General features: G+C 35.6%; 69 protein-coding genes and 2 pseudogenes (2 of these 71 only partly in view). 8 read left to right on the top strand and 63 right to left on the bottom strand.

Annotated elements, in window-relative coordinates:
- From RUH95_RS05615 to RUH95_RS05605, 3 genes are all read right to left on the bottom strand, one after another.
- Positions 1-138, bottom strand: partial view of a tRNA (adenine(22)-N(1))-methyltransferase gene (locus tag RUH95_RS05615; protein ID WP_313891847.1) — the start only. 555 nt of this gene lie to the left of the window's left edge; the window shows 138 of its 693 coding nt (coding positions 1-138); the start codon lies at positions 136-138; its stop codon lies off the left edge, out of view.
- 91 nt (positions 139-229) lie between these two features.
- Entirely contained in the window at positions 230-598 is a 369-nt protein-coding gene (gene cccA, locus RUH95_RS05610) for a cytochrome c550 (RefSeq protein WP_313891846.1), read from the bottom strand.
- A 137-nt stretch (positions 599-735) separates the two neighbouring features.
- Positions 736-1,875: an acyl-CoA dehydrogenase family protein gene (locus tag RUH95_RS05605; protein WP_313891845.1), complete on the bottom strand. Its 1,140-nt coding sequence runs from the start codon at positions 1,873-1,875 to the stop codon at positions 736-738.
- A gap of 157 nt (positions 1,876-2,032) precedes the next feature.
- Here RUH95_RS05605 and RUH95_RS05600 point away from each other — a divergent pair, with 157 nt between their 5' ends.
- Positions 2,033-2,254 (top strand): PepSY domain-containing protein, encoded by a 222-nt coding sequence (locus RUH95_RS05600; RefSeq protein WP_313891869.1) that lies wholly within the window; start codon positions 2,033-2,035, stop codon positions 2,252-2,254.
- Between the two features lie 127 nt (positions 2,255-2,381).
- Positions 2,382-3,440, top strand: coding sequence for an LLM class flavin-dependent oxidoreductase (locus tag RUH95_RS05595; protein ID WP_313891868.1), 1,059 nt, complete (start codon positions 2,382-2,384; stop codon positions 3,438-3,440).
- Between the two features lie 129 nt (positions 3,441-3,569).
- On the opposite strand, the gene RUH95_RS05590 is transcribed toward RUH95_RS05595, so the two are convergent.
- The 10 genes from RUH95_RS05590 to RUH95_RS05545 all read right to left on the bottom strand — a co-directional run bounded on the left by RUH95_RS05590 (position 3,570) and on the right by RUH95_RS05545 (position 11,282).
- The gene (locus tag RUH95_RS05590; protein WP_313891844.1) at positions 3,570-3,980 is read right to left on the bottom strand and encodes a GNAT family N-acetyltransferase; all 411 of its coding nucleotides are present in this window, start codon (positions 3,978-3,980) and stop codon (positions 3,570-3,572) included.
- The gene (locus RUH95_RS05585; RefSeq protein ID WP_397469479.1) at positions 3,980-4,438 is read right to left on the bottom strand and encodes a GNAT family N-acetyltransferase; all 459 of its coding nucleotides are present in this window, start codon (positions 4,436-4,438) and stop codon (positions 3,980-3,982) included. The genes RUH95_RS05590 and RUH95_RS05585 overlap by 1 nt, the downstream gene beginning before the upstream one ends.
- Positions 4,439-4,497: 59 nt before the next feature.
- Positions 4,498-5,061, bottom strand: a complete 564-nt coding sequence (locus tag RUH95_RS05580; protein WP_313891842.1) for a hypothetical protein — start codon at positions 5,059-5,061, stop codon at positions 4,498-4,500.
- 92 nt (positions 5,062-5,153) lie between these two features.
- A complete protein-coding gene (rpoD, locus tag RUH95_RS05575) occupies positions 5,154-6,278 on the bottom strand; it encodes an RNA polymerase sigma factor RpoD (protein WP_313891841.1) in 1,125 nt (374 codons plus the stop codon).
- A 25-nt stretch (positions 6,279-6,303) separates the two neighbouring features.
- Complete coding sequence (gene dnaG, locus RUH95_RS05570) at positions 6,304-8,136, bottom strand: DNA primase (RefSeq protein ID WP_313891840.1); 1,833 nt, start codon at positions 8,134-8,136, stop codon at positions 6,304-6,306.
- A gap of 221 nt (positions 8,137-8,357) precedes the next feature.
- The gene (locus RUH95_RS05565) at positions 8,358-9,167 is read right to left on the bottom strand and encodes a pyruvate, water dikinase regulatory protein (RefSeq protein ID WP_313891839.1); all 810 of its coding nucleotides are present in this window, start codon (positions 9,165-9,167) and stop codon (positions 8,358-8,360) included.
- Positions 9,168-9,178: 11 nt separating this feature from the next.
- Complete coding sequence (gene ccpN, locus RUH95_RS05560; protein WP_313891838.1) at positions 9,179-9,817, bottom strand: transcriptional regulator CcpN; 639 nt, start codon at positions 9,815-9,817, stop codon at positions 9,179-9,181.
- A 202-nt stretch (positions 9,818-10,019) separates the two neighbouring features.
- Positions 10,020-10,325, bottom strand: coding sequence for an NIPSNAP family protein (locus RUH95_RS05555; RefSeq protein ID WP_313891837.1), 306 nt, complete (start codon positions 10,323-10,325; stop codon positions 10,020-10,022).
- 21 nt (positions 10,326-10,346) lie between these two features.
- Positions 10,347-10,925, bottom strand: a complete 579-nt coding sequence (locus tag RUH95_RS05550; protein ID WP_313891836.1) for a dihydrofolate reductase family protein — start codon at positions 10,923-10,925, stop codon at positions 10,347-10,349.
- A 114-nt stretch (positions 10,926-11,039) separates the two neighbouring features.
- Positions 11,040-11,282: a hypothetical protein gene (locus RUH95_RS05545; RefSeq protein ID WP_313891835.1), complete on the bottom strand. Its 243-nt coding sequence runs from the start codon at positions 11,280-11,282 to the stop codon at positions 11,040-11,042.
- Positions 11,283-11,425: 143 nt separating this feature from the next.
- Between RUH95_RS05545 and RUH95_RS05540 the strand changes: the two genes are divergently transcribed.
- Positions 11,426-12,010: a hypothetical protein gene (locus tag RUH95_RS05540; protein ID WP_313891834.1), complete on the top strand. Its 585-nt coding sequence runs from the start codon at positions 11,426-11,428 to the stop codon at positions 12,008-12,010.
- A gap of 172 nt (positions 12,011-12,182) precedes the next feature.
- On the opposite strand, the gene RUH95_RS05535 is transcribed toward RUH95_RS05540, so the two are convergent.
- The 9 genes from RUH95_RS05535 to RUH95_RS05495 form a co-directional block, all read right to left on the bottom strand.
- A complete protein-coding gene (locus tag RUH95_RS05535) occupies positions 12,183-12,353 on the bottom strand; it encodes a DinB family protein (RefSeq protein WP_313891867.1) in 171 nt (56 codons plus the stop codon).
- 14 nt (positions 12,354-12,367) lie between these two features.
- The gene (locus tag RUH95_RS05530; protein ID WP_313891833.1) at positions 12,368-12,601 is read right to left on the bottom strand and encodes a hypothetical protein; all 234 of its coding nucleotides are present in this window, start codon (positions 12,599-12,601) and stop codon (positions 12,368-12,370) included.
- Positions 12,602-12,995: 394 nt separating this feature from the next.
- Positions 12,996-13,982: a phosphotransferase enzyme family protein gene (locus RUH95_RS05525; protein ID WP_313891832.1), complete on the bottom strand. Its 987-nt coding sequence runs from the start codon at positions 13,980-13,982 to the stop codon at positions 12,996-12,998.
- Between the two features lie 185 nt (positions 13,983-14,167).
- Positions 14,168-14,686, bottom strand: a complete 519-nt coding sequence (locus tag RUH95_RS05520) for a hypothetical protein (RefSeq protein ID WP_313891831.1) — start codon at positions 14,684-14,686, stop codon at positions 14,168-14,170.
- Positions 14,683-14,964 carry a hypothetical protein gene (locus RUH95_RS05515; protein ID WP_313891830.1) on the bottom strand — a complete coding sequence of 94 codons (282 nt, stop codon included), beginning with the start codon at positions 14,962-14,964 and terminating at the stop codon, positions 14,683-14,685. The genes RUH95_RS05520 and RUH95_RS05515 overlap by 4 nt, the downstream gene beginning before the upstream one ends.
- Positions 14,965-15,036: 72 nt before the next feature.
- On the bottom strand, positions 15,037-15,876 hold the full coding sequence (locus RUH95_RS05510) for an alpha/beta fold hydrolase (RefSeq protein WP_313891829.1): 840 nt from the start codon (positions 15,874-15,876) through the stop codon (positions 15,037-15,039).
- Between the two features lie 228 nt (positions 15,877-16,104).
- The gene (locus RUH95_RS05505; RefSeq protein WP_313891828.1) at positions 16,105-16,908 is read right to left on the bottom strand and encodes an alpha/beta fold hydrolase; all 804 of its coding nucleotides are present in this window, start codon (positions 16,906-16,908) and stop codon (positions 16,105-16,107) included.
- A gap of 68 nt (positions 16,909-16,976) precedes the next feature.
- Positions 16,977-17,504 (bottom strand): dihydrofolate reductase family protein, encoded by a 528-nt coding sequence (locus tag RUH95_RS05500; RefSeq protein WP_313891827.1) that lies wholly within the window; start codon positions 17,502-17,504, stop codon positions 16,977-16,979.
- 329 nt (positions 17,505-17,833) lie between these two features.
- Complete coding sequence (locus RUH95_RS05495) at positions 17,834-18,064, bottom strand: cysteine hydrolase family protein (RefSeq protein WP_313891866.1); 231 nt, start codon at positions 18,062-18,064, stop codon at positions 17,834-17,836.
- 466 nt (positions 18,065-18,530) lie between these two features.
- Here RUH95_RS05495 and RUH95_RS05490 point away from each other — a divergent pair, with 466 nt between their 5' ends.
- Positions 18,531-19,913: a glycine--tRNA ligase gene (locus RUH95_RS05490; RefSeq protein WP_313891826.1), complete on the top strand. Its 1,383-nt coding sequence runs from the start codon at positions 18,531-18,533 to the stop codon at positions 19,911-19,913.
- 157 nt (positions 19,914-20,070) lie between these two features.
- Here the strand turns inward: RUH95_RS05490 and recO are convergent, their stop codons facing one another.
- The 20 genes and pseudogenes from recO to RUH95_RS05390 form a co-directional block, all read right to left on the bottom strand.
- Entirely contained in the window at positions 20,071-20,853 is a 783-nt protein-coding gene (recO, locus tag RUH95_RS05485; RefSeq protein ID WP_313891825.1) for a DNA repair protein RecO, read from the bottom strand.
- 45 nt (positions 20,854-20,898) lie between these two features.
- On the bottom strand, positions 20,899-21,819 hold the full coding sequence (gene era / locus RUH95_RS05480) for a GTPase Era (protein ID WP_313891824.1): 921 nt from the start codon (positions 21,817-21,819) through the stop codon (positions 20,899-20,901).
- A complete protein-coding gene (locus RUH95_RS05475; protein WP_313891823.1) occupies positions 21,803-22,213 on the bottom strand; it encodes a cytidine deaminase in 411 nt (136 codons plus the stop codon). The genes era and RUH95_RS05475 overlap by 17 nt, the downstream gene beginning before the upstream one ends.
- 11 nt (positions 22,214-22,224) lie before the next feature.
- On the bottom strand, positions 22,225-22,590 hold the full coding sequence (locus RUH95_RS05470) for a diacylglycerol kinase family protein (protein ID WP_313891822.1): 366 nt from the start codon (positions 22,588-22,590) through the stop codon (positions 22,225-22,227).
- Positions 22,577-23,062, bottom strand: coding sequence for an rRNA maturation RNase YbeY (ybeY, locus tag RUH95_RS05465; RefSeq protein WP_313891821.1), 486 nt, complete (start codon positions 23,060-23,062; stop codon positions 22,577-22,579). The genes RUH95_RS05470 and ybeY overlap by 14 nt, the downstream gene beginning before the upstream one ends.
- Positions 23,063-23,082: 20 nt before the next feature.
- Positions 23,083-25,194 carry an HD family phosphohydrolase gene (locus RUH95_RS05460; RefSeq protein WP_313891820.1) on the bottom strand — a complete coding sequence of 704 codons (2,112 nt, stop codon included), beginning with the start codon at positions 25,192-25,194 and terminating at the stop codon, positions 23,083-23,085.
- Positions 25,195-25,579: 385 nt separating this feature from the next.
- Positions 25,580-26,029 (bottom strand): NUDIX hydrolase, encoded by a 450-nt coding sequence (locus tag RUH95_RS05455; RefSeq protein WP_313891819.1) that lies wholly within the window; start codon positions 26,027-26,029, stop codon positions 25,580-25,582.
- Positions 26,030-26,137: 108 nt separating this feature from the next.
- Positions 26,138-26,738, bottom strand: a pseudogene (locus RUH95_RS05450) (DUF2441 domain-containing protein).
- 39 nt (positions 26,739-26,777) lie between these two features.
- A complete protein-coding gene (locus RUH95_RS05445; protein WP_313891818.1) occupies positions 26,778-27,584 on the bottom strand; it encodes an aminoglycoside adenylyltransferase domain-containing protein in 807 nt (268 codons plus the stop codon).
- A 53-nt stretch (positions 27,585-27,637) separates the two neighbouring features.
- Positions 27,638-28,075 (bottom strand): GNAT family N-acetyltransferase, encoded by a 438-nt coding sequence (locus RUH95_RS05440; RefSeq protein WP_313891817.1) that lies wholly within the window; start codon positions 28,073-28,075, stop codon positions 27,638-27,640.
- 258 nt (positions 28,076-28,333) lie between these two features.
- Positions 28,334-29,107: a Cof-type HAD-IIB family hydrolase gene (locus RUH95_RS05435; protein ID WP_313891816.1), complete on the bottom strand. Its 774-nt coding sequence runs from the start codon at positions 29,105-29,107 to the stop codon at positions 28,334-28,336.
- On the bottom strand, positions 29,097-29,984 hold the full coding sequence (locus RUH95_RS05430; RefSeq protein ID WP_313891815.1) for a GNAT family N-acetyltransferase: 888 nt from the start codon (positions 29,982-29,984) through the stop codon (positions 29,097-29,099). The genes RUH95_RS05435 and RUH95_RS05430 overlap by 11 nt, the downstream gene beginning before the upstream one ends.
- Before the next feature lie 29 nt (positions 29,985-30,013).
- A pseudogene (locus RUH95_RS05425) lies at positions 30,014-30,517 on the bottom strand (DinB family protein).
- Between the two features lie 895 nt (positions 30,518-31,412).
- Positions 31,413-31,958, bottom strand: a complete 546-nt coding sequence (locus RUH95_RS05420) for a nucleoside deaminase (protein WP_313891814.1) — start codon at positions 31,956-31,958, stop codon at positions 31,413-31,415.
- A 40-nt stretch (positions 31,959-31,998) separates the two neighbouring features.
- Positions 31,999-32,499 (bottom strand): GNAT family N-acetyltransferase, encoded by a 501-nt coding sequence (locus tag RUH95_RS05415; protein ID WP_313891813.1) that lies wholly within the window; start codon positions 32,497-32,499, stop codon positions 31,999-32,001.
- Between the two features lie 44 nt (positions 32,500-32,543).
- The gene (locus RUH95_RS05410; RefSeq protein WP_313891812.1) at positions 32,544-32,981 is read right to left on the bottom strand and encodes a hypothetical protein; all 438 of its coding nucleotides are present in this window, start codon (positions 32,979-32,981) and stop codon (positions 32,544-32,546) included.
- 145 nt (positions 32,982-33,126) lie between these two features.
- Positions 33,127-33,417, bottom strand: a complete 291-nt coding sequence (locus tag RUH95_RS05405; RefSeq protein WP_313891811.1) for a DUF5316 domain-containing protein — start codon at positions 33,415-33,417, stop codon at positions 33,127-33,129.
- A gap of 15 nt (positions 33,418-33,432) precedes the next feature.
- Complete coding sequence (locus tag RUH95_RS05400; protein ID WP_313891810.1) at positions 33,433-33,849, bottom strand: hypothetical protein; 417 nt, start codon at positions 33,847-33,849, stop codon at positions 33,433-33,435.
- Positions 33,850-33,882: 33 nt separating this feature from the next.
- The gene (locus RUH95_RS05395; protein ID WP_313891809.1) at positions 33,883-34,083 is read right to left on the bottom strand and encodes a hypothetical protein; all 201 of its coding nucleotides are present in this window, start codon (positions 34,081-34,083) and stop codon (positions 33,883-33,885) included.
- Positions 34,062-34,637, bottom strand: coding sequence for an AAA family ATPase (locus RUH95_RS05390; protein ID WP_313891808.1), 576 nt, complete (start codon positions 34,635-34,637; stop codon positions 34,062-34,064). Before RUH95_RS05390 ends, RUH95_RS05395 begins: the two co-directional genes overlap by 22 nt.
- 95 nt (positions 34,638-34,732) lie before the next feature.
- Here RUH95_RS05390 and RUH95_RS05385 point away from each other — a divergent pair, with 95 nt between their 5' ends.
- Together RUH95_RS05385 and RUH95_RS05380 are read left to right on the top strand one after the other, a co-directional pair.
- The gene (locus RUH95_RS05385; protein WP_313891807.1) at positions 34,733-34,903 is read left to right on the top strand and encodes a hypothetical protein; all 171 of its coding nucleotides are present in this window, start codon (positions 34,733-34,735) and stop codon (positions 34,901-34,903) included.
- A gap of 32 nt (positions 34,904-34,935) precedes the next feature.
- Positions 34,936-35,268 carry a DUF3889 domain-containing protein gene (locus RUH95_RS05380; RefSeq protein ID WP_313891806.1) on the top strand — a complete coding sequence of 111 codons (333 nt, stop codon included), beginning with the start codon at positions 34,936-34,938 and terminating at the stop codon, positions 35,266-35,268.
- 133 nt (positions 35,269-35,401) lie between these two features.
- On the opposite strand, the gene RUH95_RS05375 is transcribed toward RUH95_RS05380, so the two are convergent.
- The 19 genes from RUH95_RS05375 to gpr all read right to left on the bottom strand — a co-directional run bounded on the left by RUH95_RS05375 (position 35,402) and on the right by gpr (position 55,446).
- Positions 35,402-36,352, bottom strand: a complete 951-nt coding sequence (locus RUH95_RS05375; protein WP_313891805.1) for a PhoH family protein — start codon at positions 36,350-36,352, stop codon at positions 35,402-35,404.
- A complete protein-coding gene (locus RUH95_RS05370; protein ID WP_313891804.1) occupies positions 36,349-37,455 on the bottom strand; it encodes a sporulation protein YqfD in 1,107 nt (368 codons plus the stop codon). Before RUH95_RS05370 ends, RUH95_RS05375 begins: the two co-directional genes overlap by 4 nt.
- A complete protein-coding gene (locus RUH95_RS05365; protein ID WP_313891803.1) occupies positions 37,455-37,694 on the bottom strand; it encodes a hypothetical protein in 240 nt (79 codons plus the stop codon). Before RUH95_RS05365 ends, RUH95_RS05370 begins: the two co-directional genes overlap by 1 nt.
- A gap of 50 nt (positions 37,695-37,744) precedes the next feature.
- Positions 37,745-38,215 (bottom strand): hypothetical protein, encoded by a 471-nt coding sequence (locus RUH95_RS05360; RefSeq protein WP_313891802.1) that lies wholly within the window; start codon positions 38,213-38,215, stop codon positions 37,745-37,747.
- 27 nt (positions 38,216-38,242) lie between these two features.
- A complete protein-coding gene (gene floA / locus RUH95_RS05355; protein ID WP_313891801.1) occupies positions 38,243-39,247 on the bottom strand; it encodes a flotillin-like protein FloA in 1,005 nt (334 codons plus the stop codon).
- Positions 39,244-40,572 (bottom strand): NfeD family protein, encoded by a 1,329-nt coding sequence (locus RUH95_RS05350; RefSeq protein WP_313891800.1) that lies wholly within the window; start codon positions 40,570-40,572, stop codon positions 39,244-39,246. Before RUH95_RS05350 ends, floA begins: the two co-directional genes overlap by 4 nt.
- A 164-nt stretch (positions 40,573-40,736) precedes the next feature.
- Positions 40,737-40,910, bottom strand: coding sequence for a 30S ribosomal protein S21 (gene rpsU / locus RUH95_RS05345; protein WP_004227078.1), 174 nt, complete (start codon positions 40,908-40,910; stop codon positions 40,737-40,739).
- Positions 40,911-41,014: 104 nt separating this feature from the next.
- Positions 41,015-41,686 carry a deoxyribose-phosphate aldolase gene (gene deoC, locus RUH95_RS05340; RefSeq protein ID WP_313891799.1) on the bottom strand — a complete coding sequence of 224 codons (672 nt, stop codon included), beginning with the start codon at positions 41,684-41,686 and terminating at the stop codon, positions 41,015-41,017.
- Positions 41,687-41,774: 88 nt separating this feature from the next.
- The gene (gene mtaB / locus RUH95_RS05335; RefSeq protein WP_313891798.1) at positions 41,775-43,115 is read right to left on the bottom strand and encodes a tRNA (N(6)-L-threonylcarbamoyladenosine(37)-C(2))-methylthiotransferase MtaB; all 1,341 of its coding nucleotides are present in this window, start codon (positions 43,113-43,115) and stop codon (positions 41,775-41,777) included.
- A gap of 15 nt (positions 43,116-43,130) precedes the next feature.
- The gene (locus RUH95_RS05330) at positions 43,131-43,871 is read right to left on the bottom strand and encodes a 16S rRNA (uracil(1498)-N(3))-methyltransferase (protein WP_313891797.1); all 741 of its coding nucleotides are present in this window, start codon (positions 43,869-43,871) and stop codon (positions 43,131-43,133) included.
- 11 nt (positions 43,872-43,882) lie between these two features.
- The gene (prmA, locus tag RUH95_RS05325; protein WP_313891796.1) at positions 43,883-44,827 is read right to left on the bottom strand and encodes a 50S ribosomal protein L11 methyltransferase; all 945 of its coding nucleotides are present in this window, start codon (positions 44,825-44,827) and stop codon (positions 43,883-43,885) included.
- 15 nt (positions 44,828-44,842) lie between these two features.
- Positions 44,843-45,952 carry a molecular chaperone DnaJ gene (gene dnaJ / locus RUH95_RS05320; protein ID WP_313891795.1) on the bottom strand — a complete coding sequence of 370 codons (1,110 nt, stop codon included), beginning with the start codon at positions 45,950-45,952 and terminating at the stop codon, positions 44,843-44,845.
- A gap of 159 nt (positions 45,953-46,111) precedes the next feature.
- Positions 46,112-47,938, bottom strand: a complete 1,827-nt coding sequence (gene dnaK, locus RUH95_RS05315; RefSeq protein WP_313891794.1) for a molecular chaperone DnaK — start codon at positions 47,936-47,938, stop codon at positions 46,112-46,114.
- 60 nt (positions 47,939-47,998) lie between these two features.
- Positions 47,999-48,535, bottom strand: a complete 537-nt coding sequence (gene grpE / locus RUH95_RS05310; RefSeq protein WP_313891793.1) for a nucleotide exchange factor GrpE — start codon at positions 48,533-48,535, stop codon at positions 47,999-48,001.
- Between the two features lie 15 nt (positions 48,536-48,550).
- Positions 48,551-49,588, bottom strand: a complete 1,038-nt coding sequence (gene hrcA / locus RUH95_RS05305; RefSeq protein ID WP_313891792.1) for a heat-inducible transcriptional repressor HrcA — start codon at positions 49,586-49,588, stop codon at positions 48,551-48,553.
- A 95-nt stretch (positions 49,589-49,683) separates the two neighbouring features.
- Positions 49,684-50,817 (bottom strand): radical SAM family heme chaperone HemW, encoded by a 1,134-nt coding sequence (gene hemW, locus RUH95_RS05300; RefSeq protein WP_313891791.1) that lies wholly within the window; start codon positions 50,815-50,817, stop codon positions 49,684-49,686.
- 59 nt (positions 50,818-50,876) lie between these two features.
- Positions 50,877-52,706 (bottom strand): translation elongation factor 4, encoded by a 1,830-nt coding sequence (gene lepA / locus RUH95_RS05295; RefSeq protein WP_313891790.1) that lies wholly within the window; start codon positions 52,704-52,706, stop codon positions 50,877-50,879.
- Between the two features lie 872 nt (positions 52,707-53,578).
- Entirely contained in the window at positions 53,579-54,373 is a 795-nt protein-coding gene (gene spoIIP, locus RUH95_RS05290) for a stage II sporulation protein P (RefSeq protein WP_313891789.1), read from the bottom strand.
- A gap of 56 nt (positions 54,374-54,429) precedes the next feature.
- A complete protein-coding gene (gpr, locus tag RUH95_RS05285; protein ID WP_313891788.1) occupies positions 54,430-55,446 on the bottom strand; it encodes a GPR endopeptidase in 1,017 nt (338 codons plus the stop codon).
- A gap of 161 nt (positions 55,447-55,607) precedes the next feature.
- Between gpr and rpsT the strand changes: the two genes are divergently transcribed.
- Positions 55,608-55,856, top strand: a complete 249-nt coding sequence (gene rpsT, locus RUH95_RS05280; protein WP_090563860.1) for a 30S ribosomal protein S20 — start codon at positions 55,608-55,610, stop codon at positions 55,854-55,856.
- Positions 55,857-55,892: 36 nt separating this feature from the next.
- On the opposite strand, the gene holA is transcribed toward rpsT, so the two are convergent.
- Positions 55,893-56,900, bottom strand: coding sequence for a DNA polymerase III subunit delta (gene holA / locus RUH95_RS05275; RefSeq protein ID WP_313891787.1), 1,008 nt, complete (start codon positions 56,898-56,900; stop codon positions 55,893-55,895).
- Positions 56,901-57,054: 154 nt separating this feature from the next.
- On the opposite strand from holA, the gene RUH95_RS05270 reads away from it, so the two are divergent.
- Positions 57,055-57,189 (top strand): YqzM family protein, encoded by a 135-nt coding sequence (locus RUH95_RS05270; protein ID WP_313891786.1) that lies wholly within the window; start codon positions 57,055-57,057, stop codon positions 57,187-57,189.
- A 48-nt stretch (positions 57,190-57,237) separates the two neighbouring features.
- On the opposite strand, the gene RUH95_RS05265 is transcribed toward RUH95_RS05270, so the two are convergent.
- Positions 57,238-57,671, bottom strand: partial view of a DNA internalization-related competence protein ComEC/Rec2 gene (locus RUH95_RS05265; RefSeq protein ID WP_313891785.1) — the final stretch only. The gene runs 1,726 nt beyond the window's last position; 434 of the gene's 2,160 nt are visible here — the last part of the coding sequence; its start codon lies off the right edge, out of view — the gene reads right to left on this strand; the stop codon is at positions 57,238-57,240.

The raw sequence follows: 57,671 nt of genomic DNA, 5'->3' as shown, positions 1-57,671 counted from the left end.
TGCTCGTTGTATTTTTCCTGAAAGTACTAAATAACACGGTAAGTAAGCATGATCGCTACCGATATCCGCAAGTACGGTATTCTCTTCGACAAAAGAAGCTACTTTTTTTAAACGTTCCGATAAATTTTTTGCATTCATAATTAAAACACCTCTTCTATATTCCATTATAACAAAAAGTAAAAAAGACCTCGATTCTTTTATAGAATTCGAGGCCTTTTTGATAGTAATACTATTCTAAAGATTTAACCCATGCTGCCATAGCGTCAAGGTTTTCAGCTGGAACTAGACCAGGTGGCATAATACCTTTACCATTAGCTAAAACGTCTTTCACTTCGTCTTCAGAAAGTGCCGTTCCAACAAGTGCAGGTGCTGCTCCTGTTCCTTCATAACTGTTACCGTGACAACCGATACATTTCCCTTGAGCAAGTGCTTCAGGATCAAATTCTCCAGCAGATGCTTCTCCACCGCCGTTTTCAGCGCCTTCTTCAGTTGCTGCAAGTTCTGCTTTGTTACCTACACCGTCAATAGACATGAAGAAAATTAAACCGATACCAAATGCCATGATTAAGATAAATGGAATGATTGGATTCTTTTGCATAGTTAACCCTCCCTCTTCATACATTCTTTTCTACTATAGAATTAGTCAACACTAATATTGTACTGCATTCTAGCAGAAACGAAAAGTCTTATTGAGGAAGTTTTCTTTCTTTGTGACAATTTAGACATAATTTCAGCTTAACAGCCGATATGTCTTGCAATTACCATTCGTTGAACTTCTGAAGTTCCTTCACCAATTTCAAGTAGTTTCGCATCTCTCATAAAACGCTCCACTTCATATTCTTTCATATAACCGTAGCCACCGTGAATTTGAACCGCTTGATCGGCAACTTGCATGGCAATCTCTGAAGCATATAATTTACACATAGAAGCTTCTTTTCCAAAAGCTCTTCCTTGATCTTTCAACCATGCTGCTTTATGCACCATATTTCGAGCTAATTCAATTTTCATCGCCATATCAGCTAGTTTAAATTGAGTTACTTGAAACTCTGAAAGTGTTTTACCGAATTGTTTGCGTTCTTTTGAATAACGTAACGCACGATCAAACGCTGCTTGTGCAATTCCGACAGCCATCGCACCAATTCCAATGCGCCCACCATCTAATGTCACAAGAAACTGTCTAAAGCCATTGCCACGTTCTCCAAGTAGATTTTCTTGTGGTACTCGAACATTTTCTAAAACTAACTCTGTTGTATTGGAAGCATTTAAGCCCATTTTTTCATAATTATCGATGACAGAAAATCCTTCTGCATCTGTTGGAACAATAATCGCAGAAATTTCTTTATTACCATCTTTTACGTCTGTAATAGCCGTCAAAGCTAAATGTTTCGCATAGCTAGCATTGGTAATAAAAACTTTATTTCCATTTACAATAAAATCATTGCCATCTTCTTTAGCAGTTGTTAATGTACCTCCTGCGTCAGATCCTGCATTCGGTTCCGTTAAACCAAAAGCACCAAATGATTCTCCTGTACAAATTGGAACTAAATATTTTTGCTTTTGCTCTTCTGTTCCAAATAGATTAAGTGGAGCTCCACCTAGTGATATGTGAGCAGAGTAAGTAATTCCTGTAGAAGCACATGCACGGCTTAATTCCTCTGTCACGATTGCAAAACTCACTGTGTCTGCTCCTGCTCCGCCATACTCTTCTGAAAACGGTAAGCCCATCATCCCCATGTCGGCTAACTGTTTAAAGATTTCTTTTGGAAACGCTTTCGTTTTGTCTCGCTCAATTGCACCCGGAGCGACTACTTCATCCGCAAATTCCCGAATCATTTTACGAACCATTTGCTGTTCTTGCGTTAAATCAAAATTCATTTCTTTCATCCCCTTTATCCATAAAAACGCTTACATTCTTTATTATAAAGGAAATAAGGAAAATGCACAGTTATAAATATAATAAAACGAGGAACTAATAGTTTGCCTCTTACATATTGTAAAATGATACATTTCTGAGAAGGAGGATTTTATATTGGTGAATCCAATGCAAGGACAACGAATTTCTAGCCAACAAGCAATACAAATCGCTCAACAGCAAGTTCCCGGACAGGTCATGCATGTCGATTTAGATATGGAAAATGGGATTTTAGTTTACGAAGTTTTCATTTTAACGATGTATAATAAGATATATGAAGTAGAGGTTAACGCAAAAACTGGTAGAATCGTCAACATTGAAGAAGAAAACGATTTTGACTAAAATATGTTTGGTTACTCCACTATAGTATCTTTTTGTATACTATAGTACTTCAAAGTACGTACTTATAGTAACTTCCCTTATACTATATATTTAAGAACATAAACATATTGATAAAGGACTGATACTACTGGAAACATATCGTATAGATCAAAGCAAAGGTCTAGAATTTGGACTTTATACCCTAGGAGACCATATTCCGAATCCACTTACAGGCACGCGTATTTCTGCCGAACAACGCATTCATGAAATCATTGAAATAGCTAAATTAGCAGAACAAGCTGGCATTGACTTTTTTAGTGTTGGAGAAAGCCATCAGGAATATTTTACAACGCAAGCACACTCTATTGTACTTGCAGCAATTGCACAGGCAACTAGTAAGATTAAAATTGCAAGTTCTTCCACAATCATTAGCACATCCGATCCTATTCGTGTATACGAAGACTTTGCAACGATTGATTTGATCTCTAAAGGTCGAGCAGAAATTATTGCGGGTCGTGCTTCACGAATTGGACTTTTTGATTTATTAGGTTATGATGTACGTGATTACGAAGAGCTATTCGAAGAAAAATTTGAACTGTTGCTAAAAATCAATAAAGAGGAATCTGTAAATTGGAGTGGACAATTCCGGGCTCCTTTAAAAGATGCTCAAGTGCTCCCACGTCCACAAAAAGGCTCAATGCCTATTTGGCGAGCAGTTGGCGGGCATCCAGCTAGTGCGATTAAAGCTGGCTACGCTGGGGTTCCTATGTTTTTAGCAACTTTAGGCGGACCAGCTACTAGTTTTAACCAGACGATTGCAGCTTATCGAGAGGCTGCACAACAAAGTGGCTTTAATGCTGCTGAATTGCCTATTTCCACTGCTGGCTTCTTCTATGCTGCTGAAACAACTCAGCAGGCACAGAGTGAGACATATCCGTTTATTAACGAAGGTATGAAGCTAACAAATGGTCGTGGGTATCCAAAGCAGCATTTTGCGCAAGGTGCAGACACGCGAGATGTGATGAACATCGGTAGTCCACAGCAAATTATCGAAAAAATACTTTATCAGCATGAGCTATTCGGTCACCAACGTTATATCGGCCAGATGGATTTTGGCGGCATACCATTTGACAAACTAATGAAAAACGTGGAGCTAATTGGTACAGAAATTTTACCTGCAATTAAAAAATATACAGCGAAAAAATAATGCAAGGAACCGCCAAAAATATAATTTTTGGCGGTTCCTTGCAGTTTATTAGAAGGAAATTCGAAGCATTCTATAGAGATCAATTGAAGATTTTCCAGCTATGTAAACAGTTCCTCAGATTCTAGCATATTAGTTACTTTCAAATTCACATAAAAAACGCTCGATTCCTGGATATTTTTCTCCCAGGCTATTAATCCTAAATCCGTAGTTTCGATAAAAATCGACTGCTTCTATATCTGTTTCTGCAGAAATAAACCTTAATCCATACGTTTCACGAATGAAATAGATCATCTTACTCCCTATCCCTTTTCCTCTTGCCGTCGGAGACACTGCTATATGTTTTATCAAGCAATTATCTGAACTAATTAACTCGATACCAATGCAGCCAACTATTTCTTCACTTTTCTCTAATACAAATAATTTCCGATTAGAAGTTTGTATGTATTGTTTATACTCTAGTTCAATATTTCTTTCAGAAGTCGCATAAGATAGAAGTTTTCTTAAAGAAGGATGAATAGCTTGTGAGCTAATTTCTTTCATCAAAGTCCCTCTTTTACGTATGTATAAGACATTTTTATAAACTCATAACTACTTCCATTCGTTTGCTGCATAAATGTACTTTCCTCAACGAAACCAACTTTTTTATATAGGCGAATTGCTCTTTCGTTAAAAGTAGCAACAGATAATGTTAGAATAGTAGCCTGATATGTTAATTTTGCAAACTCCATTCCACTTCTAAAAAAATCGAAACCATTTCCACTTCCCGTTAAGCCTGGTCTCATTCCCAAGCCAATATCAACTGTTCTATCATCTAGCAGACTAAAACAAAAGAATCCTATAATATCATCACCATTCATAGCAACAAAATAAGCATCATTCCGTTTTGCAGGATCAATAAATTCAGCCAAGTCTTCTTGATCTGCTTCTATATCGTAAAATGAATAGTCTCCCTCATAATGCCAGCTAAATGCAATTTCTTCTGCTTGGACTTGTGTCATCTTTCGAAATATATACTGCACTTCAAGCTCCCCTTTGCCAATTAACCCAATTTTTAAACTCACAAAATATATTTAAACAAATAGAATAACATAAAACAAACACCAACAATGCCTGAAATACTAAAGTAAACAAGTTTAAGAAGCAGCCCCGAAAACAACCACAACAAACAATTTGCAAAGATTAAACCGATTAATAAATAAGGATACTCATAAAAATAAATATCCCATACTTTAAAAGATGCACCTAACAATAAAAGCGCAGAACAAACTAGTAATAATGGAGTCATAACCGATCTATTTTTCGCTAATTTAAATGCTATGTATAAAAATCCAAGAATTGTTGCCCCTGCTAAAATAATTGGGATAAATGCAAGCGCTGTCACTAAAAACAACGAAGCTAATAAAATAGCCGTAACAACTCCTAATATTGTATATAAAATTTGCCTATTCTTTTTTTCCTTTGCCAATACCGCTTTAGACGACTTCTCTTTCTCTGCTGATTCATCATTTTCTCCTTGGGAATAAAGAGTCATTAAAAAATCACAATAATGCTCTGGAAGAAGTTTATTCTTTTTCCAAAAAGCTATTTCATTCAATATTATTTGCTTTCGTTGAAGCGACATGTTTCGTCCCCATTTCGTGTGGCAATTATGAATAGTATACCATTTATACTAGTTAGAAAAAAAGACATCCTTTTGACAAGGATGTCCAATTCTTATTCTAGGAAGTCTTTTAAACGCTTACTGCGAGATGGATGACGAAGTTTACGAAGTGCCTTCGCCTCTATTTGACGAATACGTTCACGTGTAACACCAAACACTTTACCTACTTCTTCAAGCGTTCTAGTACGTCCATCATCTAAACCAAAGCGTAAACGAAGTACATTTTCTTCTCTATCTGTTAACGTATCTAAAACGTCTTCTAATTGCTCTTTTAAAAGCTCATAAGCAGCATGATCAGATGGAGATTGTGCATCAGCATCCTCAATGAAATCGCCTAAGTGCGAGTCATCTTCTTCACCAATAGGAGTTTCCAAAGAAACTGGTTCTTGTGCAATTTTTAAAATTTCACGAACTTTTTCTGCTGGTAAATCCATTTCTTCTCCAATTTCTTCTGGAGAAGGCTCACGGCCTAAATCTTGTAGCAATTGACGTTGTACACGTATTAATTTATTGATTGTTTCCACCATATGCACTGGAATACGGATTGTTCTTGCTTGGTCAGCAATAGCACGAGTGATTGCTTGTCTAATCCACCAAGTAGCATACGTACTGAATTTGAACCCTTTACGGTGATCAAATTTTTCAACTGCTTTAATAAGCCCCATATTACCTTCTTGGATTAAATCAAGGAATAACATACCACGGCCAACATAACGTTTTGCAATACTTACTACTAATCGAAGGTTTGCTTCAGCTAAACGTTTTCTAGCTTCTTCATCCCCTTGTTCGATTCTTTCTGCAAGTGCAATCTCTTCCGATGCTTTTAAAAGGTCGACACGGCCGATTTCTTTTAAATACATACGCACTGGATCATTGATCTTTACACCAGGAGGGACACTTAAATCATTTAAGTCGAAAGTTTCTTCTTTCCCTTTCATCAAACGATCTAAATCTTCTTCATCCCCATCTTTTCGGCTAAGCTCGATGCCCTTGCCTTCTAAATGGTCGATAAATTCCTCGATTTGATCTGTTTCTACTTCAAATGAAGCAAGCTTTTCAGCGATATCATGGTATGTTAACTCACCATTTTTTTTACCTAGTTCGATTAATTGTTTTTTTGCTTCTTCTAATGTCAATTCTGTTTCAGTTTCTTTTGTACGTTCAGACTTGTCCGCCATAAGAATTCCTCCTTCTGCTACCGGATTATTTCTCAAAAGTTGCTAGTGAATTTTTTAACTGAATGCGTTCTTGAGCGAGCTGTACTGCTTTTATCAGGTCACCCATTTTCTCCGCTTCTTTTAGTTCCTGCCACTTTTGTTCAATTTGTTGCACTAACCGGTATTTTCTAATATGGCGCAAACAGTCCATGACTTCCTCTTGCTCATGTTCTGGATCACGTTCTGAGAGCGCTGCTTCCATTACTATCTTTCTCACTTCATTATCTTTTATTAACTCTAAAAAACGCTGATAATCTCCGTCTGGATAATCTTCATAAAAACCTATTAAGTGGACGTATGCGACTTCGTATACGTCTCTTATAAAACATTGATCTCCAGAGTTCGTTCGAACAACATCGACTATTTGTGGATTGTGAAGCATATGTGCAAGTAGTATTCTTTCTGCCCGGTCGTCAGCTGATAATGTTTTTTTCGGTTTCTTTACTTCTGGGTTTAGCTGGATCGGTGCAGATTGTTGATTTTTGGATTGCTTTGCTTTATTAGCTTGGAGCTTCCGTAAATGCTGATAAATTACTTCATCTGAAACATTCGTTTCTTTTGAAAGTTGTCGAACATATAAATCACGTTCTACAGCAGAAGTTCTTTCACTCAGTATTTCCAAAATCTCTTGAATATACTGTAAAGTATCGTTTTCATTGTTAAAATTCTTATCTTTTTTTAAAACAATCATCATAAAAGATAAATAGGAATGTGGCTTTTCAATAATCTTCGTTCGAAATGCATCTTCCCCGTATGTTTTTATATAATCATCAGGATCCATAGCATCCGGTAAGATAGCTATTTCCGTTTGAATATTTTGTGCTTGTAAGGACGAGGATGCTCTTTTGGCAGCTTCCATTCCGGCTTTATCGCCGTCGTAACAAAGTGTCACATTGGACGTGAGTCTGTTTAACTTTGTTATATGTTGAGACGTTAAAGCTGTTCCCATTGTTGCAACACCATTCGTAATTCCTGCTTTTGATGCAGCAATAACATCTAAGAAGCCTTCAAAAACGATCACGTTGCGTTGTTTTCTAATTTCTAAGCGGGCTTTATCTAAGTTGTAAAGTACTTGGCTCTTTTGAAAGAGAGGTGATTCTGGACTGTTTAAATATTTTGCTTCATTCTCCGACTTTATGAGAATTCTGCCTGAGAAAGCTATAACTTTCCCACTTTCATCAAAAACAGGAAACATAATACGTCCTCGAAATCGATCAAAGTACTTAAGTTCATTTTCTTTTCGAATAATGAGCCCAGTTTTCTCAATTTCTTGTAAATCCATACCTTTTCGCTCTAATAAGGTTGTGAGCGCGTCCCAATTTGGAAGTGACCAGCCAATTTTGTACTTTTCGATAACTTCTTTAGAAAACCCTCTTTCCTCTAGGTAATTTAAAGCAGTTTCACCTTCCACAGTATGAAGCAATAAATGATGATAATACTCACTTGCAAATTCATGCGCTTGTTTCATAATGGAAATTTCTTTTGATACAGGAGCTTTTACTTCTGGATTACTAGAAGAACTATCCTCAATCGTTAAACCAATACGACTTCCAAGCTTGCTAACTGCATCTTGAAAAGAAAGATTCTCCATATCCATTACAAATGTAATGACATTTCCACCAGCACCGCATCCGAAACAGTGAAAAATTTGCTTCTCTTGTGTTACTGAAAAAGATGGTGTTTGCTCGCCATGAAAAGGACATAAACCAAAATAGTTTCTACCTCTTTTCGTCAGCTGTACATATTCACTAATAATATCGACAATATCTGTGCTATTTCTAACTTGTTCGATAACTTCTTCTTCTATACGATTCGTCATTATCTCACCATCTTTTCTTGCTAATTAGTTAAATTCGAGAGATTTAATAAAATTCCTGCAAGAATCGACAAAATAATTCATAAAAAAAGTTTCATAGGTAAATTATTTTTTTCCACAATGAATTATTATAAAACATTTTATATTATTAATCTATACTTAGTTCGATATACAATGCAAAAAAACCTTTCCACATTGGTGAATCGGTTTTTTATTTCGAATAATTATTTTTGTTGAACATGGTTGATAACGACATTAGCGGTTTCTTCTACAGCTCGATTCGTCACATCAATAACTCGACAACCAATTTTTCGAACAATTTTCTCGAAATGTATTATTTCCTCGTTTATTCGCTCTATTTTAGCATAACTCGCATCATCATTTAACCCAATGGCGATTAATCTTTCTTTCCGAATCGTATTTAACTTGTCCGGTGTAATAACAAGCCCAAAACATTTGGCTGGATCTACTTGAAAGAGTTCCTCTGGAGGCTCAACTTCTGGAACAAGTGGAACATTTGCTACTTTGTATCTTTTGTGGGCTAAATATTGAGAAAGTGGAGTTTTAGACGTTCTCGATACACCTACGAGTACGATGTCCGCTTGCAACAAACCTCGCGGATCTCTTCCATCATCATATTTCACAGCAAATTCGATTGCTTCTATTTTCTTAAAATAGTCTTCATCTAATTTACGAACTAACCCCGGTTCTTCAAAAGCTTTTTCCCCAAGGCTCTCTGCTAATAAATGAATAACTGGTCCAATTAAATCAACAGACTTTAAATTGTACTGATGACAATATTCTAACAGCGAATCTCTCATTGCCGTTTGAACAAGTGTATAAAGTATAATTGCATCTTGCTCTTTAGCAAGTTCTGTTATTTCTTTCAGTTGATCTACAGAATCAATATGTGTAAATCTTTTTAACTTTGTAAGCTGAAGTCCTGGTCTAAATTGGCTGATTGCCGCTTTCGCCATAAGTTCTCCGGTTTCTCCTATAGAATCCGAGACTATAAATAAGTTTAGCATTTTCATAGTTTTCCCCCTCACAGATCATGGTCATCGGCTAATGACAGGAAAGCGCCTGTAATATTCGTTTTCGTAATTCTTCCAACTACCTCAATACCATCTTTTCTCAACTTTACAACTGGCAATGAATCTATTTGACGACTCATCAATTTTTTTGCAACATCAATCAGTGTATCTTCTTTCAAACAATACGTAATATTTGGCATTCTTGTCATTATCATATGAACTGGAAGCTTACTTAAGTCTTGTTGTCCAATGCTTGTTCGAAGAAAATCCTTTCGCGACAGTACGCCTGACAAAAGAGAGTTTTTATCGACAACAAATAAGGAACCAACATCTTCTAAAAACATATGACAAATCGCATCATAGACAGTCATACTTTCGGCTACAACGACTGGTATGGATTGAAAATCTTTTACAAGCATTTGAGCAATATTATCTGAAATAGCTTGGCTTGTTTTTTTACCCGAATAGAAATAACCAACTCGCGGACGGGCATCTAAAAATCCTGCCATCGTTAAAATTGCAAGATCCGGTCTAAGTGTTGACCTCGTTAAATTTAGTCGCTCTGCAATTTGTTCACCTGTAATAGGACCGTTCCCTTTTACAATTTCCAAGATTTCGATTTGCCGTTTGTTGAGTTCGATAGGACCCACCGCCTCAAAGTGTTATACTTAGTACTAAAATATTGTAGCACAATGGAATACCTTAATCAAAAATAAGAAACCCTGTTATATCAGCATTTCCCAATTCATGATGCATCTAATGTTTCTAAAATTCACTATATTAAAGTAATCATTTTAACCCCAAAAAACCCATTTTTTAATGAAGAAGGGATTTTTCGAATATAATGCATGTTTAATTAAATAGAGGACGCATGAAACTTCTCTCATAACTTAAAATACATTTAGTATCTTCTGCAAATTTAAAAGCTTTCTGACATTCCTCATCCAATGCCATTTTTTCTCGGTATTCTTCGTATGCTGCTAAACTTGGAAAAGTGAATAAAGCATAAGCAATATTATTCGCTCCCTCATGCGGAAGAAAATAGCCATGATGTATACCACCTAATTTATTGACAAGTGGTATCCACATCTTGCCGTATTCTTCAAATTCATTTACTTTATAAGGGTCAATAACATATTTCAAATAACATGTGACCATTTCATTCCTCCTAAAAGTGTATTACCTTTTTATATGATCATTATAATGATAAATGACTTGCACAACACCAGAAGAGAACGTTCTTGTATTAACTATTTTTAAATTCAGCCTCTGTTTTATATCAATAAACATCGGTTTTCCTTCTCCTAAAATAACAGGGTGAATAGATAATCTAAATTCATCAACAAGCCCTAAATTTATAAACGTTGTAATGAGACTTGCTCCACCATATAGCCAGATGTCTTTACCAGCCTTACCCTTCAATTTATTTACTTCTTCGAGAATATTATCTTGTATAAATATTGCTCGATTATCCATCCCTATTTGTGTTCTGGAAAACACATATTTCTTTTTACTATGAACCAATTCCCACATCTCTTTTTCACTATCTGAGTCTTCCGTTCTCGGATTATATTGTCCCCATAAATCGTAACTTTTTCTACCATATAAAATAGTATCAATTTGATCTAGAAAATTAGTAAACCCCATATCTGGGTCCATAATACACCAATCAACTTCTCCATTTTTCCCTTCAATAAAACCGTCTAAAGTAACTGCTAAATCTAAAATAATTCTTCTTTTTTTTGCGTCATTTGACATAACTCTTCCTCCTGCTCCCCTTCAAATAATTTATTAAAGAATAACATATAAAGTTGCAGCCGAGTCTTCTATGATAAGAAAAAGAACGCCGTCAACGTTCTCTCTGTTGATAACTTATTTGTTTTTAATATTGTCCATACCTTGTGCTGTTATTGCTAAAACGAGGTTATCTGACCCTTGTCCGCTATCGATCGCATATCCCTTTTCGATAAGGTATTCAATAGCTTGTTTGCTATTAACATCAGCATTTACCATTGCTTTAGGTAAAGTATAACTTCCACCATTATTAGCAAAATGATAATCATACAAACTTTGTAACAAAATATCGGATAGTTTCTTTATTTCTTCGTTAATCATAAATAATCCCTCCTCAATTAATCAATATACAACACAAGAGGAAGAAATTCGATTACGACGCTTTATGTTTCGAATTAGAAATAAAGGATTCTTATCCATTCATATTGAATTAATTAGTATCAAGATTAATGGAGGTATTACAATTGTTTAATTCTAATAATAAAATGAAGATGTCTGATGAACTCATAGAAATTTATGAACCTTACCGTCTTGTAAAATTAGGTCCTCGATCTATTAATCCAAACGACATCATTGGTTTCTCTTTAACTAGACAAGAAATTTTAGATTCCAGCAAACTTCAGATTTTGCAAGAAAGTATGATGAGAAAGGTTGGCTCTCGATACATCTATGAGTTGATACTACTTCCGAACGGTAAATTTACTGTTGGGAATGGTGGAAACCACCGTGCTTACTTATCAAAAAAATTAAAACTTAGTTCTGTGTCAGCGCATATAGATATATTAATTGCAGAGAGAGACATATCTAAATCAACAATTTTCCAAATTGAGCAACTTGAACAAGTAACTTTAGAAATTAATAAGCAGATAAAAATTCTTACCAAATATTTGAATTTGGAAGGTGTAAAAAGAAATCTATTACAAGATGAATCTTTGACATCTTTACATAGCAAAGCTGATTTTAATGACTGGACAATAAATCAACTTCTAATTATTGAGGTCAAAAACTTAGGTTATTTGCCAAACTCATTATTTGAGAGAAATTTTTGACTCCCTTCTGCTTCGTGTTAATATCTCAGATTGAAAATGCATAAATAACGCTAGCTTATGCTGCGTTTTCTTTAGTAATATCGTAACCCATATCCGTCAGCTGTTCTCCTAGGACTTCTCGTAAGTTTGATAATTTAGGCATTTGCTCATAAGTATAAGTTTCATTTATTATTTAACAATAATCGCTTAATCGTTTTAACTGCCCACGATGGTTAATTTCGTCCTCCATAACGTGAAACAAAAGATAGTAATTGTTATAAGGGGTACCTTTTTCCCATTTGTTTTCTTGGTATAACCAGTTATCTTTCTTAGAACTTAGCTGTGTTAATGTATTTTCTCTAATTTGAGATAATTCGTTCAGATAAAATTAAGTGATTCTCCCTTAGTTCCTGCTCTTGCTTTTTCTCCAAGTTCTAATGCAATTCCCCATTTCAAAAGTTCACGGTCATTTAAATCTCTATTTTCAAATGAAATAATTTGATGAACAAATTCAATGGATGCGATATGTAACAACAAAGAACCGATAGAGTTTGAACTATCATTCGATAAATAATCTAAATCCAACTGCTTAAGACCCGAAATTTCATTCAATGTTACATCTCTTGAATGTTCAAGCATAGACACAAGTTCTCAATTTTTTCACTAAAACCTTCCCTTGGTCTTATCCTGTAATCAATCATAATTCTACCTCCCACCAACTCTACTTCTAAAGACTACCAATATAAAGGAATAATTAAAGACTGATGATTCGTTACAAACAATGATATAATTTAATTAGACATATAGAAAAGGGCAAACTGATTTCTTCAGTTTGCCTTCTTTGTTCTTCTCGTACTAAACTGCCGTTTAGTAAAAAAGAGTTGCAGATCAAATTAAATGGACCTGCAACTTTATTATTTATATAAAAAACTTTATCTCCGAAACCCGTTATAAAACAATCAACCAATTTTATTCCTAGTGACTTGGAAATTTCATGTTATCCCTTTTACCATGGTTTTAGAAAGCTCTGTCTTAGTTCATCTGCAACACGAACTAATTTTACCTTTAACGCATCAAACCAAGGTGGAGTTTCATTAATTTCGTCATAATCCAAAGACCTTAGCAATTTGGAAAACTTATATAAGTTTGCATATCTTTGAAACTGCGGAAACTGAGCCACTGCATCATTTTCTAGTACAGTTATGGACCGATATCCGTTTAAAAAAGACTGAATCAGTAATTTTGAATGGGAATTGTCATTGTTAATAAAATCATCCAGGGCTGTGACAATATCAAGTACATACCTGTGATAGATTGCATCATCAAAGTCGATTATATTGAAACTATGATTCATATTCTCTTCAAAAAAGATATTATCCAATTCGAAATCATAATGTATCAATCCGTACACATCATTTCCATTAGGTATCGATTGAAGCCAAGTGGTCACCCTGCGTAGCTCTTGAAGGGCTACTTGTTCACTTGGATGCTTTTGAAATACATTTTCCATGAACTGCACTGTGTCTAACCAACTCTTTCTTCTTTCAGATACAGGCTCGAAAGTCTTAGACAAACAATGAAGTGAAGCAAGGGATTTTCCCCATTCCTCCATCTGTTTTTCAGTAATCGTATCGGAATCCAAATTGATTCCGCTTGCCGCACTAAAGACAACAGCAATATATGTTCCTTCTGGAGTCTTTAGTGTTTCAATTAGTTTTCCACTTATTGAGTAGACTGGTGTTACAGATGGAAATTCGTTCAATTGTAAATATCGCATGAACTCTAGCTCTGCTTTTATCTGTTCAATAGAGTTATCCTGATCAAAACAAAATCTTAAAAAGTATCGAACTTGGTTACGTTCAAAAGCATACACAAAGTTTGAACTCGCACGCCACACCTCCAAAGTTCCCTCGTCATATTCCCAGAATTGAATGAGACTCTGAGCGACAGTATCGGAAGATAATCCTCTTACCATGTTTCCTAAATTCATCATCTTTAATTTTCCTCCCATTACCTTTGAGAGGTTAAGCCTTAGTTAAGAGATAATCCCTCTCATTAGCACGCTATTTTGAAATTCTATCTTTTTCAATATGTCACCCCTTCCTTAAATTTCGGCTATAACAAATTAATAGCCTGACGTATTCTAATTCTACATAAAATTACTAATACCTTCTTTTGCTAATTAATGGTTAGGTCCTTAATCGTTATATACAGTTTCTTCGCAGAATGCATTATATGAGATCTAACCTCTTGTATTTCATTTAAACTAGAAATCTTTATTTGAAGTTCTGCTACTCCTTTTAAATTACTGATATTTATATTCTCTTTCTCTACACCAAAATCTTGAATAAGTTTATTTGTAAAACCGGTTATTTTGTCATTATTTTTTTTACTAACATAAAATAAAATTTTAATCTTATAACTTCTAATGGAAATTAAATACTGATTCAACGCCCAAATAAAAACACCTTTATTAGCATCAAAATGGCTTGGATCTCCAAAATATTTGGCTTGGCCACAATGTTGACAAATTGCTATATAGCGAACATGACGCACGTTTACACCTGGTTCTTCAACATTCACAAAAACTTCATAGGGTATATACACATCATGTAAACAAAAACTACAAACAACAGGCTCATCATAAATCGTAATACGACTTTTTTGGGGACTTAGGGATTCATCCATACCACTCATTCTTTTGTTACTTCCGTATATTCAACAATAGATACATGTTTTTGTAACGTATGATCAAATCGATTCTTTTCTTGAAACATTCGAAAATCACCACATGACTTGCAGGAAAATGATTGCAATGTGAGCTGTTCTGTTCTGTTCTGTTCTGTTCTCGGTTCCTCTAAAGGCTTTAAATCCATATAAACTTCACGATGCTCAAATTCATCGTGTTGACAAAATAAACAAATGAGCTGCTTGTCACGAATTTTTATTTGATACGTCCCTCTTCTTCTAACCATTCATACACCCCTAATCAAAATACTACCTTTAGTTGAAAAACAAAATAATTTATGTACCGTTTATTGTATTCTTTAATTCTCTAAAGTTAATTTTACAAACTCATTAAATGCTAATTCTTCTTCCCAAAATGGATAGTGATTACTCTGCTCAAATGCAGTAAAGGTCGCTTTGGGTATCAACTGTGCAATTTCAACACTAAAACGATATGGGCATTGAGCGTCATATACTCCAGAAGATACAAATGCCGGAATCGTGACTTGTTTTAATTGTTCAGTTACATCAAAGTTTTGGCAATCAACTTTTCTAAAGTAATCAAGCCTAGCACCAACTGTTTTGCCGCTATTAGGTTTTTCGGAAGCTTTAGCTAAACTCTCTACTTTATAAAAGGACATTAATGACCATTCTCTTGATAATTTTTGTCGTTCTTCTACTGGTAAATTTAAGTCATTAAATAAATTCATTATTTCACGGATTCGTTTGAAATTCGGATTTAAATGACAGTAAATACTATTGGGGTCTGTACTATAATCAATGCTTGCCGCTGAACCACTTACAACAATTTTTGTTAGTGACACTTCATTTAATACAGCATACTTTAAAGCGAGCATTCCCCCAGTAGAATGACCAGCAAAAGCCCATTTTACAATTCTTATAGCCTCTCTAATGGCTTCTAAATCTAGGACAGTTTCATCCATACTATATTCACTTTCACTTTGTGCATTAACAGAATTACCAGCTCCACGAACATTAATTAAATACACATGATAATACTCTGTGAATGGATTAGCAAATGCATTTCCACGCTTATCATATTCACTATATAAATGCGTAATTGCCAGTGGTTCTCCCTCTCCTTTCTCAAAAAGCTCAAACGTGCCTCTTCTTGTTTCGATGAATCTTTGAATCCACATACTTTTCTCCCCTTAAATAAAAATAGAATGCCAATTTATTTATAAAGAAATGTATAACAATCACTATTAGTTTTAGATGTAATGATTAGTACTTATTTCGATACAACACTTGAAAATCCCTTTTTATTTACATAATATGACAAAAACGTCTCTACTATTTGTAGAAACGCCTCCATATTCAACTAAATATTCACATAAGTGCAACAGGAAACTTAAATTCATGAAATGTTATACCAGTCGAAAATTTTCCGACTCAAGTCTGTTTAACCAGTTATGTACTAATGCATTAAATACATCGGTTTGTTCGATTTGTAGGTTGTGACCAGCTATATCAAGCACTGCAAAAGTTGCCCTTGGGTAATCTTCAATTAGTCGCCACGCATCTTGGTATCCTACTACATTGTCTTGACGCCCTGTGATAATTAACGTGGGATACTCAAGCTTAGTTGAAATATCGAAGGTAAAGCCATATCCATTTTGACGAATGTGGTTTAAGAATTCATTATTTGTTTGTTTAGAAGGAAGTAAAATTTCATTTCGAAACCTCTCCCATTCAGCTTGACCTTGCACTACTCCCATGGAGCAAAATTCTTCAGCATCCTCTGGAGACAAATGTGATATCAAGTTGCTGTCTCTTGTTAGAACGGTCTGCTGTGGTACTTCCCTCTCATCGAATGCAGGTATAGTCATTGGTGCCATCAGCAGTAGTCCACGAACTGTGTCCTGCCGTGAACGGACTATACCTCTGGCAATATACCCGCCATATGAATTACCACAAATAACAAACGGTTGATCAGGAATAATCTCGTCCAAAAGACGTAATATAGCTTCTAAAATATCATCAGAGTTCTGAATAGATGGATGTGACTTGGAATGCCCCATCCCTGGTAAGTCTATGTATATTCTCTTCCAACCGCTTCGTTTCTCGAATAACGGTTCCATTGCATGTAACATCACTTGATGGTCAAGTGTCCAACCATGCAACATAACGATAGGATATCCTTCTCCAAATACTTTATAGTAAATTGACATCTATTTGTTTCCCCTTTCCCTTTTAGCACACTTCCTTGTTCAACTAAGCAGCAGTTAGTTCAATGAGTTTATTTTTTCACATAATGTAGCATTACAAGTTGACCTAATTTTTCTACCTTCGATAAAGTGTAGTTTTGCGTAATATCATCCCCGGCATAAAGTGAGATGCCTTTTCCTAAAACAATCGGTGCAATGGCTAGTTGGAATTCATCGATTAAATTTTCTTTAAAAAATGCACGAGCTAAATTTCCACCACCAATTAACCATATATCTTTACCAGGCTCTTGTTTTATATTTTCAATAAAAGTCTTAACCTCTTCATCAATAAAAGTGGCATATTTATCTGATCCACTAGCAGATTTAGAAAATACATAATTTTTGAACTCACTATATGGATAATCTACATCAAATCCGCGAATGACATCATATGTTCCTTTTCCCATAACAACCGTGTCAATTCTTTCAACGAGGGAATTGTAGCCAGAATCTCCCTCTACTTCTGTTGTTTCTAGCCACTCTAATGTGCCATCATTATTTGCAATATAGCCATCAATTGATGTTGCAATATATAAAATAACGTTACGCTGTTTTTTCATTTAAATTTCTCCTATCATAGTGTTATTAATAAAATTATATCACGAATATACGTTCTATTACATGATATCAGAAAAATAATATTTAACTACCGCTCTAATTTAGCGGAACTCATTTTACATTTTTTAACTTAAACTTCGTAAAACATTTAATCTTGGCTTGATTTATACTCTACTACATATTCTTCATGATCCAATACTTCAATTACTTTAGACCAATGCCAAGCCGTCCCTTCAAAATCTCTTACATCCAATCCTGTCATTTCATATGTAGCTTCGTCATTAACAGTTCCTGTAACATCTTCAATAAATGTGACTTGATAGCCACTGTCCTAGGACGCTATTGCAGTAAACTGACAACAAAACTCAGTATTAAATCCTGTTATAAAAAGATGATCCACACCAAGTTGCTCTAATTTTTCATGAAGTTCTGTCTGAAAAAAAGCACTTAGTGTCCTCTTTTCAATTACAATATCTGCATATCTCTTTAAAGAATAATGCAATTCTGAGCTTGGCAATTCTGTATTAAAAGGGCTTGTTTCTTCATCATCTAAATTTCTTATAAATATTACAGATTCCCCATTTTCTTTAAAGTCTTGAATAATACTTTCAATACTGTTCAGTTCTCTCCGGAATCTTTAAATTCCACAATGCCATTTTGTACATCAATTACTAATAGTGCTTTCACATCTCCACTTCCTATTTTTTGGGATAATTTATAATAATTGATTCGACATCGATACTTAATTCCCTGCTTATTGCGAAGTAAACTTCCTCATGGTACAATAACAACTAATATTAAAGTGATGAAGAGCATTATAAGTACTGTAATAGTAGCGAGTGGTGATAGTGAAAGTCCACAACACAGGAAACGGCAGCTTGGAGCTTTTGCTTTTAAAGAGGATTGTCTTAAGACAATCAATCGGGGTGGAACCGCGGGTATAATACTCGTCCCCGGGCTAATTTGGCCCGGAGACGAGTTTTTTGTTGTCCAGCCAAAAGCAAACAAAATTAACTGGAGGGATTTACATGACAATATCAATGGAAAACGTCGTTAGTCTAGCTAAACAAAGAGGTTTTGTTTTCCCAGGCTCTGAAATTTACGGAGGTCTAGCGAATACATGGGATTACGGCCCACTTGGTGTCGAATTGAAAAACAATATTAAAAAAGCATGGTGGAAAAAATTCGTACAAGAATCTCCATACAATGTAGGATTAGATGCAGCAATTTTAATGAATCCAAAAACGTGGGTAGCTTCTGGACATATCGGAAACTTCAACGACCCAATGATCGACTGTAAAAAATGTAAAGGACGCCATCGTGTAGATAAAATTATTGAAGATGTCCTTGATAAAAAAGGCATTGAAATGGTTATTGACGGTCTTTCATTCGAAAAAATGGAAGAAATCATGAAAGAACATAATGTTGTTTGTCCTTCTTGTGGAGCTTTCGATTACACAGACATTAGACAGTTCAACTTAATGTTCAAAACATTCCAAGGCGTTACAGAGTCATCTACAAATGAAATTTTCTTACGCCCTGAAACTGCACAAGGTATTTTCGTAAACTATAAAAACGTGCAGCGCTCAATGCGTAAAAAAATGCCTTTTGGTATTGCACAAGTAGGTAAAAGTTTCCGTAACGAAATTACTCCAGGTAACTTCACATTCAGAACAAGAGAATTCGAACAAATGGAATTAGAATTTTTCTGTAAACCTGGTGAAGATATGGAATGGTTCGAGTTTTGGCGTAATTTCTGTAAAGAATGGTTATTAAACTTAGGTATCGCAGAAACGAGCATTCGCTTGCGTGATCACTCAGAAGATGAGCTTTCACATTATTCTACTGCAACTACAGATATCGAGTTTAAATTCCCATTCGGATGGGGCGAACTTTGGGGTATTGCAGACAGAACTGACTTTGACTTAAAACAACATATGGAGCATTCTACTGAAGATTTTAATTATATCGATCCAATTACGAATGAAAGATTTGTACCATATGTTATCGAGCCATCTTTAGGAGCTGACCGCGTTACACTTGCATTCCTTTGTGAAGCATTTGCAGAAGAACAATTGGAAGGCGACGACACGCGTACTGTATTGCGTTTCCACCCTGCTCTAGCACCAATAAAAGCAGCGATTTTACCATTATCGAAAAAACTATCTGAAGGTGCTACGTCTCTATTCACTGATTTAAGCAAACACTTCATGGTAGATTACGATGAGTCTCAATCAATCGGTAAACGTTACCGCCGACAAGATGAAATCGGTACGCCATTCTGTATCACATACGACTTTGATTCAGAAACAGATGGCCAAGTTACTGTGCGTCATCGTGACTCTATGGAACAAACAAGAATGCCAATCGCTGATGTAAAAGCATACATCGAAAGTCATTTACAGTTCTAAGCAGAAATTAAAAAAGCGTGTTGTAAGTGGCTATGTCCCTTACAACACGCTTTTTTGTTCAGTTATTGTGTGGCAAATGATTTTCCAACTAAATAATCTAAAATTCCAACTACACCTTCCATTTTTCCAACTAAAAAAAAGATCCAAATCAGAAGAATTACACTTCTGCATTTGGATCTTTTTTTGGAGTAAAAAATTCGGGTGTTTTATCCATTTGATCTAAAAAACCTTGCGATTTCAAGCGTACTCCCACTTGTTCACTGTAAATAGTTCGAACAATTTTTTTTATGAACCCTTTTGTCTCTTTTTTCAACGTAAGCTTACCTACTTTTTCAATCGGCACGGAGTAAAATGTGCGAATCAGCTTTACTTGAGCAGGAGTTAGTCGTATTAAATAAGGGTCAATTGAAAAGCAACGGTGACATAAAAAACCGATTTGCACAAAAGAAAAAGCAAACTCACCATCTGTAGCACCGCAATGAGCACATTGATGTAATACCGGATAAATACCTGCTGTCGGCAACAGCTTCCACTCGACAAACAAACTAATTGCTTCCGGGTCATACTCTTCTGAAATCGCTTGTAGTGCCTGTTGCAATAATGCAAAAAGATGAGGTTTAGGAGCCTCGTCCTCTATTAATTTATCTGTAAGCTCCATGATAAAGCTTGCATAAGCCGTCGTAAAAATATCTTCTCTTATCGAACGCATCGAATCGATTATTTCCCCTTGTTGGAGCGTCCCCATTCCTCTACCTTGTTGCACTAAAAAATAGCCATACGTAAAAGGTTGAGAAATGGCTGCTAAACGGCTTGTAGGCTTTTTAGCCCCACGAGCCATAACCGCTCTTTTTCCAAGTTCTCTTGAAAAAATCGTGACGATTTTGTCAGACTCCCCGTAAGAAGAAGATCGCAAGACAATCCCTTCAACTTTTTGGAGCAATTGTCTTCCCTTCTTTCTTAACCGTCTAGACTTCAGGCGCTTTTCTTAATATTCGTCGTCTCTAAATCCGTAATCACGCAAATGTGTAGCTTTATTACGCCAATCTTTTTGAACTTTTACCCATAACTCTAGGTATACTTTCGATCCAAGTAGCATTTCGATATCTTGGCGAGCTCTTGTTCCAACTTCTTTCAACAAAGCGCCTTTTTTACCAATAACAATCCCTTTTTGAGAATCACGTTCTACAACGATTGTTGCCATTACTCGGATCATATCTTTTTCTGTATCTTCTTCTTTTTTAATTTTATCGATTACTACTGCAATTGAATGTGGAATCTCTTCTCGCGTTAAATGTAATACTTTTTCGCGGATTAATTCAGAAATGATGAAACGCTCTGGATGATCCGTTACTTGATCTGCTGGGTAATATTGCGGTCCTTCAGGTAAATACTTTTGAATCGTTTCAAGCAGTCTATCGACGTTATTTCCTTGTAAAGCAGAAATAGGCACGATTTCAGCAAAGTCATATTTACTTGTATACGAATCAATAATTTTCGTCAGCTCATCTGGGTGAATTTGATCGATTTTATTGATAACTAGAAATACAGGTGTTTCATTTTTCTCTAGCATTTCCATAATGTATTCGTCAATTTTCCCTCTTGGTTCTGTTGCATTTACCATGAACAAAATTGTGTCCACTTCACGTAAAGTATTTTTTGCAACTTTCAACATGAAGTCACCAAGTTTATGTTTTGGAATATGAATTCCTGGTGTATCGATAAAAATCATTTGGCTTTCTTCTAACGTAACAACGCCCTGCACTTTGTTACGAGTCGTTTGTGGTTTATCACTCATAATAGCAATTTTTTGCCCAACTACTCGATTTAAAAATGTTGATTTCCCAACATTTGGTCTTCCGATAATCGATATAAATCCTGATTTATAGCCTTTATTGTTTTGAAGCATAGTCTAAATCCCCCGTTGTAAAAGCACCTGGCAACAATTCTGAAACCGTTGTTTCTAATACATTTCCTTTTAAATTTGTTAAATAAACTGGCATATTCGGGTCACAAAACTCCACTAGCACTTGTCTGCAAGCTCCACATGGAGAAATAGGCCCTTCTGTATCTCCAACAACCGCAATTGCTGAAAAAGTTTTTTTTCCTTCTGAAACTGCTTTAAAAATAGCCGTACGCTCTGCACAATTCGTTAGCCCAAACGATGCATTTTCAATATTACATCCATGAATTACTTCTCCATCTGTCGTTAAAAGTGCCGCACCTACTGGAAATTTTGAATACGGAACATATGCTTTCTCTCTTGCTACTTTCGACAATTCCATTAATTTTTCTTTATTCAACCCGTTCACCTCTAAAATAAGATTCCCCACCATTTGGGGACAAAAATGATCAAACCTATAGTAGCACTGCAAATTGCATGCACTAAACATGCTCCTGCTGCTAAATCTTTTGCTTGTAGCGCAAGCTGATGAAAATTAGGAGATACTAAATCCACGACTCGTTCAATCGACGCATTTACTAATTCTATCATGAACATGCCACTAATTAACATGACAATGATTATCCATTCCCATTTAGACAGTCCCGTTAGCAATCCAGCAATAATTACAACGACTCCGGCTACTAAATGAAATTGAAAATTTTGCTCACTTTTTACAGCATGAATGATGCCGTTCATCGCATACTTAAACGATTTGAAAAATTTACGAATGTCCATGGCCTTCACGACGCAAACCAAAAGCTTGTAATATTGTTTCTTGTAATCCGAACATTTCTTTTTCTTCTTCTTCTGTCCCGTGATCAAAACCAAGTAAATGCAAGAATCCGTGAACCGCTAAAAAACAAACTTCTCGTTCAAATGTGTGCGCATAAGCGGCCGCTTGTTCTTTCGCACGCTCCACCGAAATAATAATATCACCTAACAAAGTAGGAATATCTGCATCAATTATTTTCATTTCACCTTCGCCTAACTCCTCCATTGCAAACGAAATAACATCTGTTGCAACGTCTTTGTTACGATACGTACGATTAATTTCTTGAATCGCATCGTTTGTCACAAAAGTTACGCTTACTTCACTGCCATCTTTAATCGATTGTTGATCCGCTGCAAACTGCAATACTTTCTCAACAAGCTCGATCGTTTCCTTAGAAAGTGTGTTTGTCTCGTCCATTAAGTCCAGTTCTAGCATATTTGTTCCACCTTATTTCATTATTTTGGGTACTCAATACGTGAATGGAAAATACCATTCAGCGTTGTACAAAAGCTTTCTTCCATTTTTTTTATTTCACGTAACGATAAATCACATTCATCAAATTGTCCATCTTGAAGTCTATCTTTCACAATAGATCTGACTAACGCTTGTATTTTTTCAGCAGTCGGCTCTTTCATCGATCGCACTGCCGCTTCTACGCTATCCGCAACAGAAATAATAGCAGTCTCTTTCGATTGTGGTTTCGGCCCAGCATATCTGAAATCATCTTCTTTTACTTTGTCATTCTGTTCCTTCGCTTTGTAATAAAAGAACTTCAACAAGCTTGTTCCATGATGCTGTTCAGCAACATCGACAATTTCTTTTGGCATTTTATATTTACGTAAAATATTCGCGCCATCAACAGCATGAGCAATAATAATATCGCGACTTGCCTCCGGTGGCAAATTATCATGCGGATTATAGCCATTCATTTGATTTTCAATGAAAAAACCTGGACGTTTCGTCTTCCCAATATCATGATAATAACAACAAACTCTAGCAAGCAAACCATTTGCCCCGATTGCTTCACAAGCCGCATCCGCCAAATTCGCAACCATTACACTGTGATGATACGTTCCAGGAGTTTCCGTTAATATCTTTTTCAACAAAGGATGATTCGGACTGGATAGCTCGATTAACTTCATCGTAGACAAAACGCCAAATGCGGATTCAAAAAACGGTAATACCCCAATCGTTAATGCCCCAGACAAAACCCCAGACACTACTGCTGCTCCTATATAAAATAATATATCGGCTGCCCCATAGGTCGTTTTCGTCATTAATAAATAAAATATAACAAATAAAATATTTACACTTGAAACGATCAAGCTAGAACGCAATATTTGAGAATTATTACTCATTCGTTGTAATGCAAAAATTCCAGCTATCCCTCCAAATAGTATGTATAAAGACACGTCCATTTGAAACAAATTTGTATAGCCTTCTTGAAAAACTAATCCTGAATAAGCAGCAACAACGATTGTTGTAATAAATGCAGCTCGTTCATTGACTAAAAGGAATACCAGCATCGAAACCATTGCCGTTGGAAATAAAAAAGCAATCATAAAATCAAAATTATACGATACAGATTGTACAACTTTCATTATTAATACAGAAATTAGCAAGCTGAATGAAACAACAATTAATGATTTAGCATTCTCTACTGTTTTAGCTTTTCGATTAATCGTTTGTTCATATAAAACCCACATTGTAAGAAGTACAAATAATGCGATACCAAAGAGCGGCCTAAATGAAGACTTGTCCGTTAACATGCCAACCAATTCTAATTGTCTGTAAACTTCTCGGTCGATGATTTGTCCTTTTTGTACAAGAATTTGCCCTTGTAAAATTTTCGTTGGCTCCACACTTGCCTTCGCTTGATTGATGCGTAATTGTGTCAATTCCTCGTTCTCTATTTCGGTTTCCACAATACTAAAGCGAGCAATCGCGCCTAGCACATTCATATATTCTTTTGAATAATTAAAAGAATCATGCACTTTTTGTTCCATTTCCTTTTTCTTTTCAGCTACATTTTCCAAACGTATCGGATCATTTAATGTCTGTTCTACTAAATTGGAAAACTTTTGTTTTGTTTGACTAAGCACAAGAGGAGTTTGTTTTAAAAGCACTTTTAATGCATCATCATTCAACTGAACATATTTCGCATTTTCAGCTAATATTTCCATCTCATCTTGTAATTTTGTAAGCTGCGCATTTGCTTCAGGGTTTTCTGGATCATTTTTCGTATTCGCTTTCACCTCAAGCACATTATCAAAAATCGAGCTTATAATCGCTACTTGATTGTCGGCCGTTTCTTCTTGAAATTGGTACACTGGAAGTACTTCTGCTACCACTCGTTTTCGTTCTTCTTCTGTTTTTTGCGTATCTTCTATCGTTTTAACAGAATGAATCGAATCTGGAGAAAGCTGGAACATTTCAATGTCGTATTTATTTTCTTTCACGTTTCCAATTAATAAAAAAAACATACTGACTGTTGTAACAAGAATTATAATTAATGGTAGATACTTATAATTTACCCATTCTTTCCATTTCATCAAAAACGTCTTCATACGAAAATCATCCCCTTACAACTGGTATTTTTATTATACCTTACTTTTAGAATGATTTAAAAATAATTCCATAATCTAATAGAAATAATGAATAATTGAGAGATTAGGAATGGCCATATTAAACAAAAATCCCAATTGAAAAATAAAAATCTTCCCCTACTAAACTAAAGGGAAGATGAGGCAAGTTAGTTTTTTTATCAGATCATCCTTTAATTTCAAGGAAGTATATTACAGACTCTTTATATCTACAGTTAATCTAACTCGGTACCTTATGTAAAAAAATATAGCAAGGTACATAGGGTTTCAATTTTTCTAATTCCAACAACTAAGAAGACTCAATGATCTTCAAGTTAAGCAACTCAGTAGTTTGAACATGGAATCCATTTTATATTAACCATTTCAATTGTATTGCCCTCTCTTTTGCAATATCTAAAATCTGCAACCTTACCACATTTTCTGATTCTACTTTTAAGATAATTTGTTTAGCAGTTTCAAAATTGGTGATTACATACCCCGATTTTTCAAAATCGAATGTATAAGGTAGAAATTTTTCTGCCTTTACTAAAAACCACACTGTATAAGTATCGGTTGCATCCCAATACCAGGATGCAAATGGAATCCTCTTAGAATGAAGAGTCATACCCACTTCTTCCATAGCTTCACGTTCCAGTGCCTCAACAATACTTTCGCTCTCTTCAATTCTTCCGCTGATAGTCGTTAAAAGTTGTTCTTCTTTATCCCACGCCATAACAATTGCTCCATTTTTCGTTATTGGAATACAATGAACACCTGCAATTTTTTTATCATCAGGCAAATCAATTATTGCTTTTAACATAGTCACTTTCACCTCTTCATACAAAGTTCCCTTGTAATTCTCTGCGTAAAGACATTCTTATCTCTATTTATTGCAGCATTCTATTATTCAATTACGCCGTTACTAAAGTTAATTACAAACTGAGAAATCATTAATTATTTCTATCACTTCAATTTTTCCATTAATCAAAAGTTCAGGAAGCTCATTTTTCACATTGCCCTTCCAATATTCTCTTGCTTGTTCAATCTTTTGAGTGAAAGGAAGCCCATCTTCCTTTGGTAATAGCTTTCCATCTCCCTCAAAAGAATTTCCAATAACTCTAAGTTTAACAATCTGCAAAACTTTTCGATTGTACGAATCAAATAATTCCTTCCATTTCAACGCGTCTTCATAACTTTTTGCAGCATATAAACAAGACAATCTTGAAGGATATTCAGGATATAAATCTAATCTAACCATTTCTACTACAACTTCTCTAATAGCTCTAATTGTTTGACTTACATACTTAACAGCTACCTCGGCATTTTCTTTATTCAGGTTCAATCCTTCATTTGTATAATGACTGTATAATATTTGAATAAAATCTTCGCCTTTAGAATTCAATTGTTCCTTTTCAAAAAAGAAGCTATACAAGGTGTTTTTTTAATTTTTTGTCAAAGCTAATTTTCTGTCCAATAGTCATTTTTTCTCTAGTAACAATGTGATAAACATCCAATTCATTTTCCTTCATAGCCTAACTCCTCTTCACGATTATTAACTATGGTATACATTAGTTCGTTATGTTAAATAGCTCTTGCACATTTTTATTTACATAATTTCTTAACATAAAAAGATCACTTTTCTCGAACTTATAGATTTCCTTCTCATCTGCATAACTATTAATCACTTTTTGAATAGTAAAGCTAAACTCTTTTGGCAAGGATGATAGTCCCCAGTTACCAGCTTCTTGCTTCGACGAAATAATACCTTCTTTAAGGTACCAATACACCCTTATTAAGTTTAATACGCAATAAATGGGGTCTTCTTCAATATTCTCTAAACATTCTTGGAAGTCACCCAATATGGATGATATATAATGCGAACGCGGAATCTTTGGAAATACTTCATCTATTGGAGGTCCTTCTATACAAATTCCTCGATGATTTGCAAGAGTGATATGTGCAGCTAAATCAGCGTCTTTTCTTAACTTTCCGTTTAAATTTTGATATGCCCCTTTTGATAAGTCATCTTGGTACCTGCCTCGCCAAAATTCACTATAATGAAAATCGAAGGGGCACGGATGCGTCCATTTTTTTAATTGTTCCTTATTTATGAAACTGATTTCTACAGGAAATGGCTCATTGGAGAAATTTAAAAATAACTCAGCCAATTTTCTTTTGGTTTCCACAGTCATTCTTTTATGCGTTAAGACCAAAACATCTATATCACTACTTTTAGGATTAAATCCTCCCATTGCCAAAGAACCGTGTATATAAAAACCAATAAAATCTTCTTTTATTATTTCTTTCGTTTTATATAAGAGATCTGTTACAAAATCCTTTATTTCTGTAGAACACGTTTTCCAACTAATGGTCATAGATATAATCCTCCACACTGATTTCCGTTACTTAGAACATTCCATACAATTATTTATAATGGCAAACTCATAGTAACGGTTCTTACGTTAAAGCCCATTTTTTCATAAAGTTTAATGACTTGATTCCCTGCAAATGCACTAAGGCGTACTTCAGAGTAACCATCCTGTCTTAGATGATCAATCGCAGTTCGCATTAACTGCTTGGAAACTCCATTTCCTCTAAATTGTTCTATAACAAAAAGTTCATAAATAAACCCATTTACCTTATCAGTAAATTGGTCTTTACTTGCCCCTAGAAAGATCCAGCCCATTAATTCATCGTTCTCTGTCGCTATTAAATAATAGCTTCCTTTTTCCAATAGTGGTTCAACTAGGCGTTTAATTTTTTTATTTGTAGGCATTACCTCACCCAATGTGCCATCAAATAAGGCTTGTGGAGAAAGTAAAATAACCTTTTCCAATTCTGAATCATTAGGTTTTCTAATATCCATTAATAGAGTCAGTCCTTTCATTTTTCCAATATCAATCAACAAATATAGAAATCAATAAGCTGATTGCAAATAATAGATATGCAATTTGAATAATTATGTACATTGTAGATTCAAAAGGTGATAGTCCTCTTTGCTTCTTAGTTTTTGCTAGATGCCGAGAATAAAAAGCGGTACTAATAACTAATATTCCTAAAGAAATTGCACGTAAAATTTCTGCAAAGATTAACAAGCATATCAACTCCCTTGTAGTAAATCCGATTAAATAATCCCAAAGCTCTTTAATGCATATTCAATTCCGGCTTCACTAGATTTTTTAGTAACGAAATCAGCTATGTTTTTTAAATTTTCATTTCCATTCTCCATGGCTATTCCTAGTCCTACTAACTCCAACATGTCTATATCATTTTCCCCATCGCCAAAAGCTATCGCTTCTTTTTTATCAATTCCAAAGTAGTCTAATACTTTAAGGATTGCAATTGACTTAGAGACGTCATGTTGCAAGACATTTAACACATAAGGATGCCACCTTTTAAATGTAAGATGCGGAAATTTAGTGATATATTTCTGAACAGAGTCATCGTTTGCGAATAAGCACATCAAATAAACTTCTTCTTCATGAATGGAAGAATTAATCATAGGATAATCATTTAGAGACAAGGTTTCATTCAATGCTTTTATTATTCTCGGTTCTTGTACTCCGTTCATGCTAAATTCCTCGGTATAGTAGGAAAGAGCGTGATTTTGTATGTTTGCAAATTCGACCACTTGTTGAACGATCTCTTTATCCATTGTAATTTTATGAATCACTTTTCCATTTTGTTTTACATATGCTCCATTTGCTGTGATGAAAGTATCAATTCCTATTTTCTCTATTTCCTCACACATGGATAAAGGTCTTCCAGTTGCGGCAACTACCTTTATTCCTTTGTTTTTTAATGCTCTCATAGCTTTTTTAGTGCTGTTTGAAATAGTTCCATCCCTGTAATCTGTAATTGTTCCATCAACATCGAAAAACACAATTTTATAAGTCATCGATATCCTCCTTATTAAGAAGATAACTTATTAATATATCTTTCGGCTTAAACTCAGCTTTAATATAAACGTGATTCGCTTGACTGTTCGTATTATCTACGCATAGTTTAATTTCGTTAATTTGTGGATATGAAAACATTTTTGTCAGCACTTCTTTTAACAACATCGTGCCTAAACCTTGATTTTGTACGTTTTTGGAAATACCTATATACTCCAGTGAAGCCTCTGCCATACCAATATCAACTTCAAAGTAGGCATAGCCTTGCAACTCATTAGATTCGGTTTTAAACACTCTCAGCATATTTTCATCGCTAAGTCTCTCTGCTATTGTTTTTGCATCGTAGTAAGTGCTGGGGAAAATTTCGTTATGTAATTTTTCAAATGCTTGAAAATCACTTTGTATAAACGGTGTACTTTTTATCTCACTCACTCGATTGAAATCTTCTTCTTTAATTTCTAATATAAGATGTTCACCCGTAACTTTTGCCCGTAGTTCATTCATAAATGCTTGTTGTTCTAGATTTTCTTTATTAATAAAAAACTCAAAGGTTTGAACAGTTTGATTTTCATTTGCTAACAGTTCCCATAATTGATGCTGCAGCGCGACAGAAGCATTTTGATTAAACGGCCCCCATACTTCTGCACTTGACTCATCTATGTCCAAACCAATGGCTGCAATGATTTCCCCCGTATTACTTCTTGCGACGAAAAATTTGATATCGCCATCATTACTGACAAAGTCCTCTTTTAATGTCTCGTAAATTTCCTCTACCTTTTCGCCACAGTAGCCAATATGTGATTTCTTGTGTTTGTTTATTTTAGATAAAAATCGAGATAATTCCTCAAGATTTTTTGCTTTTTCTATTGTTTCATTCATATAATGTCACCTCACCTCTCTATTTTTGACTACTCGTTATGAACAACCCTATTAGTTTTAATAGTAAAGACAGGTTTTAACTCTCTTCCAATAAAATTAGCAGGTATAGGGCTTCGTGCTAATTCTCTAGCCCAAATAGAAAGTTGACCAATATGATGAACTTCGTGAATAATTATATGGTGTAATATTTCATCAACAGTATATTTATCTTCATCCCAAGGAACACTTACAAGCTTCTTTTTAAATTCGCCTAAATACAATTTCAAATATTCAACTATTTCTTCCCGGAATGTATCTGACAATGATTTAACCTTCTCGAGCGTATCGTAATCAGCAAATTCAATTTCTATATCATCCTTACTTTGAATACCGCGAAGCCAACTATATTCAATATCAATAATGTGAAAAAGCGTATATTATATACTTTCCACTCCTCCAGTTCGATCTTTTATCAATTCTTCATTTGATAGTTGATTACACCATTCAAACCATTCGTCTCTTACTTGCCAATTATATTCAAAGAATTTTATCAATGAAAAACTCCTATATATAATTATTTATGACAGCGTTTGCCACTAAAATTTCTCTTTTTATTGGAGTAATCCAAGTCCTTCATTCCCTTAAATTGGCCTCTATTTTTTCTTACTTATGAACTAAATTAATATCGTTAGAACAAGAAGTAGAAATGGAGTCAAACCAACATATTTCCATGCATTATTGGTCCCTGAAAAATAATATGCGATCGGTATGAATGTAATCGTACTAATTAGTAAGAATACCCAAGACTTTTTAATAAAAGCCGCAATTGAAACAAATAATGAAAGTTTCCATGATGCACAGATTTTACACGCGCCAGACGAAACAGCTTTTGGGACCCCTTATGCTTAGATTGAAAAGATCACTTATTCCAATTATCGGAATAATTTCAAAGGAAGGGCGAGGTGCTTTATAAATGGCATAAAATATGCGAGAGTTTTCAGATATCGACAGTTCTTCGTCATTTCCTTCAATAAGTAATTTAATTTTCTGTATATTTCCATCAAATGCCTTCCCTACTAAAATAGAAATCTTTGTCCCCCGTATAGTCTCGTTGTCAAAAATTACTTCCGAATAAGGAGCTTCTCCTCTAAATCCAGTAGACGGAATTCCTCTATACCAACTAAATCCATCCTTGCTTTCGGTAATACACGTCACACCTAATGTACGATCAACTTAAAAAAAGACGATTGTTTCATCCATGTATTCTTCTACTGATAATAAATTTACTTCTCCTATATCGTTTGAACTTTCTTGCTCCAATCCGTATTTGATCGCATCTTTTTTGGAAACGTACCGATTAGTAGTATCTGTATTACATCCTGCTAATAAAGAAACGAAAACCAATAAAGTAAGTATTTTTTTTCAAAAGAGTAACCCCTCAATAAATATTTATTCCTCTATCCAATCCTTTTGTCGAATAAGTAAATTCTCTTGGATTGCATTTCGTAAATTTGCAACGTTATTCGGATTAACTGCCCAATTATTCATAAGCTCTTTTTGCCTAGTCTTTAAGTCCTCATAAGGCTGTTCAATCATTTCTATTACATCAAATCTTTCATCGAAGACCTTAGCATCTTTCATTTTTTTATAACCACCAAATCCTAAGTCGTCATTCAAAAGCCAAACTACTCTTTTAATATTTGCAAATAAAATACCACCTGTACACATAGGACACGGCTCTAGTGTAGAATATATTGTAAACTTTTCTCTTTTTATTTTTGCGTTGAATACTGCTTGACCTGCATTTCTTATGGCATCAATTTCTGCGTGGGCAGTTGCATCTTGTGCTGGGTGTACTCTATTGCGCCCTCTTGAGATTAAATTGTAGTTTTCATCAACAATTACTGCTCCTACTGGGTATGTATTTTCCTTTAATGCTTGTTCTGCTTCTTCCAATGCCATTTCTAAATAAAATCTATCTTTATCAATACTCATGATTTTCCCCCTTTAAAAAGCTTATATCTCTAACGCAAATTTAAATATTCTCGCTATAAAATAACCTATATTGTATTAGCAGGTTTTCTATTCCCAAGTACTCTTCCACGCCATTCCTACTTATCTCTTTAAATCCTATTTTCTCAAACATCTTTCTAGAACGAATATTCGCTTCGTGGATTTCAGCATTAAAAACTGTAATTCCTAACTTCTTACAAGCATAATCCATCATACATAGAATAGAATTAGACCCAATTCCTTTCCCCCATAACGAACTCTCTCCAATTGCAATACCTAATTCAGCTACATTATCTTTCATACAGGCTAAATCTGTGTACCCAACTAACCTTCCTTCCATCTCTATTCCCATACGAATAAAACTATCAGATTCATTATTAATACAATGAAGCCACCAACTATATAATTCTTCTTCGCTTCTATTTTGCTCCCATCCATTAGCTGAACAAAAAGTGTTATCCATACTCCAATTTAAAACTCTTTTAAAGTCATCTATGCTTAAAGGTCTAATTTTAATATTCATTCTTCAATCCCCAATATTCATTTATAAGAAGAAAGTATACTTAACTATTGAATCCATTCCATTACAAACAATTTTTGTTCTTTCGTATTTGAAATTGTAAGAATGTAGCCATTATCTTCGTCCAATTTATAAAAGTATTTATCATTATTATCGAAAATCACAAGATTCTCTTGAAATAAAACAGGAAGATTCTGCGTATCTTTGTTTATACTAGTCGCATCTTTTTGAAATTTTTTAAGGTGACTTGATACAGTATCAAAAGATTTTTCATCAATAGCAATCCAACCATTGTTCTCCTTTACCTTCTTTCCAACAGACCTATATTTAAGAACATGAAAAGTTTCCCCCTCACTTGGGAATCCATATCTTGTATTAAATACTGTTTCTAACCTACTTGGTATAGGAGCCTCAAACCCCCAATTCAATTTCCATTCAATAGATTGAGAAATATAATTCCAGTTAATTATTACAAGTCCTTCCATAATAGTGGAATTGTAATCCAGATTATTATTTTCTTCTTCATACGATTTCTCCTCGATACCGAAATAGAATGATCATTTAATAAATTCTCCCCAAATTATGATCTTCTAGAGCAATATTCTCTGTTTAATTAACATCACCCTTTAGTTAAATCAACAAAAAATAACTAATAACTGCAACGACGCCACTCGGTAGACCTACAAGTAGTATAGAACTAGTTAATGAAAATCTTTCGTTTCGATCTTCCTTTGATTCAGATTGTAAGTTTCGCCCCAACCTATCTCCGCTCACAAATGCTCCAGACAATAATGCGCTTGCTGCAAGAGATACAAGTGCGATAACACCAGTAATTTTATACATTAAAGAGAAATCACTAAAAAGCAGCGAGATAAGTATAGATACTACAATCAAACCAATTCCTATACTAAATTTTTTCATTCAAACAACACATCCTTATGGTTTTTGAAAAATCACAGTGACAGTTGGCTCCTCGTAGCAAATTATATCTACCCTATGTTCAATACAAGACAATGAAAGATGCATTAATTTTTTATCTGGCAAGCATGATTCCCGTTGGATAAAATCGAAGAATTTGGACTTATGATAAATTAGGAAAGACTCTCCTTCATATATTTCCTCATCGTTCCAAACTGTAAAATCATCGTAGATGACGGAATATGTAACATAATTTGAAAAGTCTAACTGTAAAGTTGTAACATTACTATCCGGGTGAGGATAAATGAGTAAATCAGTTGGATTTTTGGCTTTGTTTACAATTATGCTTAAGCCCACATCTTTTGTTTTTCGTTCACAAATTTGTTCAAATGAAATATGCCATCCTCTTTCATTTATTAACTCCCTAAACTCCATACAGTAGTCACCACCTAGTTAATAAAAAGTGTATTACTTCTTTTTCAAAACAAATAACTCCCTAATAAAAGCACCGATAATAGAAGATAGCAATATAATAGTAAGTAAATTTATCACTTTTACAAATGTATGCGGTGTGTAAATAACTTGAACACATTGGCTAACAATAATTAATGCATAAAGAATGCACATCATTACTAGAAATGTAGGAGTTACTTTTCTTCTATTTCGCATCGAATCCCTCTCCGTACAGCAATAGCAACAATTTCTCCAATAACATCTGGAACATCCACTTCATTTGTAACTACTAATAAATAATCCGCTTCACCCTCTATAGGAGCTTTCGCCTCTTCATTATTTTGCCGAGTAAATACTTCGCCAAAATTTAAAGCAGTTCTTAGTATCGTTGTAGTCCGTTGACTTTTTTCAATGCGCTCTTTCAACATATCATCTGGAATATCAAAATCTACTAAAATGCTGCCAAATCCCCTGCTTTGATAATATTCAAGCAAACTCAAACGACCCTCTTGATTACGATTTGAATTGCAAAGAATAATATGGCAATCAGTTTCATTAACTGCATAATTAACAATAGTTTCGGTAATAGCGTACTTAATCATATTATTTCCTTGTTTAGGCAATAATGTTTGATAATAAGTCTGAAGAAATTCAGCATGATTATCTTGATCAATCACGACCGAATTCAACAACTCTTTTTCTAAAGCTTTCGCAAACGTCGTTTTACCACTATGGGTTTTACCGACTGTCATAATTACAAACCTTTTCACGCACACAACTCCACCCTATATTTTCCAATTAAAGCAAACAAAAAAGCATAAAACCTTCCCTTAAGAGCAGATTAAACTCAAGGAGGTGAACATTTATGAGTAAAAACAATAAAAAGACGATGAATATAAGAACGCATAACAGCCAAGATCTCTACAAAAAACCTAACGATAATCCTGATGAAGAGTTTGCAGCTGAATTCGATTCTCAAGCCCCCAAAAATAGTATGAATAAACACAGGCAGCCTCAACCTAAGAAGAAAAAATAATATACTCACCCTTTAAAGGAGATGAGATGAATATGCGAAAAATATTCCTAGCACTTGGAATGTTTATTTTCATTTATTCAGCAGCATTACAATTTCCTATATCAGCTCACGCTCAACAAGAAATCCCATCCTATGCTAAGTGGAGCAGGCTTGCGATAAAAGAAACACAATTAAAATATCCCAATGCAAATATTATTGACTATTTGCATAAAGGCAGCGAATCTAAAAAAGATTCGACCATTGAAACTTTTAAATTATGGTTAAGAGATCATCATAATGACGAATTCGGCGTTTTTGTTCGAGTGGAGTACAATACTAAAACGGATAGCTTAATCAACATTGAATTTCAAGAAACATCGAGATAAACTTCCTCTCATTTTTACAAGAAAATTCTAATTATTCATTTATATTGTACATGAATTGGAAAATAAAATCAGCAACAAAAAAGGACCGAAATAGTAGCTTCGGTCCTTTTCTTCATTCTATTCTTACTCAGTACTACTCAGCCTCGTATGCTTGGATTATTTTAGCTACAAGGGGATGACGAACGACATCGCCTTGCTCTAAATATTGATAATGTATACCAGAAACATTTTTTAATATCTTTTCCGCAACGATTAAACCAGATTCGGCACCTTTCGGTAAATCAATCTGCGTTTTATCACCAGTAATGACCATTTTTGAGCCAAAACCAAGACGGGTTAAAAACATTTTCATCTGTGCCTTTGTTGTATTTTGCGCTTCATCTAAAATAACAAATGCATCATCAAGCGTTCTACCTCTCATATAAGCAAGAGGAGCAATTTCAATCGTTCCGCGCTCCATTAGTCGATCCGTTTGCTCTGTGCCTAATACATCATGCAAAGCATCATATAGAGGGCGTAAATAAGGGTCTACCTTCTCTTTTAAGTCCCCCGGTAGAAATCCTAAGCTTTCGCCTGCCTCGACTGCAGGACGTGTTAAAATGATTTTTTTCACATGTGCATTTTTTAATGCTTGTGTTGCCATCACAACAGCCAGATACGTTTTACCTGTTCCAGCAGGGCCAATGCCAAATGTTAAATCAAAATGTCGAATACCTTGAATATATTCGCGTTGCCCAATTGTTTTTGCACGTATCGCTTTTCCTTTGGCATTTCTTGCAATTTCCTCATCGTAAAGCCCTGCAAAATATTCGATTGTTCCATTTAAACTCATTTCAACTGCGGACGTAACGTCTCGCAAATTAATATTAATACCTTTTCGAATAACAGCTAGCAACTGCCCTAGTAATTTTTTGGCTTCTTCAATATTGTTATCCTCACCAACAATTCGAATTACTTCTCCTCTAGTGATGAGTTGTACCTTTAGTTGCTCTTCAATAAGCTTAATATTTTTATCCGCTATACCTAAAAGCATTACTGCTTCCGTCGGGTCTTGCAAATTAATATCTAATTGTTGTTCGCTCATGCTTCGTCTCCTTGGGGTATAACTTGTTGAACCGCAATATTTTCATTAATCAAAAATAATACTTTCCCTCTTACTTTATCATTTTGGACAGTTACATGTAAAACTTTATCCTCCAATATTTGTGTATCGGCTGGAAGATCTTTCGTTATTTTTTGATAAAGTAGCGGCAACAATAATGTCTGCATCGATTTTTCGTCTAATTGATATGTCTTTTCTTCTACCGTTTGCACATAGCCAGCTTCTACATAACTAGATAAGAACTTTGGCAACGTGATTTCTTTCCAAAAATGAAGCGGTTTTTCTTTTTTCCTTTGAATAATTAGCTTCCGTTCATTTGGCTGCGTAATTTTCAATTGTGTTGGAAGTTCAAATTCAAGCTCCACCCAATAGTTTGCGTACACTTTTCCTTCTGCACTCGTAATTATTCGTTTGTCACCTTGCGTAACAAACCCATTTACTAATATATCTCCTTTTTTTACGGAAATATTTTTTTCAACAGCTCTAACTCCCTTTGTTAGCTGAAAATCGGTTACAACGCCACTTCTTTTAGCGATTAAATGAGTCGGCGGTGCTTTTTTTACTACTGTTCCCGATTGAATTGGCGCCAGCATTGGAGTGACCGTAAATTTTGAACCCGATTCCGTAAAGTGAATCCAAGAATATTTTTTATGTTCCGCTAATAGATTTTGCCTAATTTCCTGTTCTGTCGGCAAAGTCGAAGAACGAATCGTTGGATGAATGCCCATTTCTTTCAATTGTTCCGTTATCAACACATTGCTTTCCGGGGAATCCGCTTCAATTTGCACACTCCATATAAATTGTGATAGCACTACTGGAATACAAACAAATAATAATACTCCAATAAAAGCAAATGAATATATATCAATAATGCCTTTTTTTGTTTCATCCACTAATTGAACCGAAAACTTCATCGTTCTTCTTACTTTTCGAAAAGCAGGCAAATCTTTTTTTCGAATAGAAAAATATAAATAATCTGCTGAGCTACGCACTTCATAAGCAATAATATTTACCGCACGTAAACGTTGGAATAAAAGCTGCTGATCCGTTTTAATCGGAACTCTTACTCTAATCGATTGCTGCATTACGCATTTTCCTTTTTCGTTAATTTGAAATGATGAAGCTCGTCTACATGAACACAAAGCAGCTCAGGCGTTAATGATTTTATCGTCAGTGTCGCCGCTGCTATTTCCAATAAAAAATCGTCATATGTGCACAGCAAACTATTTTCTCTTAAGCGCAAAATAGTAACATCGTTTTCCAATTTAATTTCACTAAAGTTTTCGATTGATATACTCACATGGAGTGGAAATAACTTTTGCAAAAGAAACACCCCTTTACATGATTTTATGCATGTAAAGGGGTGTTCATGTGTTATCTTTTCGATTTTGGTGGAGCCAATATTTCAGACAGGACAATTGCTCTCATAAGCTCTTCTTTTGTATTTGGTAATACACTGTGTAGCTGTGGTTCAATCGCTTGTCGATCTACCGTCTCCGTTTGATACATAGATAATCTGCCTTGAGTTCTAGGTCGCCCTTGATCTCTTCCACTTTCTCTATCTACTTTTTCCTTCGAATGTCGCTCAACAGTTCTTTCGGATGTACGTTCCGTTTTTTGAGCCATTACCACCGGTGCCTCTTTAACAACAGGAGGTTTTCGTTCCAGTTCCTGCTCCCGCTCTTCAAAAAACGCTTTAGCAAGATCTTCAAGACCTTTAAATGGCTTTTCCGTAAACGGTTTCACTTCTTGAACTCTCTTATTTGCCGGTTGTTCGCTGTTTTTATTTTTCTTTAAAAACATACTGACGGCTAAAGAGATGACGATTAAGATAATTGTTTCCAAGGAGAAAACCTCCTTTCCACTATATTACTAGCCCTTAAGCTCATCAGTAGAAGACTTATCTCCGCCGACTTTGCTTATAGAATCTCTCATACCAGTATCTGCTTTAATATTGTTGTAGTTCATATAATCCATGACGCCAATATTTCCTTCGCGAAGTGCTTCAGCCATAGCTAAAGGAACTTCCGCTTCTGCTTCTACTACTTTTGATCTCATTTCTACTACTTTTGCTTTCATCTCTTGTTCAGATGCAACAGCCATCGCACGACGTTCTTCTGCTTTTGCTTGTGCAATTTTCTTATCTGCTTCTGCTTGCTCTGTTTGAAGTTCAGCACCGATATTTTTACCTATATCAACATCCGCAATATCAATCGATAGAATTTCAAATGCTGTACCTGAATCTAGTCCTTTTGCAAGAACCGTTTGAGAGATTAAATCTGGATTTTCAAGCACCCGTTCATGACTAGTACTTGAACCGATTGTTGAAATAATCCCTTCACCAACACGGGCAACGATTGTTTCTTCACCCGCACCACCTACTAAGCGGTCAATATTTGCGCGTACCGTAATACGTGCCTTTGCTTTTACTTCAATCCCGTTCATCGCCACACCAGCGATAAATGGTGTTTCAATTACTTTCGGGTTAACAGACATTTGTACTGCTTCTAAAACGTCACGTCCTGCTAAGTCAATTGCAGCCGCACGTTCGAATGAAAGATCGATATTCGCACGGTGTGCAGCGATTAACGCATTAACAACGCGGTCTACGTTACCACCAGCTAAATAGTGACTTTCTAATTGATTAATCGAAACGCTCAATCCCGCTTTATGTGCTTTTATTAATGGATTAACGATTCTTGAAGGAATTACTCGACGTAACCTCATCCCTACAAGTGTGAAAATACTAATTTTTACTCCAGCTGCAAGTGCTGAAATCCATAATGCGATTGGAAAAAATGTGAAAAATACAGATAGCAAAACAAATGCTAATACGATTACTACGATTAAACCTATTGTAGTTCCACTAATAATCATTTTATTTCCTCCCCTTCTAAAACTTCTCGCACAACAATACGAGAGCCTTCTACCTTAATAATCATAACATGTTTATCTTTATCAACATAACTTCCGTCTGATATAGCGTCAATTCGCTCATCTTTAACACGGATCGTTCCAGCTGGTCTAAGTGCTGTCATTGTCACAGCTACTCTACCTACAAGGTCTACTCTATTTTCATTCGAAACATAACCTTGCTCTGTAGTAGTTGCATCCGATAAAATTATTTTGTTCCAAATCGTTTGCTTTTTCCCAAAGAACTTCATAATAATCACCATTCCCACTATAGCTACTGTTAACGCAATTAAAACGGCAATGCTCATTTGCACAATATTGCCCCCAGCTAGTATTATACTAAAAATAATAATAGCTACTCCTAATATACCACTAATTCCTCCGGGCAAGAAGAATTCGGCTATTATAAAGCACACACCAATGATGAATATGATTATTGTCTCATATCCAGCAAGCCCTGCAACTAAATGGCCGAAAAAGAAGAGAACTAACGATATAAGACCCATCGTGCCGGCTACACCAAATCCAGGTGAATATAATTCAACTATTAAACCAAGACTCGCAATAGACAACAGGATTGGTACAATAATAGGGTTCGTTATAAATCTTGCTAAAGACTCTGTAAACGTTTCTTCTGTCTCCACAATTTTAGAACCCGCAAGATCTGTCGCCTCTAATAATTCCTTCAAAGAACTAACCGTGCCTTTTGAATACTTTACTTGCAATGCTTCCGAAGCAGAAAGTGTTAATAATTTTCCGACTGGCGCTCTAAATTTAGGTAAGTCCACCGTATCATCCGCCATTGCTTGTGCATATATTGGGTCTTTTCCTGTCAGTTCTGCGGCATTAATCATTTTTGCTTTCCAAGCACTATTTGCCTTTTCATCCGCAGTATTTCCGCTACTATCTATCACTGCCGCTGCGCCAATTGTGCCGCTTGGTGACATATAGATTTCATCGGCATGCAGCGCTAAGTATGCTCCTGCAGACAATGCTTCCGAATTAACATAAGCAATTGTCCGAATAGAAGTTGAATCGAGTAAACTAGCAATTCTTTCCGCTGAATCTACAAATCCTCCAGGAGTATTAATATCTAAAATAATTGCTTCTGCTCCCGCTTCTTCTGCCTCGTTTATAGACCTTTTCAAAAATGCATATAATCCTTTTTCTACCTCTTTATAAACTGGGATTTTATACACTACTGGAGTTTGCGCCATTATGGAAGGAATAATCATAAAAATCGATAGTATGAGTAAACAGCAAGAAAAAATATACCTGGACAATTTCATCCTTAAACCTCCCTTCTTCATTATGTATATGTATCTTTACGGAATAGAAAGAAAAAAGTTTCAAAAAAATAAACCGAGAAAATATATATTTTCTCGGTTTACATAATTGTAAATTTTCAAATCATACAGTACGTGTTTTGAACGCAGGGATGGTTAGGGTTAGTTTACCACTTACGTTTACGTGCAGCTTCTGATTTCTTTTTACGTTTCACGCTTGGCTTTTCATAAAACTCGCGCTTTCTTACCTCTTGAATTGTACCACTTTTAGATACAGTACGTTTGAAGCGGCGAAGAGCATCTTCAAGCGATTCGTTTTTACGAACGACAGTTTTTGACATCTCTCTTTCCCCCCCCTCCGAACACACGTTAAGTACATAACCAAGTGCTATGTACTAAAAAATTATATCGTAAATTTCCGACTTGGTCAATACTTACATAAAATTTAATAGTCAGATTTACTCGTTAATCCTTGCATAATTTCTACACCAGAACTTGCACCGATTCTATTAGCTCCTGCTTCGACCATTGCTTGCAAGTCTTCTAGGCTACGAACGCCGCCAGAAGCCTTCACTCCAAGCTCTGCTCCAACAGTTTCACGCATTAGTTTAACAGCCTCGATAGTTGCTCCATCTGTAGAAAATCCAGTAGAAGTTTTCACAAAATCTGCTCCAGCTGCTTTTGATAATTCGCTTGCTTTCACAATTTCTTCATTTGTTAATAAACAAGTTTCGAAAATTACTTTTACAATTGCTTTACCTTTTGCCGCTTCTACTACTGCTTCAATATCTTTTTGTACAAAATCATAGGCTGCATCTTTTAACGCCCCTACATTTAATACCATATCAATTTCCTGGGCACCATTTTCAATTGCATTAGTCGTTTCGAAAGCTTTAACTGCTGTCGTACTCGCTCCTAATGGAAAACCGATTACTGTACACACTTTAACAGCAGTATTTTGCAACAGGTTTGCACTTAAGTTTACCCATGTTGGATTAACGCATACTGATGCAAATGTATAGGTTTTAGCTTCCTCACAGAGCTTCTCAATTTGCTCTTTTGTTGCATTTTGTTTTAATAATGTATGATCGATTAATGCCGCAATATTTTGAGTCATTATATATTCCCTCCTGGAAGTTGTACGTACCTCTTTATCATAATAGCAAAGTGAAAAAAAAGCCAGTGAGATTTACTCACTGACTCCATTAAACGAATTCTTCCACGCCATCTAGGACTCGCACAAACTGACCTTCATTATACGGATAACCCGCTTTTGTAATTTTAACGCGTGTCAGCTTACCAATAATATCATCCGATGCAGAAATAACTACTTTCAAGTAATTATCTGTGTATCCTTCATATAAATTAGAAGTTGGATCTAATTTATATTTTTCTTCTGGAATAATTTCCAACACTTCTCCTTCAAAACGAGAAGCATATTCTACTGCTAGCTGATCATTTAACGTGATTAAACGATGCACTCGTTCATTTTTCACATCTTCTAAAACTTGGTCTTCCATTCTAGCCGCAGGAGTACCAGTACGCTTAGAATACGGGAACACATGCAGTTCAGAGAATTTTTGGTCACGAATAAAATGATATGTTTCTAAAAATTCTTCTTCCGTTTCACCAGGGAATCCAACAATAACATCTGATGTAATTGCTAAATCTGGCAAAGCTTCTCTTAGGCGATCTAAACGATCTGCGAAAAATTCCATTGTATATTTTCTACGCATTCTTTTTAAAACAGTGTCTGATCCAGACTGAATCGGAATATGTAGATGTCTTACAACAATTTTAGAGTCTCTTAATACATCAATTACTTCATCTGATAATTGACTAGCCTCAATAGAACTAATACGAAGTCGTTTTAAGCCCTTCACATTTGCTTCAATATCTCTTAATAATTGAGCTAGATTATAATCTTTTAAATCTTCTCCGTATCCACCTGTATGAATACCAGTTAATACGATTTCTAAATAACCTGCATCGACTAGCTGCTGTGCTTGGTGCACGACCTCTTGTGGGTCTCTTGAACGCATAAGTCCTCGAGCCCAAGGAATAATACAGAACGTACAAAAGTTATTGCAGCCCTCTTGAATCTTTAAAGATGCACGAGTGCGATCTGTGAATGAAGGTACATCTAATTCTTCATATACACGGTTTTTCATAATGTTGCCAACTGCATTAATCGGTTTACGCTCTACTTTATATTGCTCAATATATTCAAGCATTTTCGTACGTTGTTGTGTTCCAACGACAATATCTACGCCTGGAATAGCCATTATTTCAGCTGGAGATGTTTGCGCGTAACAACCTGTCACACAAATAACTGCATCTGGATTTTGGCGAATTGCACGGCGAATAACTTGTCGACTTTTTTTATCGCCAGTATTTGTTACAGTACATGTATTAATCACATATACATCAGATTGTTTTTCAAAATCAGTACGATCATAGCCATCATCTTTAAATAATTGCCAAATAGCTTCCGTTTCATAATGATTTACTTTACAACCTAACGTATGAAATGCAACAGATGACATGTCCATACACCTCTTTCATTCATATTCATAGGAAATTGCTGCAAGCGCATATAACGGTGCAGTTTCTGTTCGTAGAATTCTTGGCCCAAGTGAAATTGGTTGAAACTCATTTTCAAATAATGTTGTTATTTCCTGGCGATCTAAGCCACCTTCAGGTCCAAAAACAATTAGTATTGATGATTTATCATACACTTTTTTTAATTGCTCAGCAAACTTTTGGCGGTTTTCTAGCTTCGCATCTTCTTCATCGGCCACAAACTTCACATCGTATGATTTAGCGATTTCTAATAGCTCTTTTAGAGTTATTGGATTATGTATGTGAGGCATAAAAGAACGATGTGATTGTTCCGCTGCTTCTTTTGCAATTTTTTGTAGACGAGCAATTTTTTTCTCATTTTTTTGCTTATCCCATTTGACGATGGATCTCTTTGCTTCAAATGGATAAAGTGTGTGCATTCCTAATTCCGTGGCCTTTTGGGTGATCAATTCTAACTTATCCCCTTTAGGCAAGCCACAAACAATGGATACTTTAATCGGCATTTCATTGGACTCAGCATGTTGTTCTTTTATGTGCAAAAGAACGGATTTAGACGTTCCTTCTACAAGGGCAGTCGTATACGTTACACCTTCTGCTACTATATATACTTCATCGCCAGGAGTCATGCGCATCACTTGAATCATATGATGCGCATCGTCTCCTGAGATTGTTAGTGTATTATTTTCTTGGATTCTCTCATGCGTAAAATAACGTTGCATAACATTCTCCCTTATTTAATAGGTTTTTTAGAAATAATCGTTACCCAGTCTTCCATCATCATTACTTCTTCTATTTCAAAACCAGATTGTAGTAAGGAATTACGCACATCGTCTTTTTTCGTTGCGATAATTCCAGAGGTGATAAATAAACCACCTTCTTTTACAATCGAAAATGCATCGTCTGTAAAAGTCATAATAATTTCGGCTAAAATATTTGCAACAACAATGTCTGCTTGTTCATGTACATTATCAAGTAAATTACCATGTGTTACTTCTACTAGATGTTCTACTTTATTGAGTGCAATATTTTCTTTTGCAGAAGTTACTGCAACCTCGTCTAAATCAAGTGCATGAATGGAAGTAGCGCCTAATTTGGCAGCACCAATAGAAAGCACTCCAGATCCGGTACCAACGTCAATTACGCTAGAATCCGGTTGTACCGTTTTCTCTAATGCTTGTAGACACATTACAGTTGTAGGGTGTGTGCCAGTACCGAAAGCCATACCAGGGTCCAATTCAATGATTAACTCGTCTGTATGCACTCTTTCGTAATCTTCCCATGTTGGAACGATTGTAAAACGATTAGAAATTTTTACAGGATGGTAATATTTTTTCCAAGCTGTTGCCCAGTCTTCTTCATCCACTTCATGGACAGTAACAATATTATGCCCAACGTCGATGTTAAAGTTTTGTAAGTTGTTAATCGCAAGCTTGATCTCTTCTACCGTTTCTAAAAGAAAGCTAGTTTCTGCTAAATAAGCCTTTACACGAACACCATCTACTGGAAAATCATCTGGATTTAAGCTATAAATTTCTCCAAATTGATCTTCTCTTTCTCTCACTAATTCTTCAGAGTCTTCAATAACGACCCCACTTGCACCAGCTTCATGCAAAATATTACTTATCGCTTCAACCGCTTCATTTGTTGTATGAATAGACAGTTCGGACCATTTCACTTGCGGACAACTCCTTTATTCACCTTTTATCGTTCTTTTAATTTTATCAAATAACGAACTTCCTTGTTCTTCTGGAATATCGCCACTTATTTCTGCAAATTCACGAAGTAATTGCTTTTGTTTTTCGGTTAATTTTTTCGGTGTAATAACTTTTACAATCACATGCTGGTCCCCAATGCCATAACCATGAACGTTTTTCACGCCTTTTCCTTTTAAACGGAATTTCGTTTGGGACTGTGTGCCAGCAGGAATTTTCAATTTCACTTTTCCTTGTACTGTTGGAATTTCGATTTCGTCTCCAAGTGCTGCTTGAGCATATGTTAATGGCAATTCATAATAAATATCATCGCCATCGCGTTCAAATCGAGGATCTGCTTTTACTCGGAAAACGATATATAAGTCTCCAGCAGGGCCACCATTTTTACCTGGCTCACCTTGACCACTTACGCGAAGTTGTTGGCCATCATCTACTCCAGCAGGTATTGTTACTTTAATTTTTTTGCGTTTGTTTACAGAACCTTTACCATGACAAGTTGAACATTTATCTTTAATAATTTTACCTGTTCCTTGGCAATAGTTACAAGCACGTTTTGTTTGAATTCTACCGAATGGCGTGTCTTGCGTCACATTGACTTGCCCAGCACCTTGACAGTGTGAACATTTGTCTGGATGTGTTCCAGGTTTTGCACCGCTACCATCACAAGTGTCACAGTTTTCTTCTTTAGCAACTTCAATTTCAGTTTCTTTTCCGAAAACAGCTTCTTCAAATTCAATTGTCATTGAATATTGAAGATCATCACCTTTTCTTGGTGCGTTTGGATCACGTCGACGAGATCCTCCGCCTCCGAAGAATGAGCTGAAAATATCTTCGAATCCAAAACCATCGCCTCCACCGAAGCCTTGATTTGGACTAGCATGCCCAAATTGGTCATATTGTGCGCGTTTTTGGTCATCACTAAGCACTTCATACGCTTCCGATAATTCCTTAAACTTATCTTCTGCATCTGCAGCTTTGTTAATATCCGGGTGATATTGTTTTGACAGTTTACGATATGCTTTTTTTATTTCATCTTGTGAAGCACCTTTTGCAATTCCAAGTACTTCATAATAATCACGCTTGTTCATATTCCACTCTCCTGCTCTTCTAACCTAGACATCAAACGGTCCTTCGGTTGGTCTTACCAATATATTAATTGCGAGTAAACATTATTGTAACATGGAAGCAAAACATTGAAAAAGCCAAAGCCGAAAACGGTCTTTGACTTTTTCCACTTGCTACTATTCTTATTTATCTTTATCGTCTTTTACTTCTTCAAACTCAGCATCAACAACACCGTCATCTGATGGTCCAGCTTGCTCGCCGTTAGCATTTGCTTCTGCTTGAGCTTGCTCGTAAAGCTTCATTGTTAATTGTTGTACGATTTCGTTTAATTTGTCTTTTTTCGCTTTAATGTCTTCTAAGTTTCCAGCTTCAAGTGCAGCTTTTAACTCTTCTTTTGCATCTTCAGCAGACTTTTTCTCTTCTTCTGATACTTTATCTTCTAAATCTTTAATTGTTTTTTCAGTCATGAAAACTAATTGATCTGCTTCATTTTTCACTTCTGCTTCTTCTTTGCGAACTTTATCAGCATCAGCGTTTGCTTCTGCTTCTTTTACCATACGGTCGATTTCTTCATCTGATAATGATGAGTTCGATTGAATTGTAATGTTTTGCTCTTTTTGTGTGCCTAGATCTTTCGCTTTAACATTTACGATACCATTTTTGTCGATATCGAATGTAACTTCGATTTGTGGTACTCCACGTTGTGCTGGTGGAATATCCGAAAGTTGGAAACGACCAAGTGTTTTATTGTCAGTCGCCATTGGACGTTCACCTTGAAGCACGTGAATATCTACTGCCGGTTGGTTGTCCGCTGCAGTTGAGAAAACTTGTGATTTTGATGTAGGAATTGTCGTATTACGTTCGATTAACTTTGTAAATACGCTTCCCATTGTTTCAATACCTAAAGAAAGTGGTGTTACGTCTAGAAGAACAACGTCTTTTACTTCTCCAGTTAATACTCCACCTTGAACAGCAGCACCCATTGCTACTACTTCATCCGGGTTTACGCCTTTATGTGGCTCTTTACCAGTTTCTTTTTTAATTGCTTCTTGTACTGCTGGAATACGAGTAGATCCACCAACTAAAATAATTTTATCAATTTGAGAAGCAGATAATCCTGCATCTTTCATCGCTTGGCGAGTTGGTACCATTGTACGCTCTACTAAATGAGCAGTTAAATCATCAAATTTAGCACGAGACATTGTAATTTCTAAGTGAAGAGGTCCTGCTTCTCCAGCTGTGATAAATGGAAGAGAGATTTGAGTTGATGTAACTCCAGATAAATCTTTTTTCGCTTTTTCAGCAGCGTCTTTTAGACGTTGTACGGCCATTTTATCTTGTGATAAGTCAATGCCGTTATCTTTTTTGAATTCTTGTACTAAGTAGTCTATTAATACTTGGTCAAAGTCATCTCCACCAAGACGGTTGTCTCCCGCAGTAGCAAGAACTTCAAATACTCCGTCTCCTAATTCTAGGATAGACACGTCAAATGTACCGCCACCTAAATCGTAAACAAGAATTTTTTCGTCATGATCCATTTTATCTAAACCGTATGCAAGTGCAGCAGCAGTTGGCTCGTTAATAATACGTTCTACTTCAAGACCAGCAATACGACCAGCATCTTTTGTTGCTTGACGCTCAGCATCATTAAAGTAAGCTGGAACTGTAATAACAGCTTTTGTCACTTTTTCACCAAGGTATTCTTCTGCAAATCCTTTTAAGTATTGAAGAATCATTGCAGATACTTCTTGGGCCGTATATTCTTTACCTTCTGCAGATACTTTTTCATTTGTACCCATTAAACGTTTTACAGAAGAAATTGTATGTGGATTTGTGATTGATTGACGTTTAGCTACTTCTCCAACTTGGCGCTCACCGTTTTTAAATGCAACAACAGATGGAGTTGTGCGATTTCCTTCTGGATTTGGAATTACTTTTGGTTCCCCTGCTTCTAATACTGATACACATGAGTTTGTTGTTCCTAAGTCAATACCGATAATTTTAGACATAAATTTTTCCTCCTAATATTCATATGAAAACGTCTGTCTTATGACATGACCGTTCTACACTTATTCGTTTACTTTCACCATAGATGGGCGAAGTACTCTATCTTTTAGTTTATACCCTTTTTGCAATTCTTGAAGCACAACACCCGCTTCTTTGGAATCGTCTTTTTCTTGCATCACTGCTTGGTGGAAGTTTGGATCAAAAGGAACTCCTTCAGCCTCAATTGGCTCAAGTCCTTCTCTTAATACTGCTTCCAATAAAGAACGGTATACCATGTCAACGCCTTTTGCTAATGACGCTGCTTCTTCTGTTGTTACTCCTACCGCCAATGCGCGTTCAAAGTTATCAAGCACTGGTAAAATGTCCGTTAATACAGCTTGAGCACGATATTTATAATCCGCTTCTTTATCTAGCTGTACTCGTCGTTTATAGTTTTCAAAGTCCGCTCGAATGCGGAAAGACTTATCTGTTTCTTCTTCTAGCTGTTGTTTAACAAGCGTTAGCTCATCAACCTCTACAACTTCTTCAGTAGCTTCTTCCGTCGCTGCTTCTATTTGTTCTTCCAAATTTTCTACAATTACATCTTTTTCTTCAGACATCGTTACAATTCTCCTTTATCCTTGGGGTCCAAGTAAAATTCTTGATAGTTCTCTTGATAAATCTCCGCTCATTATATCTAGTAGCGAAACAACCCGTTTATAATCCATTCGAGTCGGGCCTATAATTGCAATAGATCCCATTTGTTCCTCTCCTATGGCATAAGAAGCAGTGATAACACTACAATCTTCCATTGCTAGATGATTGTTTTCAGAGCCTATCCGTATTTGAATTCCTTTTTTATCAACAGGAAAAATACCCGGAATTTGGTTTACATGGTCCATCAAGTACATAATACTTCTCGCTTTTTTTAAATCATTAAATTCTGGTTGATTTAATAAATGCATTTTACCACCATAGTAAACTTTATCCTCATGCTCAATTTTCATCGACTTATTTAAGGAACCTACTAAATCATCCAAACGGCCGAGTCGCTGTCTTAAAATAGATTGCGTCACTGCTTCGAGCTTTGTTTGAAGTTCATGTAAATAAACTCCTACTAAGCTATCGTTTAAGAGATTAACCATACGTTCAATATCTGATGAAGAAAAGCTTTCAGGAATTGAAAATACTCGATTTTCTACATGTCCACTATCCGTCACAATAATTGCTACAGCGGAATCATCCGTTAATGGTACAACCGAAAATCGTTTCACTCGATGCTTTCTTACATCAAGACCTAGCAAAATGGATGTATAACTCGTCAAATCTGACAATATTTTTGCCGATTTCCGAATTACTTGCTCCGTCTCCACCATCCGTTCTTCAAAAACAGAACGAATTTGTGTCAGCTCATCTGTCGAAATTAGTTGTGGAGTTAACATATTGTCTACATAATAACGATATCCTTTTTCTGAAGGGATACGCCCAGACGAAGTATGCGTTTTTTCTAAAAAGCCCATATCTTCTAAATCCGCCATATCATTTCGAATCGTAGCAGGACTATATGGAACTTCCTCCTTTTTCGAAATTTGACGAGATCCAACTGGCTGAGCGGTTTCAATAAAATCATCTACCGTTACTTGCAATATTAAAACTTGCCGATTAGTTAGCATGATTATCACCCCTGTTAGCACTCATTCATTGAGAGTGCTAATACTCATATAAAAGGTATCAAATCTAAAGAAAACTGTCAATGAATATGGATCAACTACTGTAGAAAATATTGAAAAACTTCATTACCTATAAATCGTCCACGCAATGTTAGTTTTATATACCCTTGTTCTATTATGATTAACTCTTTTTGTAGTAGTTCATCTAATTCTTTTCCATACACGTCATATAATGTTTGGCCATATCTTTGCTCAAATCGTTCCAATGAAACTCCAGCAGTTTTTCGGAGACCTAAAAACATTTCTTCTTCCATCTTCTCTGTAACTGTTACATCTTTTTCTGTCATAATCGGTTTCGCATTTTCATCAATCGTTTGCATATATTTTTTCAACGGTCCATGATTCGAATAGCGAACGCTATTTACATAACCATGAGCACCAGCTCCAAAGCCAAAATACTCATCATTTTCCCAGTAGAGTAAGTTATGCATCGAATTTTTTCCTTCATGTGAAAAATTACTAATCTCATACTGCTCATATCCATGTAACTTCATCTCGTCCATCAAATAACCGTACATTTCAGCTTCTAAATCTTCCCCCGGTAGTGAAAGTTTCCCTTTAGACATCAAGTTATAAAAAATAGTCTTTGGCTCCACTAAGAGCGAATAGGCCGATATATGAGGGATATTCAAACGGTATGCTTCCTGCAAGGAGTGCTTCCACTGCTCCATCGTTTGATTTGGCAGTCCATACATTAAATCGATACTAATGGATGGAAAATCAATTTTCTTCGCATTTTCAATTACTTCATACACATGCTCATTCGAATGCGTTCGTCCAAGTACTTTTAAAAGCTCTTGATCGAATGTTTGAACTCCCATGCTTAATCTATTTACTCCAAAAGACTTCATAAGTTTCATTTTTTCAAAAGTTAATTCATCTGGATTTGCTTCTGAAGTAAATTCAACTACGGCATCCATCGGAATATACGTATGAATTAGTGTAAATAATCGTGCTAATTGATCTTCTGATAAAGCTGTCGGAGTACCACCACCGATGAAAATGGTTTCAATTGTTGCGTCTTGTAACTGGTCTTTCCATAAAGCCATTTCTTTCCCTAGCGACTCAATATAATCATCCACCGGTTGATTATGAAAGAAAAACTTATTAAAATCACAGTAATTACAAATTTGATGGCAAAAAGGAATATGTATATACACACCACGTACCATACAGTTCACTACTTTCTATAATGGAAAAAGGGGGCTAATTATGCCCCCTTCTTTCTTTATTATTTATTCGGCTCATCCATTTTCAGAACTGCCATGAATGCTTCTTGAGGCACTTCTACAGAACCAACTTGTTTCATACGTTTTTTACCTTCTTTTTGTTTATCAAGAAGTTTACGTTTACGTGAAATATCTCCACCATAACATTTTGCTAAAACGTTTTTACCAATTGATTTAATCGTAGAACGTGCAACAATTTTTTGACCAACTGCTGCTTGAACAGGTACTTCAAACTGTTGTCTCGGTATTAATGCTTTCAACTTTTCAACAATTAACTTTCCACGATCGTAAGCAAAGTCTCTGTGAACGATAAAGCTTAGTGCATCGACTTTTTCGCCATTTAATAAAATATCCATTTTTTGAAGCTTCGATTCTTTGTATCCGATTAACTCATAGTCAAAAGAAGCATATCCTTTTGTACTTGATTTTAATGCATCAAAGAAATCATATACAACTTCTGATAGTGGAATATCATAAATAATATTAACACGCGCTGCAGATAAGTAATCCATCGTAATGAAGTTTCCGCGTTTACGTTGACATAGTTCCATAACCGCTCCAACATACTCTTCTGGAACCATTATCGAAGCTTTTACGTATGGTTCTTCAATCGCATCTACTTTTTGAACGTCTGGCATTAAAGAAGGGTTATCTACTTTAATCATTTCGCCATTCGTTAGCTTCACATTATAAATTACACTTGGTGCAGTAGTGATTAAATCGATTTTGAATTCACGCTCAATACGTTCTTGGATAATTTCCATATGAAGTAATCCAAGGAAACCACAGCGATAACCGAAACCTAATGCTTGAGAAGATTCTGGTTCGAATTCTAAAGCGGCATCGTTTAACTGTAATTTTTCTAGTGCATCACGTAAATCATTGTATTTGGAGTTATCTATAGGATATAATCCACAGAATACCATTGGGTTCATTTTACGATATCCATCTAATGCTTCTGTTGCAGGGTTTGAAGCTAGGGTAATTGTATCCCCTACACTTGAATCTCCAACATCTTTCATCGAAGCTGTTAAGAAACCTACGTCTCCAACTGTCAGCTCAGAACGTGGAGTCGATTTCGGTGTGAATACACCTGTTTCTACTACGTCGAATTCTTTGCCTGAAGACATCATTTTAATGCGATCCCCTGGTTTAACTGTCCCATCCAAAATACGAATATAAACAATTACTCCACGGTATGGATCAAATAATGAGTCGAATATTAACGCTTTAAGTGGCGCAGAAGGATCTCCCGTAGGTGCAGGAACTTTTGCTACAATTTGTTCTAGTATTTCTTCAATACCGATACCAGCTTTTGCTGAAGCATGTACTGCTTCTGACGTATCTAGTCCAATCACTTCTTCAACTTCTTTTTTTACGCGCTCTGGATCAGCAGCAGGTAGATCGATTTTATTGATAACTGGAAGAATTTCCAAGTCATTATCTAATGCTAAGTACACATTTGCTAATGTTTGTGCTTCAATACCTTGTGCAGCATCGACAACGAGAATAGCTCCTTCACAAGCTGCTAAGCTTCGTGAAACCTCATACGTAAAATCGACGTGTCCTGGTGTATCGATTAAATGAAAGATGTACTCTTCTCCATCTTGCGCATTATATGTTAGTTGCACTGCGTTCAATTTAATCGTAATTCCTCTTTCACGCTCTAGATCCATCGAATCTAGCAGTTGTGCTTTCATTTCACGTGATGTTAAAGTTTTTGTTTTTTCTAAAATACGGTCGGCTAAAGTCGATTTCCCGTGGTCTATATGCGCAATTATAGAAAAGTTACGAATCTTTTTCTGTCGCGCTAATCTCTCTTCATTGTTCATGCTTGTTCACTCCTAATTAAACTACTATGTATTATAACAGACAACATGCTGTTACGTATTGCATAATGGTCTTCGTTTCACATTTTTTTGTCGCTATGTATGCACTGCACTTTATGTGCATTATTTTTTTCGCCAGAATTTAATCTTAACAAAAACTAAGTAGTAACACAATCCAAGCAATTTTTTGGAACAAAATAGCTTAGTGACGCAATTTCCGGCTCACTTCAGGCTTCCCATTGGGCTTTACGATGAACGGTAAAACTTTTAAAGCTTGTTGAAAGTGGCTACGCCGCTTCCAACAAGCTTTTTCTTCGGTCATCGTATGGCAAATGTGCGCCTTCCGCTCGCCAGCAACATCATGGCTAAGTGGCTAAATGCTTTTGGCAATAGGGGAAGCAAGTTCATTCTATATACTTTGAGGACCGCCAAAAATACAATTTTGACGGCTTTTCTATATTTACATAAAGTTACAATTCAGTATTTTAATCCGTTACGAGCATAAAAAAAGATACTTGTTGCATATGAACAAGGACTGCACGTTTTTAACAAGTAGGAAAATTTTTACGCAATGTATAGGCTAACTGCTTTCTGAGATAATCGCATATAGAAAGTTCCTTAAATTAGTGGAATGTAGTGGAAAGCGGCGACTCGGGCGGGAAAAGCGCAAGCTGAAAGCCCCGCAGGAGCGTCTTTTTGCGACAAGGAAATTGAAGCCGTGCCCGCCGAACGCGTCCGCTTGAAACGGAATCCACTCATCTACATTTAATTCACACGCTTTTTTACGCTTAATAATGAGTCTAACCCAGTGGTAATGGTATACTTTCTTTCAAAAAAAGATTAAGCAGTTTATACTCGCTTAATCTTTTGCTCATTTATGACGGGATTTGCTGATTGAATAAATTCGAAACTGCTTTCGCTAAAATTGCGATAGAACGATTTAGTTCCTGTTCGGTGTTTTCAACACCTCCAAGTTCGACAACTAATAAATTTTTCGCAATGTCTTGATTATAAACGCCGTTGCCATCTTTTCTAGATTTAATTAATACGCCCCGCGATATACCAGGAACTATTTTATTTAACTGATCAGAGAGATCATTTGCAAGTTGCTCATTCCATTTGTAGTTGTCATGCTCAGTACCAATAACAAATAAAAGCTTTGCATAGCTTTCTCCCCCACTTTGGAGGGTTGAAATGTCAGCTTTCACAGTATCTCTATGCAAATCCAAGATAATATCATACTCATTATTTGCAATTGCAGCTTGAACGAACGGTTTAATCGTACTGTAATTATCCATCACACCTGGATTACGCTCCGCCAAAAACTCTGTTTCAACTTGATGAAAGGCAAATTGGGATGAAATTTGATCCTGAAAGGAAGTAATATTATTTTCGGAATCATATACATCCACTTTCGCTCCTTTTGCGGCCAATATCGGAGGATACGCTTCATGTGAATGGGTAAAATAAACAAATGCTTTCTTTGGTTCTACTATTTCAGCTATTTCCGGCTTTGTTTCTAATTGCGCTGCATAAACAAGAGGCGTGTCCTCATTTTTAGGTTCATCACTTTCACTTGATAAAAGAGGCGTTTGGACTGTTGCAATAATAATGGGAGCCAAAAATAATAGTAATAACAGACTTGTTAAATGCTTCATGGAATTAGTCATAGTTTCCACTCTCCTCAAACAATCGTATGTTGAGGAGAGGTTGTTTTAGAACAAAGCTATTTGCTCGCTAACCATGTTTCTAACCCAGTGGAAAGTAAATAAGCATAGTGATCAACCCATGCATCTGTTTCTTTTGGTGTAACAAATAAGGATGAATTTTTTCCAACAAACACTTCTTCAAACAATTTTCTTTTTTCTTCTGTTGGCCAAGTTACCCATTCGCCAAAAATTGGTTGAAGTACTTTATGGTCAATGGATGATTTTTTAGTTGAAACCATCGGAGTGACTGCTAAAGCAGAAGATGGCTTCCCTTTTTCCTCTACTTTTGATGAAATATAATGAATGACTTGCTCCATTGCATCTGCATATAGAACCGGACCATCTACAACCATTGGAATACCTATGGCAGTAACCGGCACACCGTACACTTCTTCTGAAATTTCTTTGCGTTGATTGCCAACACCTGAGCCAGGATGAATGCCTGTATTGGTTAACTGGATTGTTTTACAAAGTCGCTCACTATTTCTTGCAGCTAGCGCATCTAATACGATGATTAAATCCGGCTGAAAGGCATTGCTAATCGCCTCTACGAAATCACTCGTTTCAAACCCTGTTTGTCCAGTTACTCCAGGTGCATACATCACTACTTTCACATTTCCCTCGTCGTTTGTTAACGACGAGCTTTGTAAATATTCGATTGCTTTTGGTCCGATTGCATCGGGAGTTATCGTCGCATTACCTAATCCAATAATAAGTATTTTAGAAGTTTTCGTTAAAGAAATACTTTCGTGTATCTCCTCTAAATATTTTATGAACATTTTTTCTAATTGTTTAAAACTTTCTTCATCATTTGGATTAACGGTTAAATCGGTTAACGTAATATATTTCCCTTTTTTCTTACCAAGTTCCTTTTCTCCATTTTCGTCCACTTCTATTGAAGTGATCAAAACAGCGCCATCCCTACTTTCCTCGAATTTTATTCCTGTTGATTCTTCTAAAACTTCTTTTTCTCCTTTTGTCCGATGCTTAACCATTTCAACGGATTCATCCAATAAATCTGTACGTCCCCACATAAATTTCACCTCCAAAATAGTGTGTACTATGTGTCAAGTAAATATTCTTTGCATTTATATATTGCAATTTGTTTTTTGGTTTGTTAAAATAATGCTTGTTGTATTAGACAGTTTCAACAAAGAAAAAGTATCATCTCAGACCTTATTAGGAGGTGAAAGGTATGCCAAACATTAAATCTGCTATTAAACGTGTTAAGACAAATGAGAGATTAAACACTCAAAACGCAAAAGCAAAATCAGCAATGCGTACTGCTGTGAAAAAAGCTGATACTGCTGCTCTTAATAACGACGAAAACGCAAAAGATCTTATTAAAACTGCTATTCAACAACTTGAAAAAGCAGCTTCAAAAGGATTAATTCATAAAAACGCAGCTTCTCGTAAGAAGTCTCAATTAATGAAAAAAGCGTAAAACAAAAGACTGAACCGATTTTACTCGGTTCAGTCTTTATTTTTTCATTAAAAATAATTCTAATATTCTATCGCGGTTAATATTTAATGTTTTTAACTGCAAGTCTACCGTTGCAAGATCATTTAATGTCGATAAGAGTTTTTGTTCATTTCGCAAACTCGGGCTATCGAATAATAATTTCACACGATATGGGTGTACTTTTAGTTGATTTGCAATTTGCTGTGCATGGTATCCTTTTTTCTTTAAATGACTTACTTGAATCATCAAACGTACTTGTGTCGCAATAAGCGCATTAAGCTTTAACGGATCTTCTTTTCGCTTTAATAAATCATGATAAATTTCAAGTGCTTCGCTTGAATTTCCAGTAATATACGCATTTCCTAACGTAAATACATCCTGTTCCAACGTCCTTACTAACAGCATCTGGACGGTTTCCCCGTCAATTTCATTTTGTTCCCCTAAATAGGTCGCTATTTTCAATAATTCTGTTTGCAAATGAATTAAATTTGTTCCACCCACTTCGATTAATCTATTTACCGCACCGTCCGTAATCGTTTTCCCTAAACTTGAAACCTCATGTAAAATCCAGCCTTTTAAATCATGCGCTTGTAAGCTTGTTGCTTCTATCAAATTCGCATGCTGCTTCATCGACTTCGTTACTTTTTTTCGTTCGTCTAGTTTTTCATACGGGGCGATAAACACAGTTACAGCTGTTGGCGATGGACTTTGCAGCCATTGTTCTAACACTGCTGTATTATGAATAACCTTTTCTTTTCCTTTTTCAGTAGCTTTTAAAAAGAAAGCATTTTTCGCAATAACTAGCTTTTTATCGGAGAAAAAAGGAACTGTATCTGCTTCATATATAACTTCTTCTACATTTTTTTCTTCCAAGTCAAAGTGAATTACTTCGATTTCACCATCTTCACTTAGTTGCTTTTTCAACTTTTTAAGCGTTTCTTCAATAAAATAAGATTCTGTTCCGTATAATAAATAAACATCGGAAATATTATTTTTTGCAATTTGCATCCATTTTTCTGAAATCATTGTCGATCTCCTTGCTATACATTATTAAGTTTATTATACATGACAATTAGTGAATAATTTGTGTCTTTCTCGGAAGAATAAGAAAAAGACTTTATTCTATGTAGATTTTTCATAGGCAATCCTTTATAATTAGGTTGAAATAGGAGGGGTAACAATGAATGAGTTTGAACACAATGTACAGTCGAAACGTAACGATGCGATCGACTCAGGCATAGGTTTTGTAGTCTCCTTTGGGTTTTTTACAATCATGTTCTTTATTGCAGTAATTGTTGAGTTTGTTTCTCGATAATAACAGAGTATGGGTATTGTCTATTATGGACAATACCCTTTTCTCGTTTTATGGGATAAAAACGTCGATTTCTCCGGACTTTGTTATATTAACTTGAATCGTCCCCTCAACACCAGTTTGTAAAAAAGGGAGATTCAGTGCATGTAATCTATCTACAACTTCTGGATGAGGATGACCATAGCGATTATTATATCCTGCTGAAATAATGGAATACATTGGACGTGTCAGCTCTAAAAACGGTTGCGTGCTGGATGTTTTACTACCATGATGTCCTATTTTCAACAAAGTTAGCTTCTCAAGTGCCTTTCCATATGTTCGAACAAGCACCTCTTCCCCATTTGTCTCTAAATCCCCTATAAAAAGCCCATGAAAATAAGCATTTTTCATGGATAATACAAGAGAATCATCATTTCCTTCATATACAAAATCTATAGGATAAATATATTGCATGTCATAATAATTAGATTGTAATCGGTCCCCTG

Origin of the sequence: Psychrobacillus sp. (assembly GCF_032154225.1) — a bacterium.
Taxonomy (GTDB): domain Bacteria; phylum Bacillota; class Bacilli; order Bacillales_A; family Planococcaceae; genus Psychrobacillus.
Note: the sequence above shows the minus strand (reverse complement) of the source record. Positions and strands in the feature narration are given on the sequence as shown.

Coding starts and splice junctions, on each gene's coding strand:
- cccA (WP_313891846.1), bottom strand. CDS start 598: ATGCAAAAGAATCCAATCATTCCATTTATCTTAATCATGGCATTTGGT.
- RUH95_RS05605 (WP_313891845.1), bottom strand. CDS start 1,875: ATGAATTTTGATTTAACGCAAGAACAGCAAATGGTTCGTAAAATGATT.
- RUH95_RS05590 (WP_313891844.1), bottom strand. CDS start 3,980: ATGAAAGAAATTAGCTCACAAGCTATTCATCCTTCTTTAAGAAAACTT.
- RUH95_RS05585 (WP_397469479.1), bottom strand. CDS start 4,438: ATGACACAAGTCCAAGCAGAAGAAATTGCATTTAGCTGGCATTATGAG.
- RUH95_RS05580 (WP_313891842.1), bottom strand. CDS start 5,061: ATGTCGCTTCAACGAAAGCAAATAATATTGAATGAAATAGCTTTTTGG.
- rpoD (WP_313891841.1), bottom strand. CDS start 6,278: ATGGCGGACAAGTCTGAACGTACAAAAGAAACTGAAACAGAATTGACA.
- dnaG (WP_313891840.1), bottom strand. CDS start 8,136: ATGACGAATCGTATAGAAGAAGAAGTTATCGAACAAGTTAGAAATAGC.
- RUH95_RS05565 (WP_313891839.1), bottom strand. CDS start 9,167: ATGAAAATGCTAAACTTATTTATAGTCTCGGATTCTATAGGAGAAACC.
- RUH95_RS05555 (WP_313891837.1), bottom strand. CDS start 10,325: ATGGTCACATGTTATTTGAAATATGTTATTGACCCTTATAAAGTAAAT.
- RUH95_RS05550 (WP_313891836.1), bottom strand. CDS start 10,925: ATGTCAAATGACGCAAAAAAAAGAAGAATTATTTTAGATTTAGCAGTT.
- RUH95_RS05545 (WP_313891835.1), bottom strand. CDS start 11,282: ATGATTAACGAAGAAATAAAGAAACTATCCGATATTTTGTTACAAAGT.
- RUH95_RS05525 (WP_313891832.1), bottom strand. CDS start 13,982: ATGATGAATTTAGGAAACATGGTAAGAGGATTATCTTCCGATACTGTC.
- RUH95_RS05520 (WP_313891831.1), bottom strand. CDS start 14,686: ATGAGTGGTATGGATGAATCCCTAAGTCCCCAAAAAAGTCGTATTACG.
- RUH95_RS05515 (WP_313891830.1), bottom strand. CDS start 14,964: ATGGTTAGAAGAAGAGGGACGTATCAAATAAAAATTCGTGACAAGCAG.
- RUH95_RS05510 (WP_313891829.1), bottom strand. CDS start 15,876: ATGTGGATTCAAAGATTCATCGAAACAAGAAGAGGCACGTTTGAGCTT.
- RUH95_RS05505 (WP_313891828.1), bottom strand. CDS start 16,908: ATGTCAATTTACTATAAAGTATTTGGAGAAGGATATCCTATCGTTATG.
- RUH95_RS05500 (WP_313891827.1), bottom strand. CDS start 17,504: ATGAAAAAACAGCGTAACGTTATTTTATATATTGCAACATCAATTGAT.
- RUH95_RS05490 (WP_313891826.1), top strand. CDS start 18,531: ATGACAATATCAATGGAAAACGTCGTTAGTCTAGCTAAACAAAGAGGT.
- era (WP_313891824.1), bottom strand. CDS start 21,819: ATGCTTCAAAACAATAAAGGCTATAAATCAGGATTTATATCGATTATC.
- RUH95_RS05470 (WP_313891822.1), bottom strand. CDS start 22,590: ATGGACATTCGTAAATTTTTCAAATCGTTTAAGTATGCGATGAACGGC.
- ybeY (WP_313891821.1), bottom strand. CDS start 23,062: ATGCTAGAACTGGACTTAATGGACGAGACAAACACACTTTCTAAGGAA.
- RUH95_RS05460 (WP_313891820.1), bottom strand. CDS start 25,194: ATGAAGACGTTTTTGATGAAATGGAAAGAATGGGTAAATTATAAGTAT.
- RUH95_RS05455 (WP_313891819.1), bottom strand. CDS start 26,029: ATGTTAAAAGCAATAATTGATTTGCCTGATGATAAAAAAATTGCAGGT.
- RUH95_RS05445 (WP_313891818.1), bottom strand. CDS start 27,584: ATGACCATTAGTTGGAAAACGTGTTCTACAGAAATAAAGGATTTTGTA.
- RUH95_RS05440 (WP_313891817.1), bottom strand. CDS start 28,075: ATGGATATTAGAAAACCTAATGATTCAGAATTGGAAAAGGTTATTTTA.
- RUH95_RS05435 (WP_313891816.1), bottom strand. CDS start 29,107: ATGACTTATAAAATTGTGTTTTTCGATGTTGATGGAACAATTACAGAT.
- RUH95_RS05430 (WP_313891815.1), bottom strand. CDS start 29,984: ATGAATGAAACAATAGAAAAAGCAAAAAATCTTGAGGAATTATCTCGA.
- RUH95_RS05420 (WP_313891814.1), bottom strand. CDS start 31,958: ATGAGTATTGATAAAGATAGATTTTATTTAGAAATGGCATTGGAAGAA.
- RUH95_RS05415 (WP_313891813.1), bottom strand. CDS start 32,499: ATGAATATTAAAATTAGACCTTTAAGCATAGATGACTTTAAAAGAGTT.
- RUH95_RS05410 (WP_313891812.1), bottom strand. CDS start 32,981: ATGGAAGGACTTGTAATAATTAACTGGAATTATATTTCTCAATCTATT.
- RUH95_RS05405 (WP_313891811.1), bottom strand. CDS start 33,417: ATGAAAAAATTTAGTATAGGAATTGGTTTGATTGTAGTATCTATACTT.
- RUH95_RS05400 (WP_313891810.1), bottom strand. CDS start 33,849: ATGGAGTTTAGGGAGTTAATAAATGAAAGAGGATGGCATATTTCATTT.
- RUH95_RS05395 (WP_313891809.1), bottom strand. CDS start 34,083: ATGCGAAATAGAAGAAAAGTAACTCCTACATTTCTAGTAATGATGTGC.
- RUH95_RS05385 (WP_313891807.1), top strand. CDS start 34,733: ATGAGTAAAAACAATAAAAAGACGATGAATATAAGAACGCATAACAGC.
- RUH95_RS05380 (WP_313891806.1), top strand. CDS start 34,936: ATGCGAAAAATATTCCTAGCACTTGGAATGTTTATTTTCATTTATTCA.
- RUH95_RS05375 (WP_313891805.1), bottom strand. CDS start 36,352: ATGAGCGAACAACAATTAGATATTAATTTGCAAGACCCGACGGAAGCA.
- RUH95_RS05370 (WP_313891804.1), bottom strand. CDS start 37,455: ATGCAGCAATCGATTAGAGTAAGAGTTCCGATTAAAACGGATCAGCAG.
- floA (WP_313891801.1), bottom strand. CDS start 39,247: ATGATTATTAGTGGAACTACAATAGGTTTAATCGTAGTAATCGTATTA.
- RUH95_RS05350 (WP_313891800.1), bottom strand. CDS start 40,572: ATGAAATTGTCCAGGTATATTTTTTCTTGCTGTTTACTCATACTATCG.
- rpsU (WP_004227078.1), bottom strand. CDS start 40,910: ATGTCAAAAACTGTCGTTCGTAAAAACGAATCGCTTGAAGATGCTCTT.
- deoC (WP_313891799.1), bottom strand. CDS start 41,686: ATGACTCAAAATATTGCGGCATTAATCGATCATACATTATTAAAACAA.
- mtaB (WP_313891798.1), bottom strand. CDS start 43,115: ATGTCATCTGTTGCATTTCATACGTTAGGTTGTAAAGTAAATCATTAT.
- RUH95_RS05330 (WP_313891797.1), bottom strand. CDS start 43,871: ATGCAACGTTATTTTACGCATGAGAGAATCCAAGAAAATAATACACTA.
- dnaJ (WP_313891795.1), bottom strand. CDS start 45,952: ATGAACAAGCGTGATTATTATGAAGTACTTGGAATTGCAAAAGGTGCT.
- dnaK (WP_313891794.1), bottom strand. CDS start 47,938: ATGTCTAAAATTATCGGTATTGACTTAGGAACAACAAACTCATGTGTA.
- grpE (WP_313891793.1), bottom strand. CDS start 48,535: ATGTCTGAAGAAAAAGATGTAATTGTAGAAAATTTGGAAGAACAAATA.
- hrcA (WP_313891792.1), bottom strand. CDS start 49,588: ATGCTAACTAATCGGCAAGTTTTAATATTGCAAGTAACGGTAGATGAT.
- hemW (WP_313891791.1), bottom strand. CDS start 50,817: ATGGTACGTGGTGTGTATATACATATTCCTTTTTGCCATCAAATTTGT.
- lepA (WP_313891790.1), bottom strand. CDS start 52,706: ATGAACAATGAAGAGAGATTAGCGCGACAGAAAAAGATTCGTAACTTT.
- spoIIP (WP_313891789.1), bottom strand. CDS start 54,373: ATGACTAATTCCATGAAGCATTTAACAAGTCTGTTATTACTATTATTT.
- gpr (WP_313891788.1), bottom strand. CDS start 55,446: ATGTGGGGACGTACAGATTTATTGGATGAATCCGTTGAAATGGTTAAG.
- rpsT (WP_090563860.1), top strand. CDS start 55,608: ATGCCAAACATTAAATCTGCTATTAAACGTGTTAAGACAAATGAGAGA.
- holA (WP_313891787.1), bottom strand. CDS start 56,900: ATGATTTCAGAAAAATGGATGCAAATTGCAAAAAATAATATTTCCGAT.
- RUH95_RS05270 (WP_313891786.1), top strand. CDS start 57,055: ATGAATGAGTTTGAACACAATGTACAGTCGAAACGTAACGATGCGATC.